Origin of the sequence: Dysgonomonas sp. 511, from assembly GCF_010501105.1 — a bacterium.
Taxonomy (GTDB): Bacteria; Bacteroidota; Bacteroidia; order Bacteroidales; family Dysgonomonadaceae; genus Dysgonomonas.
In genome coordinates this window covers 32,738-89,705 of the sequence record NZ_QVMQ01000022.1, presented here as the reverse complement: position 1 = coordinate 89,705, position 56,968 = coordinate 32,738, and the positions used below count along the sequence as shown (strand labels likewise).

General features: G+C 41.9%; 38 protein-coding genes. 23 read left to right on the top strand and 15 right to left on the bottom strand.

What is annotated here, in order from left to right; genetic code table 11:
- From D0T57_RS10845 to D0T57_RS10830, 4 genes are all read right to left on the bottom strand, one after another.
- A partial coding sequence (locus D0T57_RS10845; RefSeq protein WP_163273513.1) for a hypothetical protein occupies positions 1-459 on the bottom strand: 459 nt, incomplete at its 3' end.
- A 5-nt stretch (positions 460-464) separates the two neighbouring features.
- Positions 465-2,810, bottom strand: a complete 2,346-nt coding sequence (locus D0T57_RS10840; protein ID WP_163273512.1) for a hypothetical protein — start codon at positions 2,808-2,810, stop codon at positions 465-467.
- An 801-nt stretch (positions 2,811-3,611) separates the two neighbouring features.
- Complete coding sequence (locus D0T57_RS10835; RefSeq protein ID WP_163273511.1) at positions 3,612-7,622, bottom strand: hypothetical protein; 4,011 nt, start codon at positions 7,620-7,622, stop codon at positions 3,612-3,614.
- A 45-nt stretch (positions 7,623-7,667) separates the two neighbouring features.
- Entirely contained in the window at positions 7,668-12,152 is a 4,485-nt protein-coding gene (locus D0T57_RS10830) for a hypothetical protein (protein ID WP_163273510.1), read from the bottom strand.
- A gap of 385 nt (positions 12,153-12,537) precedes the next feature.
- Between D0T57_RS10830 and D0T57_RS10825 the strand changes: the two genes are divergently transcribed.
- Entirely contained in the window at positions 12,538-13,092 is a 555-nt protein-coding gene (locus D0T57_RS10825) for an AAA family ATPase (RefSeq protein WP_163273509.1), read from the top strand.
- On the opposite strand, the gene D0T57_RS10820 is transcribed toward D0T57_RS10825, so the two are convergent.
- On the bottom strand, positions 13,070-15,475 hold the full coding sequence (locus tag D0T57_RS10820) for a carboxypeptidase-like regulatory domain-containing protein (RefSeq protein ID WP_163273508.1): 2,406 nt from the start codon (positions 15,473-15,475) through the stop codon (positions 13,070-13,072). The two genes, D0T57_RS10825 and D0T57_RS10820, sit on opposite strands and share 23 nt — an antisense overlap.
- 192 nt (positions 15,476-15,667) lie before the next feature.
- Here D0T57_RS10820 and D0T57_RS10815 point away from each other — a divergent pair, with 192 nt between their 5' ends.
- The 3 genes from D0T57_RS10815 (at position 15,668) to aroB (ending at position 18,275) form a co-directional block, all read left to right on the top strand.
- Positions 15,668-15,883 (top strand): hypothetical protein, encoded by a 216-nt coding sequence (locus D0T57_RS10815; RefSeq protein ID WP_163273507.1) that lies wholly within the window; start codon positions 15,668-15,670, stop codon positions 15,881-15,883.
- 173 nt (positions 15,884-16,056) lie between these two features.
- Positions 16,057-17,028 (top strand): methionyl-tRNA formyltransferase, encoded by a 972-nt coding sequence (gene fmt / locus D0T57_RS10810; protein WP_163273506.1) that lies wholly within the window; start codon positions 16,057-16,059, stop codon positions 17,026-17,028.
- Between the two features lie 191 nt (positions 17,029-17,219).
- The gene (gene aroB, locus D0T57_RS10805) at positions 17,220-18,275 is read left to right on the top strand and encodes a 3-dehydroquinate synthase (RefSeq protein ID WP_163273505.1); all 1,056 of its coding nucleotides are present in this window, start codon (positions 17,220-17,222) and stop codon (positions 18,273-18,275) included.
- Here the strand turns inward: aroB and D0T57_RS10800 are convergent.
- Positions 18,272-19,540, bottom strand: coding sequence for a replication-associated recombination protein A (locus D0T57_RS10800; RefSeq protein ID WP_163273504.1), 1,269 nt, complete (start codon positions 19,538-19,540; stop codon positions 18,272-18,274). The two genes, aroB and D0T57_RS10800, sit on opposite strands and share 4 nt — an antisense overlap.
- A gap of 178 nt (positions 19,541-19,718) precedes the next feature.
- Here D0T57_RS10800 and D0T57_RS10795 point away from each other — a divergent pair, with 178 nt between their 5' ends.
- The 4 genes from D0T57_RS10795 (at position 19,719) to D0T57_RS10780 (ending at position 23,280) form a co-directional block, all read left to right on the top strand.
- The gene (locus tag D0T57_RS10795; protein ID WP_163273503.1) at positions 19,719-20,441 is read left to right on the top strand and encodes an MBL fold metallo-hydrolase; all 723 of its coding nucleotides are present in this window, start codon (positions 19,719-19,721) and stop codon (positions 20,439-20,441) included.
- A 17-nt stretch (positions 20,442-20,458) separates the two neighbouring features.
- The gene (locus tag D0T57_RS10790) at positions 20,459-20,836 is read left to right on the top strand and encodes a VOC family protein (RefSeq protein ID WP_163273502.1); all 378 of its coding nucleotides are present in this window, start codon (positions 20,459-20,461) and stop codon (positions 20,834-20,836) included.
- Between the two features lie 253 nt (positions 20,837-21,089).
- A complete protein-coding gene (gene kbl, locus D0T57_RS10785; protein WP_163273501.1) occupies positions 21,090-22,286 on the top strand; it encodes a glycine C-acetyltransferase in 1,197 nt (398 codons plus the stop codon).
- Positions 22,287-22,311: 25 nt separating this feature from the next.
- Entirely contained in the window at positions 22,312-23,280 is a 969-nt protein-coding gene (locus tag D0T57_RS10780; protein WP_163273500.1) for an NAD-dependent epimerase/dehydratase family protein, read from the top strand.
- On the opposite strand, the gene D0T57_RS10775 is transcribed toward D0T57_RS10780, so the two are convergent.
- On the bottom strand, positions 23,281-24,567 hold the full coding sequence (locus tag D0T57_RS10775) for a serine dehydratase subunit alpha family protein (protein ID WP_163273499.1): 1,287 nt from the start codon (positions 24,565-24,567) through the stop codon (positions 23,281-23,283).
- 177 nt (positions 24,568-24,744) lie between these two features.
- On the opposite strand from D0T57_RS10775, the gene D0T57_RS10770 reads away from it, so the two are divergent.
- Positions 24,745-25,722, top strand: coding sequence for a diacylglycerol kinase family protein (locus D0T57_RS10770; RefSeq protein ID WP_255490578.1), 978 nt, complete (start codon positions 24,745-24,747; stop codon positions 25,720-25,722).
- 84 nt (positions 25,723-25,806) lie between these two features.
- On the opposite strand, the gene D0T57_RS10765 is transcribed toward D0T57_RS10770, so the two are convergent.
- The 3 genes from D0T57_RS10765 to D0T57_RS10755 form a co-directional block, all read right to left on the bottom strand.
- A complete protein-coding gene (locus D0T57_RS10765) occupies positions 25,807-27,690 on the bottom strand; it encodes a DUF3857 domain-containing protein (RefSeq protein WP_163273498.1) in 1,884 nt (627 codons plus the stop codon).
- A gap of 821 nt (positions 27,691-28,511) precedes the next feature.
- Positions 28,512-30,497, bottom strand: coding sequence for a DUF3857 domain-containing protein (locus tag D0T57_RS10760; protein WP_163273497.1), 1,986 nt, complete (start codon positions 30,495-30,497; stop codon positions 28,512-28,514).
- A gap of 128 nt (positions 30,498-30,625) precedes the next feature.
- Positions 30,626-32,302, bottom strand: a complete 1,677-nt coding sequence (locus D0T57_RS10755; protein ID WP_163273496.1) for a B12-binding domain-containing radical SAM protein — start codon at positions 32,300-32,302, stop codon at positions 30,626-30,628.
- 385 nt (positions 32,303-32,687) lie between these two features.
- Between D0T57_RS10755 and rpe the strand changes: the two genes are divergently transcribed.
- From rpe to glmM, 5 genes are all read left to right on the top strand, one after another.
- Entirely contained in the window at positions 32,688-33,341 is a 654-nt protein-coding gene (gene rpe / locus D0T57_RS10750; RefSeq protein ID WP_163273495.1) for a ribulose-phosphate 3-epimerase, read from the top strand.
- Between the two features lie 109 nt (positions 33,342-33,450).
- Complete coding sequence (locus D0T57_RS10745) at positions 33,451-35,307, top strand: ComEC/Rec2 family competence protein (protein ID WP_368666917.1); 1,857 nt, start codon at positions 33,451-33,453, stop codon at positions 35,305-35,307.
- Positions 35,308-35,345: 38 nt separating this feature from the next.
- Positions 35,346-36,386, top strand: coding sequence for a bifunctional oligoribonuclease/PAP phosphatase NrnA (locus D0T57_RS10740; RefSeq protein ID WP_163273493.1), 1,041 nt, complete (start codon positions 35,346-35,348; stop codon positions 36,384-36,386).
- A 34-nt stretch (positions 36,387-36,420) separates the two neighbouring features.
- A complete protein-coding gene (locus D0T57_RS10735) occupies positions 36,421-37,029 on the top strand; it encodes a DUF4827 family protein (protein ID WP_163273492.1) in 609 nt (202 codons plus the stop codon).
- A 21-nt stretch (positions 37,030-37,050) separates the two neighbouring features.
- Positions 37,051-38,442: a phosphoglucosamine mutase gene (glmM, locus tag D0T57_RS10730; protein WP_163273491.1), complete on the top strand. Its 1,392-nt coding sequence runs from the start codon at positions 37,051-37,053 to the stop codon at positions 38,440-38,442.
- A 178-nt stretch (positions 38,443-38,620) separates the two neighbouring features.
- On the opposite strand, the gene D0T57_RS10725 is transcribed toward glmM, so the two are convergent.
- The 3 genes from D0T57_RS10725 to D0T57_RS10715 all read right to left on the bottom strand — a co-directional run bounded on the left by D0T57_RS10725 (position 38,621) and on the right by D0T57_RS10715 (position 41,427).
- Entirely contained in the window at positions 38,621-39,064 is a 444-nt protein-coding gene (locus D0T57_RS10725; RefSeq protein WP_163273490.1) for a DUF937 domain-containing protein, read from the bottom strand.
- A gap of 98 nt (positions 39,065-39,162) precedes the next feature.
- Positions 39,163-39,888 carry an HAD family phosphatase gene (locus D0T57_RS10720; RefSeq protein WP_163273489.1) on the bottom strand — a complete coding sequence of 242 codons (726 nt, stop codon included), beginning with the start codon at positions 39,886-39,888 and terminating at the stop codon, positions 39,163-39,165.
- 222 nt (positions 39,889-40,110) lie between these two features.
- Positions 40,111-41,427, bottom strand: a complete 1,317-nt coding sequence (locus tag D0T57_RS10715; RefSeq protein ID WP_163273488.1) for a TolC family protein — start codon at positions 41,425-41,427, stop codon at positions 40,111-40,113.
- A 247-nt stretch (positions 41,428-41,674) separates the two neighbouring features.
- Between D0T57_RS10715 and D0T57_RS10710 the strand changes: the two genes are divergently transcribed.
- Positions 41,675-44,563 (top strand): PD-(D/E)XK nuclease family protein, encoded by a 2,889-nt coding sequence (locus tag D0T57_RS10710; protein ID WP_163273487.1) that lies wholly within the window; start codon positions 41,675-41,677, stop codon positions 44,561-44,563.
- 193 nt (positions 44,564-44,756) lie between these two features.
- On the opposite strand, the gene D0T57_RS10705 is transcribed toward D0T57_RS10710, so the two are convergent.
- Positions 44,757-46,043: a DUF1080 domain-containing protein gene (locus D0T57_RS10705; RefSeq protein WP_163273486.1), complete on the bottom strand. Its 1,287-nt coding sequence runs from the start codon at positions 46,041-46,043 to the stop codon at positions 44,757-44,759.
- A gap of 369 nt (positions 46,044-46,412) precedes the next feature.
- Here D0T57_RS10705 and D0T57_RS10700 point away from each other — a divergent pair, with 369 nt between their 5' ends.
- The 3 genes from D0T57_RS10700 to D0T57_RS10690 all read left to right on the top strand — a co-directional run bounded on the left by D0T57_RS10700 (position 46,413) and on the right by D0T57_RS10690 (position 51,825).
- Positions 46,413-48,533 (top strand): S46 family peptidase, encoded by a 2,121-nt coding sequence (locus D0T57_RS10700; RefSeq protein ID WP_163273485.1) that lies wholly within the window; start codon positions 46,413-46,415, stop codon positions 48,531-48,533.
- Positions 48,534-48,622: 89 nt separating this feature from the next.
- Positions 48,623-49,249 (top strand): ribonuclease H family protein, encoded by a 627-nt coding sequence (locus D0T57_RS10695; protein WP_163273484.1) that lies wholly within the window; start codon positions 48,623-48,625, stop codon positions 49,247-49,249.
- A 224-nt stretch (positions 49,250-49,473) separates the two neighbouring features.
- Entirely contained in the window at positions 49,474-51,825 is a 2,352-nt protein-coding gene (locus D0T57_RS10690; RefSeq protein ID WP_163273483.1) for a sodium-translocating pyrophosphatase, read from the top strand.
- A gap of 48 nt (positions 51,826-51,873) precedes the next feature.
- Here D0T57_RS10690 and D0T57_RS10685 read toward each other — a convergent pair whose 3' ends face one another.
- The gene (locus D0T57_RS10685) at positions 51,874-53,343 is read right to left on the bottom strand and encodes a hypothetical protein (protein ID WP_163273482.1); all 1,470 of its coding nucleotides are present in this window, start codon (positions 53,341-53,343) and stop codon (positions 51,874-51,876) included.
- A gap of 516 nt (positions 53,344-53,859) precedes the next feature.
- Here D0T57_RS10685 and D0T57_RS10680 point away from each other — a divergent pair.
- The 5 genes from D0T57_RS10680 to D0T57_RS10660 all read left to right on the top strand — a co-directional run.
- On the top strand, positions 53,860-55,026 hold the full coding sequence (locus D0T57_RS10680) for an AIR synthase related protein (protein ID WP_163273481.1): 1,167 nt from the start codon (positions 53,860-53,862) through the stop codon (positions 55,024-55,026).
- Positions 55,027-55,136: 110 nt separating this feature from the next.
- Positions 55,137-55,364, top strand: coding sequence for a hypothetical protein (locus D0T57_RS10675; RefSeq protein WP_163273480.1), 228 nt, complete (start codon positions 55,137-55,139; stop codon positions 55,362-55,364).
- A 251-nt stretch (positions 55,365-55,615) separates the two neighbouring features.
- On the top strand, positions 55,616-56,032 hold the full coding sequence (locus D0T57_RS10670) for a MaoC family dehydratase (protein WP_163273479.1): 417 nt from the start codon (positions 55,616-55,618) through the stop codon (positions 56,030-56,032).
- Positions 56,033-56,173: 141 nt separating this feature from the next.
- Entirely contained in the window at positions 56,174-56,428 is a 255-nt protein-coding gene (locus D0T57_RS10665) for a hypothetical protein (protein WP_163273478.1), read from the top strand.
- 338 nt (positions 56,429-56,766) lie between these two features.
- Positions 56,767-56,968, top strand: a 202-nt coding sequence (locus D0T57_RS10660) for a recombinase family protein (RefSeq protein WP_163273477.1), incomplete at its 3' end; no start/stop codon positions are given.

Below are 56,968 nucleotides of genomic sequence, written 5' to 3'. Positions count from 1 at the left end.
TTCTTCAGTGTTACCATATTTTTCAAGAATACCTTCTATCATTTCTTGTAATGTTTTAAAATGAGTCCGAATGGTTGATGAGTTAAACCAAGAATCAAAGCTAATGCTAACCCAACTTTTCTTCCCTTTTTTATTATATAAGTTACCATAATTTATCAATAGTGGAGTATAAGGTGTATAATCATTTTTTGGAGCAATAATTATTTCGCCTCCTAATTTGTCCATAAGAACCTTAATGCAAAAAGCCCAAAATGCTTGTTGTAAAATATTTTGCTTTTCTTCTGAATAACTGAAAAAATTCTGCCTGTAGAAATTCTGTATTTCATCTATATTTTTTTCAAAATAAATATAATCACCGCTGATTCCCTTTTCATTTAATTCCTTTATCAGAAGGTCGATATATTCAGGAATATTTTCAATAAAAACGTTTAGTTCTTTTTTGTTTTTTAGTGTTACCATAATAGTTATAAATCTAATTCTTTTACATAATCTATATACTTAATTGCATCATCAGGTAAACCTGCCTTTTTAATTACATCCTTTAGTTGTTTTTCAAACGCATCGTCCACTCCATCAAAACAATGCCATTCTATATTCTTTATTAGGCCATTAGTTCTATCATTACTTAAAATATCTATATCCTTCATTATCTGATCCTTATATTTATTGAAAGATACCGGTCCTGTTTTCACCTCTCTTGCTGTGTCGTCCAGTACATTATCGAAATGCCTGTTCCCATCCGATGTTTTTACTGCTTTTCTCGGTTTCACCCCACCAGCAATATCCTGATATGCCTCTTCTCCTACTTTTCCTAATTTGCGGTTTATTATCAATTGTTTGTACCTTGTTTCCCATTCTGCCCGCGATAGCGCACCTTTATACTTGCCCCATCGGTCATTCAATCGTTTTACAAAATCTTGGGTATTAAAATACTTATTTAATTCATCGAGTTCTTTCTTTAGTGCATTTTTAACATATTCTCCCGTTTCTTTTACCGATTTTTCTACCGCATCGTCTGCCTTGGAGAGGAATCCTGCTCCCATTGCCATGCTTACAACAAGCACCCCGTCTTTTCCTATTTCATGATATCCCAGGTAAGACTTATCTGAAAAATTATATTTTTCTATTTTACCTTTGATACCCTCGGTAGCCATGGATACGATAGAGCCAGGAGTAATATTCTTAACGGATGTCCAGATTCCTTCTCTTACCTCCTTCTTTGTCGCAATATCATAGCCCAATTTAGCTAATTGCTGGTACCCCATCACCTGATCTATAACACCGTCAGAAACGCCTGCCAGGGTAGGAGGTATGTGAATGTTTGATTCAGAATAAGATTTATCTTTATTCCAGTATCCTTCGGGTAAAGTCGCATTGTCCCAAATTTCAGAGCCAAGATCACATATTGTAGAAATCCATTCTCTGCCATTCATCTGTTTTACCCAAAATTCTCCTTCATCTTCGGTTATATCCCGAGATACTTCTTTTGATTTTTTTCCATTTAGTCCACCGAGTTCATTTAATTTTTCAGTAGCCTGGCGCGATAATTCTTTTTCTAGATCAGCGCGTTTTTCAATAACTGTTGTTCCGTCGGCAAGTTGACGGGTTTTGTCTCCAGAACCTGCTAATTTAACACTCGCTTGCCATAAATTTCTAGCTTTGTTATAAGTTATCGTTGTGACATATTTCCCGCTTTTATCTTTAATAGTTTCAATTATATTAAAATTATCCTCGCAATTGTTTATAATTAGTGTAGGCTCAATAATTACTTTAGTCTCTTTTATCTGATTTTTAAAGCCGGCCGCTTTTTCAAATATGCTATATACATATCCTGGAGATTTAACGTCTTTCTCCAATTTCTCCGAAAAATGAACGCGATTAACAGATAAACTACTTGTTTTGGAATCGAATGTAATACGATTGACAACATCGTTTTCTTTTAAAAGCCTTATATTATCCTTATATACTTCTGATTTATTTTTTTGATTTACATAATGAGTAAAATTGTAACCAGCTGCGCTATATTCTGTATTATTCGGAATCCAGAATTTTCCATTTTTATCTTTAAAACTAAAAAGATAATCTTTAAATATTGGGACACAAATATGTTTTATTGTTATATCTTCTAATTCTATAATGTATCCGCCAGGCATAGCGTACCAAGCCTTTCCTTTCATGTATATTCCTTCCCTATTTTTAGATTCAGTATCAAGCCTATCCACATTCTCCGTCGCCTCCACCAAGCTCGACTTAATTACCTCCCCGAATTTTTCTTTATCCAGTCCGTTGTTCTTAATATCCTCTTTCAGTTCCTTTAAGCCCGTAATAAATTTTTCCTTAAACTCAGGATTGTTAAGCACAGAAAGTATCTCCTGCTTTTGTTCTTCGGTCAGTTCAGCATTTTCATTTATATACTTCGATATACTATCTATAAATTCCTCTGCTGCCTCATTAAAATCTCTCTCCTCTACTATCCTGTCATACAACTCATTGACTATCCCCTTAATATCCTTCCACAAATCAGACAGGGCCTCCGCCGCCTCATTCAAATTAGCAATATTCCCCTCATCCTTATCATACTGTGCCCTCACCGAGCCCCCAATCAGCCGGTAATCCGTATTCACACGGATGTTGTTAAACTCTACCGCCCATTTTGTCTCCAGCAACCAATTGACAGGTACCCATCCTTCTCCCGAAAAGTTTCCGTTAGCCCCCGACACTTTGGTCACCGTCATCGGGTAATCGCTGAGCATCACCACATCGCCCACCCTGAGTTCGGGCAGTGGTTCTTTGTTTTCCAGATTCAACACAGGCATCACCCCGCAACGGGCCAGGCGCGCACTGTCTACGGCAGGAACGCTGATCTCAATCCATTCTGCGGTCGTGCAGGGTAGCCTGAAATATTAATTGCTTCATTGTTAGCCCTTATACTATTAAAAAGTAACACTTGTAACACATCTTACACGTTTTTTATTCTGTTACTTTCCCTTTGTAAATCTCTTACATTCCGTACGGTATAGATAACGTGACAGGGAAAAGTTACACTCTGAATGTTACTTTTTTTGTCCCCTGCCAAGCTCCAACGCTTACTAACATGGAATTGTAAACCATGCAGGGGTATTGCGTTTATATTGTCTCAATATGTCAATGATCGTTTTTTACGGTTTTGAGTTGTGGAAATACTTGTCTTTATGCTAATTTTTTTAATAGCTCAAAAACTGAGGCATCATACAATTTTTTTTAGTGTTTTTTTACAAAAAAAAAATAAAGCATACTAAATAGAAGAAAAATACTAATAGTATATATATGTAATGATTCGCTAGTATTGATGTTAGTGAAAAATAAAACAAACGAAAAATTAACTAAAATAAAAAGTAGTATTTTGGGCTTATTTCCTATTTTTTTTGCGAGTGCATATACAATGGAGAGAAACAGTCCTAAAAAAACTTGAGAGAATACTATCATTAGTGAGACAAACATTCCTAAACTAGCATCTCCAGATATTATGGCTATTGTTGTTTTTTGCTGATACTTTAAAACGCCCCAAAAACATACATTTATTAGTATGTATGCAAAAAAATGAAATGCAAATATTTTTAATTTTATCATAACTACCTTTTTTTAAAATTTATATCAATTTCCCAATACTTGGCTTTTGATTCTTTTTCTTCAGCCAATTTAACATTAACAGAATCAATTATATCAGCATCGACTTTATTAATATAAGAAATTGTTACATCTTTTATTTTATCAGCATCGCTATCAAAGTCTCCCATTGTTGTGTAATAAAGCCATGCTCGTTTACTTATATTCTTCCAATTAGGGTATTTTATTGGGATATATACTTTTAAATTCAAACTGTTTTTGTTCAATAATTTAGCATTTTCATATGCAAGAATACCATCAATCCTCTTTTCTCTATCATCTGTTGATGAAAAATGATTTAAAATTTCCTCAAACTTCTTCTTTATCTCTGTTTTCTTTTGGTTAGTTATGTTTAAAGAATATGTACCATTAAGTAATTGAATGAGTTGATCTAAATAATGAAGATATATATTTTTTCTTCCTAAAATTTGATCTGGAGCTGATCCATCTTTTGCGTGTCCTAGAGTAAAGGTATTACATTGGCCTTCTCCATACATTTTGAACTTATTTTGAATAGCATAGGGTAATATTTTCAAAATTTCTTCTTGTGCTTGTTCCCACGATATAGATGCGAAAGTAGAACCATGAATTCCTCCTAACATGAAATCTGTAAATCCTCTCACTAATTCGTCTTTTGTATATTTTGAAATATACGACATATTGTTCGAATCAAAGACAACATAATTAGGGAATAATGAAAGGGGTTGATTTCCAGTCGGAGTAGATATAAAATATTTTGAAAAGTCTGTGTCTTTAGGATAAGTTTTTATATTCTTATCAATCCAATTAGAAACATAATTTTCATATGCTATAGCATAATCTAATAAATTTGTTGGAGTTGTTAGTCCTTCTTCATCATGTTCTATATTGAAATGTGCAAAATCATCTCCAAATCGGTGGTATAAATAAAGCAAGTCTGATTCCGATTTTTTATGAGATTTCATTAGTGCATATGTTGTTATTGCAACTTCGACTCCATGATACCCTCCTGTAAGAGCATGATACCTTTGCTGTTTTTCCCCAATCATCCAAGTGTCTTTCTCTTCCATATTTTGAATATTATGAACTTCTGAATCTGGATATTCAGAGAAAAACCCTAATCGCTCTGAAATATTCGCTGGTAGTCCAAGTAAGTTTCCAAGTAAATCTAAAGTATAAAAATGTCCATCAGTAGTCCACATCCCCTTGTCATCCCCATCCAACGGATTACTAAACCAAGCCGGATCATTAATCACATCCCACTGCCACTTAGCCAAATGGTTGCCACCCGAATAACTCATCAGGTTATCCGTATCCTTTTCGCCGAATACGCCGCCATAAGTGCTGTCGAAAGTATGCGACAATTTCCACTTGCCATGCCCCAGTTCGTGCGCTATGTTGTGGCATATCTTATCCTCAGAAAGCTTATCAGTAAATATATACCCGAATTGTTTTCCACGAGGCATAAAGCCTGCTTCCGAGCCTCCGCTCTTTCCTAAGATAAAGAGGTAAGTAGTGCCGCTTTCCACACTGTGCTTCTCCTTATACGCATTTTGCAGGGCTTTCATCTTGTCGTTGTATGCCGACAATAGCTTGCTGCCCTCCTTAAACATATCGCTAAGGTCGCCTTCGTAGCTAAACGTATTGCTGTCTACTACCCATGTTACCCCAACCGGATTATACACTTTATCCAGATAAGATCGCACAGCGTTCCTATTGGCCTTGTAGCCGTTCACTTCCACCAACACAAGTTTATGGCTCTGTTTGCGATAGCTTACAATATTGATTTTACCCAATGTATGATATGCATCTGCACTAAGTCGGTAGAGAGCATATAGTTCCTGCACATCACCTTCGGCTCCACCCACAAGATTGACAGTGAATACCCTTTCCGAAGCATTATACTCACCTTTATACTCCGTACCCTGAGGCGTGATAAATACCACTTTAGCAGGATCGAAGCCCGGTCGGCCTTTTATGGTATCCACCTTAGCTTCTATCACGTCGCTTCCACCTACAGGCAGCCATTTCCATGGCACATGGTACTGGTCTTGCCCGTTAGCCAGATGCTCGTATTTGTCTACTATCTTACTTATCTTTACATAGTCTTTTAGCCATGTATCGAAGGCATAGTTGCCCTCTCCTCTGTCGAAGGTGACAAGTGCTAGCGCATTTTGGCTGATGTTTTTCTTATCGAAGCTGCCATCCTGCAATGGTGTTCCTTCTTTGCCCAGATAAGTAGAGTTTATTTTGTTTACTTGGCTCTCCTTGCCATCAGCATCTTTTCGGATTTCTGTCGCAGGATTACCATCGACATCTTTTTCTTCTTCCAGTTTATATAAATTCCCCTCTTTATCCTTCACCGTTACAGGGAAAATAGCTTTTCCTTCGTTATTCTTAGGGATAGTTGCTTTACCAACCTCTTGCCCATCTGTAGTATAAACAACAACCTCTCCGGTAGCTTCATCATATCTAAAAACTGGATTATCCGGTATGGTAAAGTCGAGTTCTATATCAGCCCTTGTTATACCATTTTTGGTATTGTCCATTCCACCTTCGGTTATATCGTCCAGTTTAGCAATATTCCCCTCATCCTTATCATATTGTGCCCTAACCGAACCGCCAATCAGCCGGTAATCCGTATTCACACGGATGTTGTTAAACTCTACCGCCCATTTTGTCTCCAGCAACCAATTGACAGGTACCCATCCTTCTCCCGAAAAGTTTCCGTTAGCCCCCGACACTTTGGTCACCGTCATCGGGTAATCGCTGAGCATCACCACATCGCCTACCCTGAGTTCGGGCAGTGGTTCTTTGTTTTCCAGATTCAATACAGGCATTATTCCGCAACGGGCCAGGCGCGCACTATCTACGGCAGGAACGCTGATCTCACCCACTTCCGAGAACACCGGTTGCCCCGAGGTGCAGATGCCGCCTACACGGTATTCGTAGGTCATGCCCCGCTTCATATCGTAGAGGCTGGTTTGCTGGTTATAGGTATTTACCGACTCCCATTCAGCCGATGTGCCGTATTTAGGACGGTATTGTACCACAAATTCGTTGTTGCCGTCGGCAGGCAGCCACTCAATATCCATCCTGCGGTCGTGCAGGGTAGCCGTACATCCCGATGGTGCGCCACACAAGGTTTGTGTGCGAAACCAGTATATCTCACTATATCCGCTATTCTCGAACAGGTTAATCTCATCCACCCCGTCTTTTGCAATGGCACGTACCCGCCAGCCGTACAGTTTGTTCGGATCGAGTGGGGGCATCATCATATCGTAGACCAGATAGGTGTACAGCAGCCTTTCCTGATGGATAATGGGCGCATACATAAAAGACGATTGCGGGGCTGCGCCGTAGTCGGGCAGTTCCCTTAACTCAAATTCATACTCAATCTGTGAAATATTCTTATGGCGCGGTTCCCACTGAAATTTCAGGTTCATCGGGTCGCGAAAAGCAATATAGTCGTTATTCGAAGGCTGGCGCAGGATAGGCGGCTTTTGCGACGAGAGCCATACGCGCCCCGAAGATGGAGCCGACAGCACTTTGCCTGTATATTTTTCTATTGCCTGAAAGGTAAATTCTACCATGCCATCAGGCAATTTGCCTTTGTCGAGATAGCCCGAAGTATTTACATTGAGGAAATAAGGCGCCAGGTCTTCCTGCGTCAGCCGCGTAGGGATACCTGCATCTAACGTGATGGTCGGGTAATTGACCTCCTCCTTCGACTGTATTTTCAGCCCATTACTGGCTGTAATAGTCATCCTGAGGCGTACTTCGAGTACCGGTTTTTGCTGGTCGCGGTTCAGTAGCGATACCACCAGCTTTTCTTTCGATGTGGTATAGTAGTCGTTCAGGTGTTTGCCGTGCGGCGGCATGATATATACATTCGTCTGCACAGGATATGTTTGTGCCGTTGCTCCGGTTGAAAGCATGGCGACAAACAACAGTATCAATAATTTTATTGCCAGTAACCCGTATATATTGTTTCTCATTATAGTTTGCTTCCTTTTTGTGTCTGTATAAGTTTAACCAAAACCTTATTTTACGAAATTGTAATAGTCGAATGTGGCTGATGTTCCTTTTATTCCTCCCGGCATCATATATTGCAACTTTATTTTATATGTTTCGGGCGTGATGAAAGGGAAGGTTGCCTTCACATAATGGTTGAATGTAGCTCCTCCTTTACCCAGCATGGTATTTATCACCTGATGTTGCAAGTCTATAAAGTCTTCTTTATAGACAGCAGGAAGGTTGTAGTAGTAAGGGAAATATTGTGTCACATACCCTCTGTACTCGTTATTCTCTATCTGTGTAAGGTACTGGCTGCGGATAGGCAACGCTTTTACCGGAGGCACGCCTATTTCTTCTGCATTGGCGCGTTTCACAGATATGATATTGTCTACCGGATAATTCTGGTACATCAGCGGATATATCTTTTGTGTGTAATACTGGTCGTCGAGCGTTGCCGATACATCCACCAATGGTTTGCTGTCGCTTTGTTCCGTCCCTGTCAGTTCTGCAAGGTCGAAAGGCTCCATGCCTTGAGTTTCGTAGCCGAACATCAATATGTCGGATGTGACGATTGTGGCACTTGGCCGTGTCTTATGTATATTCTCTATTTTCTCTTTAAGGGTTGAATAGGCACTTGTAGCAAAGTCGTAAGTTAACAACGTTTTGCCCACATCTGTACGTACTTGAGCCACAGCCTGACGGGTTTCTACATCGATATTACCTTCTTCCTCATCATCGAGAATAGACCGGTCGGTTTGAGTAGCTGTTGTTGCCGAATCTTCTTTACTCAAGGATACGATATTGACACTGTAAGCCGATGAGTTATCTATGCGAGGTAAGGTGTAGTCTATCCGTTTACGTGCTTCGTTGTATCTGAAATCCACAGACTGCTTGTTGCCCATCGCATCTTCGAACACTATCAGGTTCTTAAACTCTTCGGGGAATAAGTAAGTTTGCCCGTATTCGAGCTGGATATAACCGGTATTGGCTTCGTCTTTCAGGTAATATTTTTGCCCCACTACAGGATACGAATAAACAATATTCTGCAATGGAATATCTTCCGGAGCATCCGAAGTGGCAAAAATAACTTCCTTGCTTTCTATGGCCTCCTGTCCGGCTGTGTAGACCTGCTGCCAGCGGCCGTTCTTCTTTTCTTCAAAAATCACCCTTACGGTAGCTTTCACTTCGGTATTAGGAGGAAGTATCTCGTGCGAATAGAACGATGCTACGTCTTTATCCTTGTTCCATTTCAGCTCTCCTACGATGTCTTGTGTACCATCATTCAGCACAAAGTCTTTGAGGCCAATACGGAAAGTCTTTTCGCCTTCATCATCCTGCACAGTAAATGCTTTGCCTATAGCCATATTGAAGGTGGCCTGAGGAGCAGTAAACACACTGATGTTATCGTCTTTGTCCGATGGCGAAAGGTCGCTTATCATCATCATATCCAATGGGCTGCCACCGGGTATTATCAGTTCGCATTCTTCGCCGATGGATAGTTTGAAACGGCAGTTTACCTTGATGAATCCCAATACCTTTGCCCTTACCGCCAGATATGCTTTGAATGAAATAGGATTAGGCAACTTGGCTTGCATCAAGGCTGCAATATCAGCTGAGAATATCGGGATTTTAGCTTTCATAAACCAGAGGTTTACTTTTACCCCCAATTCTCCCTGCAAATAGGCATACGCTTGTCCATTGGCATACCATCCGTTTATGCCTATAGCTCCGCTACGACCTTTACATTGGGCATCGCTATAGTCTTTGAGCATGATGTCGTAGCCCAGACCGGCCTGATAATTGGCATATAATATGAGGAATGTAAGGTCGCCCGTTTTATATATTTTTCTCGAACCGAAAGCAACACCTTTTCCTGCGGCCAACATATTCAGATCTTTCATGTAATTCAGGTCGTCGGGAGAGTATCCAAGTATCGAAGCTACCTGTTGGGGTACTTCCGGGGCGGCCGGCACTTTTGTCCCAACCATAAGGTACGATTCTGTCTGCACTGTATATATCCCGGTAATACCCATTTTCAGCCCTATACGGTCGGTAGGGGTTCCCATATGCATATACCAGTCTTTAGGATCGATATGCAATACCGAATAGCCGGCCCTATTGTTGGATGCTGTTCCTCTTATAAGGCCGCCCAGAACATTTACATACAGATCGTAAGTAGCATGAAAAGAAAGTTCGGAAAAATTGAACTGGATACCCAATGCCGCAGAGAAACCACTCTTACCCAATTTTCCGATGTTATCGCTGGAGAGGAGTATCATTGCTGCTTCATTGGGGTCGAATTGTTTGAGTTTGCGCAAACTGTTGGTCAATCCTTCCTTTCCTCCGGTAAATTCTAATTCTTTTTTCACATACGAAGATAGCCTCTCTTTTGCTATTCTCTTGAAATCTTTGATGTCAGGGATGACACTTAATACCTGAGCATAGGAATAAAATCCGGCATAACTTAAGCCACATTTGGAGTTGAAAGCCAACTCGAAACAGGCTTCTGCATGAATCAACTCCTTTTTGGGGATGGCAAAAGCTGTAGCTGCCTTGATTCCCAGCGGGCTATCTTTGTCAGGGATATAATTGGTCGCTGTTGCCGACAGCGCATTGTCGCCGTTGCCTTGTATGCCTTCGGGGCGCATATGGTAGGTTATTCCCCCGCCAAATCCGGACAGGTTAATTCCCGGAGCTATAGGGATGCCAGTCTCGGGCAATGTGGCAACACCATCAACAAACCAATAGCGGAAATCACTATATCCGAACATACATCTGGCCTTTAGTCCTAGTCCGCTAAGTGGACTTTTTGGCAAGAACTTGACATCGATTTCCCCACTAATCGCATCTCCGTAGGTAGGATTGTCATCCATAATAGACAGCTCCCCCTTCAGATTGAAAGTCTCAGCTAGTGTGGCATCTATCTTTATCTTATTTATTTCCAGATGGTCATATTTCCATTTGTGGAGTTGTCCGTCTTCCATTTTTCCGACTATCGCCAGCCGTGTAGAGCCGGAGAATGCACCATCGCTCAACGTCAAATCTATGTCGAAATTTAGAGCAGCTTCTGTGCCGCGCGTGGTAAGGGCTATATCCTTGAGGGAAACCGGAAAGTTCTTCAACTTGACCTCTCCTTTATAGCCTAAATATTCAACGCTTAAATAAGGGTTCTGGGTTTTCAGATGTAGACTTCGAAATTCTATACCTTTAAATTTGGTAGATTTTTCACCACCTTTGTTCAGGGCGAGTTCGATCCCCATGCGCCCGTGCAGCATGGCTTCGGGTCGGAATTTTCCTTTGTCTACTTTAAATTCGACATACGAATTGGGGAATATTTCGGCTTTGGCATGCAGCATATCGAACGAAAGACTATCCAGTGAACCTATTCGCAGCAGGTATTTATCGTCAGCTGTAATAAGTCCGTCGTACTTCAACCGTGTTTTTTCGGAAATAGGTAAAGCCAATGTTCCGTTAAATTCTGCACCTTCCAGATGGTTGGCCATCAGTTCGAGGCCGAAGTAATCTACCGAAAATGCCCATCCGCTGGCATTGCCTTCGTTGATGGACAGAATATTGGTTGCTCCTATTTTTCCGGTTATCCCGTTGTCATCTATTAACATATCGCGGGCAGAGATGGTCACCCTGCGGTCACCGTTCTTTGCAAACTGAGGGGGTAGGGTGACTGATAAATTGCCAATATATATTCCCTGCCAAAGATTCTCATTGCCCGGTATCAGGTATTGCTGATAACCTTGAGGGAAACTAAACGATTGAGCATTCTTCAGGTCGCTGAAATCGAATACGGCATCTTCGAGTGTCCAAATAAAATCTTTCAGGCCCTTGATAGAAAACGATGGGAATGACACGGAAGCCACGATGTCGTTCCAATCCTCTATTTCGGTTTGGAAACGGCCTATCACTTTTTTATTGGGAATACTGTCTCCTTTTGCATTAACAGGGTAACAGAGTTTGGGCGAAATTTCTATTTCGGCAGTCAGTCCTAATGCTTTTAATCCTTTGCAGTCGATAGAAGCATAAGTAAGGTTTCGCGATTGTCCTGTTTCTCTGTCGAAGTCGCCTTTAAGACGGAATAGTAAATTGCCTCCACTGACCGGAATCTCAATGTCTTGAAGAAGGTTCAGTTTTGCATCGCCTATAATATCTCCGTCGTGCGAAAGTTTTATGTCTTTTGCCCCGAAGAATAAAGTGCGTCCTTTTTCTCCGGGTATCTTTATCCGCAAGAATGCTTCCAAAGCAGTATATTCAGGATAAAACTCAGCCCCGCTTACGGCAATAGTAACATCCATGTTATTGACAGTGGCATTGAATCCCGATGGCAGGCGATTCATATCCACATGGTTGAGGTCGTCTTTATATTCATTCTGCGCATCAAGGCGTGCAAAAACAGCCTGGGCATTTTTGATGTTTTCAGTAATGGTAGTTTGACCAGATAGATACTGAAAGAAGAAAAGGAAGCCGGATAGCAGGAATAGCCTTGTAAGTAAATTCATAGTATTATAATGAGGTAGCTTGTGAATTTTGTATGTTAAGGATGTCTATTTCTTTTTCGATTTCACAAAAATATGTAAAATTTTTATTCGATGGGGTGAATATAATGAGGATATAGTTTTTTGTTGGATATTGATTATGTAAGTGTTTGTTATTTAAAGTGATGGGTCAGTGTCCGAAAGAGTGTGTATAGATTTTTATTGAAGTGGAATTGAGTTTTTTGTCCAAATTGAGTAAGATTCAGTGTGTCGTCCATCGAAAAGAAATGCTTTTGTGACTTGCGGAATCTGATGTGCTAAATACTGTTATATCGAATTCATGTTAAATTATTTTTGCGAGTTTTTTCTACCTTTGCGTTACTTTTCTTTCTTACAAATCAATCATCTTATGCAACAAAACAACTTTTATATCATAACGGGAGGCCCCGGTGTGGGCAAAACTACTCTACTGAACGAACTGCAAGCCAGAGGATATAAGTGTATTCGCGAAGCTGCAAGAAATATTATTAAACAACAAATAGACACCGGGGGTGATGCCCTGCCGTGGAAAGACACAAGGAAATATTCGGATTTGATGCTTTTGCATTCCATCAGGGACTTCAACCGGGCGTCGGGTACGACGGAAACGGTATTCTTTGACAGGGGAATACCCGATACATATGGATATGAGAGGCTTATCGGCTTAAGGGCATCCCCTGAGTTATTAAATGCAGTGGACGAATACAGGTACAACCTCATGGTGTTTATACTACCCCCGTGGAAGGAAATATACGAAAACGACGACGAACGCAAGCAAGATTTCGAAGAGGCTATAGCCACATTCGAAATGATGAAGACTATATATTCGGAACTAGGCTATCTGCTGATAGAAGTCCCCCTACTGCCCGTAGATGAAAGATGTGATTTTGTGCTCGGACAAATTAAAAATCAGCAATCAACCTGATATTCAGTTGCCGCCCTGTCAGGTAGTTCGGTACGGCATGTTGCGCGCCCGCCACATCGGTGATCCAGTAATATGTATTCACATTTTGCATATCGAAAATATTAAATACATCGAGGCCAAGCCATATATTGCGGAAGGTTTTCAACACCGAACTTTTGTTGCGGATGGCAAAATCTTCGCCAAGCAACTGCCAAGCAAAACCTAAATCTACACGTTTATAAGCAGGCGTCCTGAAATAGCCCGACTCATAACCTCTGTAGGGCGCCGAAACAGGCAAGCCATGCGACCATATTCCACGAAGGCTCATACGCAGCCGTTCGTATCCCGGAAAATAGTCCTGATAGTACAATGCCAGTTTAAACCGCTGGTCGGTAGGCAACGGCACTTTCGCCCCTATTATATCCTGTTCGGTTTTCATCAGCGAGAAGCTCACCCAACTATCCACACCTGGTATAAACTCACCATACAACCGCACATCTACCCCCATAGAATAACCATCGGATATATTTTCGCCTGCATATCTTATCTTTACATTATTTACGGTATAAGGAACCAGGTCGGATAGTTTTTTATAATATACCTCTCCCGACAACTTGAAAGGGTGTTCGCTTGCGTTGGTTATATAATAGTCTGCACCCAAAACCAGATGGAGAGACTTCTGCGATTTTATATTTTTATTCAGTTCCACAATATTATTCCCGTCCATATTTACTATTCGCTGAAACTCTTTATAGAAAGGAGCCTGATAATACACTCCCCCTGCAAGGCGCAACGACAACTTTTTTATATCCTCAGGGACGAAAGCCAACACTCCGCGCGGGCTAAGTATAAACTCCTTGTTGAACGACCAGTAGCTACCGCGTACACCTGCATTGAGGATAAATAGTCCGATTTCAGTATCAAAATTGTAAGTGTCTTGCAGATAGCCCGATATGCGTGTTGGCTTAATCCTGTTGTCGGATCTCAAATTGGAAAACACATTGACATCTACACCCGTACTGGGAAGGGAGTAACCCGCCGAATCGCGCATTTCCCATTCTTTTATCTTGTCCTTTATGTTTTCCTTTTGATAGCTTATACCCCATTTTAAAAGGTGTTTACCTAGTTTTGCATCGCCAAAAAGAGAGAGTGTATATACATCCGAGTAAAGAGAGTTGCGTGCATGTTCGTGGTACGTACCGATCCCTATTGTAGTATTGGTTTCGGGAGTACCGGTTCCTGTGGCATCGCCTTCGAAGAGCATATAGCGTCCTTCTATATCATATTTTTCGTGTTCGTCGGACGAAAAAGCAGATGCCGTAAGGCCGATATTTACATTTTCGCTCACTTTCCCTTTCAATGTAAAAGCACCCTGGTAGGTTACAAACTTATCATTTTCCCAACCTCTAAAATTAACTTTAAAGATTCGGGGGGTCATCAGTGTACCGAACTTTGTTTCGCGGGTTGCCGGTGTAAATTTATACTTATTGTGCGAATAGTTTCCCCAAAGGCTTGCTTCCCATCGTGGCGATATAGAATAAGTCATATAGGTTTGTGCATCGACGAAGGAAGGGTCGTATTCGGCGTCGGTATCTGTAGTTTTAAGCAGCGACCGGGTTTCTTTATACCTGACTCCTGTAACCTGGGAAAATTTCCCTGTAGTGCTTCCAACAAACGCTTCGCCACCCAACAGTCCCAACGATACACTGCCCTCGAAAGGCGCAGGCTGCCTGTAAGAAATATCCAGTACCGACGACATTTTATCGCCATATTCGGCACTATAGCCTCCTGCCGAAAACTTCACATTGCCCACCATGCTGGGGTTGATAAAGCTTAGTCCTTCCTGCTCGGCCGAACTGATCAACAACGGGCGATATACTTCCACACCATTGATATAGACTATATTCTCGTCGAAATTGCCTCCGCGTACCGCGTATTGCGAACTGAGTTCGTTCACCGAACTGACGCCTCCCATAGTAGCAAGCAGGGATTCGAGGCTATTCCACGGATCAGACTGACGCCGGGTTGCCAAAAAATCTACCCGTTCGATAACTACCGTCACCGGACGTTCGGCTTCTATGGTTACGGCACCCAATATTTTGTCTGTCAGCTTTAGTGCGACATCTTTTTGCACATCGCTTTTAACGCCGACCAAACGGTATCGTTTTTTCTCATAGCCTATTATCGAATATACGATATCAATAGTATCGGAGGTCGATATATCGAGTTCGTATTTGCCATCCCTGTCAGTATATACAGCCGATGTAGTGCCGCCTTGTGATACGACAACCGACTCCAGAGGCCTTTTGTTCAGATCTGTTACCGTTCCTGCTATTTTTACTTTTTGGGCAAAAAACACGGAAGGTATTAACAATATTATAGTAAAGAAAATACTCCTTTTCATCCTTTTTGATTTAACACAAGCAAATGTAAACATATAATTAAAGTACTCCAATATTTTCGCGGTACTTCCAATTTTTAAACACAAAAGTATTTGAAAAAAACTGCTTCTTAAATAAAATTATGAAATGCAATACCATTTGTCTTCTATACTTTTATATCTTTGCCTCATTCGCACACTTTTTTTTGACGATTTATGAAATTCTTTATTGGTGTAATATCAGCAGTTATTATTCTCACCGGAGCTACCCTGACGGTTTTGGCGTTGTGGGATATACAGCCTATATCGTGGAGTATAATCTGGCGGTCGGGTGCTACTATCGCCATAGTATGTATCACAGCCCTTGTTATGTGGCTTGTCCGCGTATTGTTTTTCAAGAAAGACCCGTTCAGGTCGAGAAAAGAGAACTAAAAAGATAGGCTTTTCAGGAAATATAAATACAGGTATAATGGGTGCTGGTTCATTATACCTTTATTTTAAAAATATACTAGCAACAATCAAAGATTGCTGCCTGCCTTTTGCCTAAAGTTATTAGTCCGAATGTGTTTTTTTACCTAATTTTGCATTCATAACAAAATAGAATAATGGACAAAAAGAGCCTGCGTATAGTTTTTATGGGAACCCCCGATTTTGCGGTGGAGAGCCTGCGTATTTTGGTAGAAAACGATTACAACGTAGTAGGAGTGATAACCATGCCCGACAAGCCTAGCGGACGGGGGCATAAGATACAATATTCGGCTGTAAAGAAATATGCATTGGAACACAATTTGCCATTGCTACAGCCCGAAAAGCTGAAAGATGAAGATTTTCTGAATGCCCTAAAAGCATGGAATGCCGACCTGCAAATAGTGGTGGCTTTCCGCATGTTGCCCGAAGTGGTGTGGAATATGCCACGCTGCGGCACATTCAACCTGCATGGCTCTCTTTTGCCTCAATACCGTGGTGCTGCCCCTATCAACTGGGCTATTATCAATGGAGAAAAAGAAACCGGAGTTACAACTTTCTTCCTGACGCACGAAATAGATACAGGAAAAATCATTTTGCAGGAAAAAGTGAAAATCGGCGAAAACGATAATGCCGGCAAAATTCACGACGAGCTGATGCAGACAGGCGCAGTTTTGGTGCGCAAAACAGTGGATATGATATGGGAGGGTAAAGTGGATGCTATAGACCAAAGCCAGTTTTTTGCCAACGAAAGTGACTTGAAAGCCGCACCCAAAATATTTAAAGAAACCTGCCGCATAGATTGGGACAAGCCGGCAGAGGAAATCCACAACCTAATTCGAGGAATGTCGCCATACCCCGCTGCGTGGACTGAGTTGCATATGGAAGGGAAAGAGCCCATTATGGTGAAGATATACGCATCGGCAATAGTGGAAAGAAACAACGGAGAACCTGCTGGTTCTATAGCTACAGATAACAAATCGTATCTTCGTGTTGCCTGCGCCAATGGGTATATAAGCATTACCGACATACAATTTGCCGGGAAGCGCGCAATGAAAATCGACGAGGTGCTGAGAGGATATAAATTTGAGGAAGAAGCATATTTTAAATAGCAGTTTTCGTGTAAAAATTTATCTATAGTATAAGCCATAAAGTTTCAGCTAAAAATGTAACAATCGAAAAATAACACAAAACTGTTACTTTTGTTACTTTTTTAATGAAGCGATAAAAATAGTAACAGCACAAAAACAGGAAAAAGTGTTACATCTGTTACTTTTTAACAAATTCGATTAAACAAGAGGCAATGCAAAAAGTAATAAAGTCGACAGATCTACACAAAGATATATCATTCATCCTAAGCCAGTTGAAATACGACAAGCTATTTGTATTAACTGACGAAAACACTGATAAGCTTTGCTACCCCATCATACAAAAAAATGAAGCGATAGGCCGAGCCGACAAAATAATTATCGAAGCCGGCGACAACAACAAAAATCTGGAAAGCCTCTCATCTATCTGGAAATACCTGTCGGAAAACGGCGCTACCCGCCATTCCCTGCTTATCAACCTGGGAGGGGGAATGCTGACAGATATCGGTGGATTTGCTGCTGCCACCTTCAAACGTGGAATGAAGTGTATCAACATACCCACCACCTTGCTCGGTGCTGTAGATGCGGCAGTAGGAGGCAAAACGGGGATAAACTTCAACGGACTGAAAAATGAAATTGGAGCTTTTGCTCCTGCCGAAACAGTACTGATAGATTCTGTATTCTTCCGCAGCCTCGACCATCAGAATTTCCTGTCGGGTTATGCCGAGATGATAAAGCACGGGCTGATAGACAGCGAAAAGGTATGGAAAGAAACGATCTCTTTCGATACTGAAAATATAGATTATGAGAAGCTTAAGCAACTGGTAGTCGATTCTGTTGCCGTAAAAGAGCGCATAGTAGAAGAAGACCCCTTCGAACATGGTATCCGCAAAGCTTTGAATCTGGGGCATACTATCGGTCATGCCTTCGAAAGCCTGTCGTACGAATTGGGTAAGCCAGTGCAACATGGTTATGCTGTGGCATGGGGCATTATCTGCGAATTATACTTGTCGCAGCAATATTGCGATTTCCCCAAAGACAAGCTGTATAAGACCACTTACTTCATAAAAGAGAATTATAAAGGATTCTATTTCGATTGCAACCACTATGCCCGGTTGTACGAATATATGAAGCACGATAAAAAGAACAAGTCGGATATTATAAACTTCACATTCTTATCGGATACTGGTAAAGTAGAGATAGACCGGGAAGCTGAAAAGGAAGCTATCTTCGATTCCATCGACTTCCTCAGGGAAAGTGTAGGCCTTTAGTACCTGTTCTTCCAAAGTTTCTTCATCCACTCTACAATCTTCATTTCCGAAGCATTTTGTTGTGGTTGCCAGAAACGCCGCCCCTTAATTTCTTTAGGCACATAATCTTGTTCTACGAAGTTGTTTTCGAAGCTGTGCGCATACTTATAATCCTTGCCATAGTCCAACTCTTTCATCAGCTTGGTAGGCGCATTGCGAAGGTGCAGGGGTACAGGTAGGTTGCCCGTCTCGTTAACCAATGCAATAGCCTCGTCTATAGCCATATATGCAGAGTTGCTTTTGGGCGATGTAGCCAGATAGACAGTAGTCTCGGCCAAAACGATACGCCCCTCAGGCCAGCCTATCTTATGAAGGGTTTCGAAACAGGCATTTGCCAACAATAGCGCATTGGGATTGGCAAGCCCTATATCTTCGGCAGCCGAAATTACGAGACGCCGCGCAATAAACTTAGGGTCTTCGCCACCTGCTACCATGCGGGCAAGCCAGTAAATAGCAGCATCGGGGTCGCTTCCCCTGATAGACTTGATAAAGGCCGAAATGATATCGTAGTGCATCTCCCCCCCTTTGTCGTAAGCCGCAGGATTCTCCTGCAAGCGTTCTGTGACAAGCTTATCTGTGAGCACTACCTTGTCTTCATTATCGGCATTGATAACGAGGTCGAGTATATTCAGCAGCTTACGGGCATCACCACCCGAAAAACGGAGCAGTGCATCGGTTTCTTGCAGCTCTATATCTTTTTGGTTCAATATATGATCCTTTGTTATGGCTCTGTTTGCCAGTTCTATAAGGTCTTCCTTTGCCAACGATTGCAGCACATATACCTGGCAGCGGGAAAGCAATGGGCGAATGACCTCGAACGATGGGTTCTCTGTTGTAGCGCCAATCAGGGTGATAACACCCGTTTCTACTGCATTCAGCAAAGAATCTTGTTGCGACTTCGAGAAACGGTGGATTTCATCAATAAACAAGATCGGACTTTTGGTATCGAAGAAGCGGCTTTTCTTGGCCTGTTCTATCACCTCGCGCACATCCTTCACCCCCGAATTGATTGCACTCAGTGTATAAAACGGTGTGTCGAGCGTATTGGCTATTATCTGCGCCAATGTAGTCTTGCCCACACCCGGAGGCCCCCACAAAAGAAAGGAGGGTATGCGACCCGATTCTATCATTTTGCGAAGCACTGCACCTTCACCTACAAGGTGTTTCTGACCTATATATTCGTCCAATGTACGCGGACGTAACCGTTCTGCTAATGGTTGGCTCATAACGTTATTATATTGTAATCAAAAGTACAAAAAGTTGGGCGCAGATACAAAAGCACAGCTCTTAATATTTATCAATAAGTTCTGCTATAAAATTTAGTAACTAGAGTTTATAATTTTTGTATTTTTACCGAACAGATTATCAAACCAGCTTGTTTGTTTTTTACAAAGAAGGGAAAGTATGGAATTAACCTATATTTATCATAGTGGATTTGCATTAGAAGGCAAAAACTTTATCATTATAATAGATTATTACAAAGATTCGTCTGATGATGGTAAACATGGAATTGTGCACGAAAGATTGTTGGATAGTGACAAACAAATATATGTTTTGGTTACCCATTCGCACCACGATCATTTCAACAAAGAGGTATTGGAATGGAACGGAAATAGCAAAGACATTGTTTATATTCTATCCAAAGACATCTATGAAAATAAATTGGTAAGACCGGATATTGGTTTTTGCCTCAATAAATCGGAGATTTATAAGGACGATAATATTTATATAAAGGCGTTTGGCTCTACCGACCTGGGTATATCATTTTATATAGAAGCGGAAGGAAAATCTATTTTCCATGCCGGCGACCTGAACAACTGGCATTGGAACGAAGAATCGACAGAGGACGAGATAAAAGAAGCAGAAGATTTTTATGCAAACGAACTGAACCTGGTAGCCGACAATGTGAAGCATCTCGACCTGGCAATGTTTCCGGTAGATGCAAGGCTGGGAAAAGATTATATGAAAGGTGCCGGGCAATTTTTAGAAAGGATAAAAACCGATACTTTTGTACCGATGCATTTTGGCGAAGGATATAAGCAGGCTGCGGCTTTTGCCCCTATTGCAGAAAGGTGTGGGAGCCGGTTTTTCGATATAAGACATAAAGGACAATCTATTGAATTTTAAATATAAACGTTAGAATTATGGAAATAAAAAGCAGATTCGACCATTTTAATATCAATGTAACCGATCTGGAGAAAAGCATTGAGTTCTATAACAAGGCTTTGGGGCTGAAAGAGGTAAGAAGAAAAGAATCGTCGAACGGTTCGTTTATTCTCGTATATCTTGGAGATGGAGTCAGCCCGTTTTCGCTCGAACTTACATGGCTCAAAGACCATCCTCAGGCATACGAACTGGGTGAGAATGAAAGCCACCTTTGTATGCGTGTAGATGGAGACTACGACCAGATAAGGGAGTGTCACAGGCAAATGGGGTGTATAGCTTACGAAAATCACGATATGGGGCTATATTTTATCAACGACCCCGATGATTACTGGATAGAAATATTGCCTCTGAAATAAAAAAATAATGAACAAAAGTAACAGTGAAAAAAGTACATAAAACTGTTACTTTTGTTACTTTTTGTTCTCCATAAAAAGCCGTTTAGAGACAAGTGGAATCCAGCAATAGAAAATAAATGTAAGTTTGCTTTTCTCCCTTTCTGCGAAGAGTTTCGGAACAATCATTTTTGTTATTTGCAAGGCTGTTTTTATTGCATTCCTTTGTTTCCAATACTAACATTTTAACTTACCTTTACCTCAAAATTGAGTCATTATGGATACTTATTCTAACTTTAAGAAATACCTGCAAGACGAATTGTCGGATATAAAATCGGCAGGGTTATATAAAAACGAACGCATAATTACTTCTCCACAAGGGGCTGTGATAAAAGTAAGTACAGGACAGGAAGTCTTGAACTTCTGCGCCAATAATTATTTAGGACTGTCGGACAACAAAGAGCTGATAGAAGCGGCAAAAGAAGCTATGGATTCGCGCGGGTTCGGTATGTCGTCGGTAAGGTTTATCTGTGGCACACAAGACCTGCACAAGCAGTTGGAAGCAGCTATCGCCAACTATTTCGGCACAGAAGATACGATATTATATGCAGCCTGTTTCGATGCCAATGGAGGCGTATTCGAGCCATTGCTTACCGATCAGGATGCCATTATATCCGACTCGCTAAACCACGCGTCGATAATAGATGGTGTACGCCTCTGTAAGGCTGTGCGTTACCGTTATGCCAACGCCGATATGGAAGACCTTGAGAAACAATTGCAAAAAGCCCAGTCGCAACGTTTCCGCCTCATCGTTACCGATGGTGTATTTTCTATGGATGGCAATGTCGCGCCTCTGGACAAGATATACGAACTGGCAAATAAATACAATGCCATGATAATGGTCGACGAGTCGCATTCGGCAGGAGTAGTAGGCAAAACAGGGCGGGGCACAACCGAATTGTTCGACCTGAAAGGGCAAATTGAAATTATAACAGGAACACTCGGCAAAGCCTTTGGCGGAGCTATCGGAGGTTTCACTACAGGAAAGAAAGAGATTATAGATATGCTTCGCCAGCGTTCGCGTCCATACCTGTTTTCCAACTCCATACCTCCCGCTATTGCCGCCGCCGGTATCAGGATGTTCGAAATGATGGACAGGACCAACGAATTGCAGGATAAGCTGCATGCCAATACAGACTACTTTGTAACCAAAATGCAAGAAGCCGGATTCGATATAAAGCCTACACAATCGTCTATTTGTGCCGTAATGCTTTACGACGCAAAACTTTCGCAGGATATGGCAGCACGAATGCTGGATGAAGGTATTTATGTTACCGGATTCTATTATCCCGTAGTACCCAAAGACCTGGCGCGTATCCGTGTGCAAATATCTGCCGGGCATAAGACCGAACATCTGGATAAATGTATTGCCGCATTTACCAAGACAGGCAAAGAATTAGGAGTAATAAAATAAAGCATAAAAATCAGTTCATTCTGAAATGAAAAACATTTTAATTGTTGGCAGTACCGGACAGATAGGTTCGGAGTTGAGCATAAAATTACGTTCTATCTATGGTGAAAACAATGTAGTTTGCGGCTACTACAAACCACCCTATCCCGAAGGCTTCTTCGAATCGGGGCCAACGATAGAAATAGATGCTACCGATAAGCAGCAGATAGCCGATGCGGTGAAGAAACACAATATAGACACTATCTACAATCTAGCCGCAATATTATCGGCTACGGCCGAAAAAAATCCGAAACTGGGTTGGGATGTCGGCCTGAACAGCCTGATGAACTGCCTCGATGTTGCCAAAGAGCTTGACTGTGCAGTCTTCACCCCAAGCTCGATAGGCGCTTTCGGCCCCAGTACGCCAAAAGATAAGACTCCTCAAGACACGATACAAAGACCGACTACCGTTTATGGCATAACCAAGGTTATGGGAGAACTGCTGAGCGACTACTATTATACGCGTTGGGGTGTGGATACGCGTTCGGTACGGTTTCCCGGCATTATATCCAACCTTACGCTTCCGGGTGGAGGCACTACCGATTATGCAGTGGAAATATACTATAAGGCAGTGGCAGGCGAGAAATTTACCTGTCCTATCAAAGCCGGGACATTTATGGATATGATGTATATGCCCGATGCGTTGAATGCTGCCATAAGTATAATGGAGGCTAATCCAGATAAGCTGATACATCGCAATTCGTTCAATATAGCAGCAATGAGCTTCGACCCCGAAATGATATATTCTGCCATAAAGAAACATTATCCCGGTTTTGTGATGGAATATGATGTAGATCCTCTAAAACAGCATATCGCAGATTCGTGGCCCAATTCGCTGGACGATACCTGCGCGCGCCAGGAATGGAATTGGCGTCCCGAATATGATCTGGAGAAAATGACGGCGGATATGATAAGGGTATTGAAAGACCGGTTTGGTAGTGTGAAAGTTACTAAGTAGTTAACACTTGTCAGTCATAATTTTCAGAACCAGTTTGTCCGTTTCCTGCATTCCTTCGGCACCGATACTCGTCAGGTTTTCCACCGTTTTGTCTACATCGTCATCCACAATACCTTCCAGCGATGAAACCACCTTGTGTTCCATTGCCATTATTGCCGACAATACGGCTGTAGATACCCCGCTCGATATTTTGAGGGCGCAGCTCGGCTTGGCACCATCGCATATCATACCTGTAATGTTGCCGACCATATTTTTTACGGCAAACGTTATCTGGTCGTAGTTGCCGCCCATCAGGTATGTAATGCCGCAACTTGCACCTGTAGCCGCAGCCACGCATCCGCATAGAGCGGAGAGCCGTCCCAGTTTTTGTTTGATATATACCACTGTAAGGTGACTGAGCATAAGTGCCCTTATAAGTTGGTCTTCGTTGCAGCCCGTATCTTCGGCGTAAGTGAGGACGGGCAATGTTGCCGTTATCCCCTGATTGCCGCTTCCCGAATTGCTCATCACAGGAATCATGGCACCATCCATGCGGGCATCGCAGGCTGCGGCTGTATATGCCATCATATGCGAGAGCATGGTGTCGCCGAATATTTGCCGTCCCAGTTTTCCGGTCACTGTTTTCGATACATTATGCCCGTAGCTGCCTTCGAGCGAGAAGCGCGATGCCTTGCGGTTCAGTTCGGCAGCCTCTAAGATAAACCGTATTTCTTCTAAATCTATAGTCGTAGAGAACTCGTAAACTTTGGCGAAAGAAAGGACGATGCATTCGTCTTTGGCAGCATCGCAACACGATGAATTGCCTGTATTTAGTATTTCCCCGTTGTGCGACAATAGGGTGAAATTTGTATGTGTACCCCTGATTATGGCAATGCTTTCGTCATCGCCGGCAAGGCAATGCGTTTCGATATAGAGGTTGTCGTCTATATTTTCCTTCAACGATATTTCGATCCTTTTTTCTGCAATATATTGCTTTCCTTTTTCTACATCTTCGGGCGTCAATTCTTTCAATACCTGCAACCCATATTCGCTTTTACCTATCAATGCACCCAAAGCAATGGCAATGGGCAATCCTACCATTTTTGTACCCGGTATGCCTACTCCCATCGCATTTTTGAGGATGTTGGCACTCAACAGGACTTTTATTTTACCGGGTGTTTTACCTAATATTTCTGTTGCCTTAGCTACACAGAGCGAAACAGCAACAGGTTCGGTGCATCCGATTGCGGGTACTACTTCTTTTTTTACGAGGTTTACAATTTGTTCTTTTTCTATCTTTGTAAGCATAGGCCCAAGGTGTTTGTTCTATTTATATACAAATATAAGAGATATTTTGGTATCGTTATGGTATTTTTAGCGATAAGCTATTCGCTTATATGCTCCTTATCCTCTGTGGTAAAATAAATATATGCACTTATTTCAAACACTAATTTGGTATAAGCCCCTTAAAACATTATTTTTGTGATGCAAATTTCGCAATTGATAATAATGGAAAAACGGAAGAAAAAGGTTTATGTAATTATCAACCCCGTATCGGGCACATCATCGAAACAAAACTTGCCGCACAAGATAGCAGAAATGCTGGATGCCCGTAAATTTGATGTACATATAATTATCACAGGCTATGCCGGGCATGGTTCCGAAATTGCCAGCCAGGCGATAGAAGATAAAGCCGACTATGTGATTGCCGTAGGAGGCGATGGTACGGTAAACGAAGTGGCGCGTACATTGGTCGGTTCCGAAATAGCATTAGGTATTATCCCTCTGGGCTCAGGCAACGGGCTGGCTCGCGACCTGAATATATCTATAGATGTAAAAAAAGCTCTCAAGATTATAACCGAAGAAAATATTATCAGTATAGACTACGGCAAGGTGAACGGCAGGATATTCTTCTGTACCTGTGGCATGGGCTTCGATGCCGAAGTAGCAGCCAAAGTATCGGGTAAGAAGAACAGAGGCTCGTTTATGTACCTGAAAAATATGCTCGAAACCTTCTTCAAGCAGGAGCCGCAAAACTATGAGATCACCTGTCCCGAAGGTACGATAAAAGACAAGGCTTTTGTAGTAACTTGCGCCAATGCTTCGCAATACGGCTACAATGCGCATATTGCCCCTCACGCCGACATACAGGATGGCAAGATGAATATAGCCATACTGAAACCGTTGTCGATACTCGATGTGCCGCAAACATCGCTTCAACTATTTGCAAAGAAGATAGACGAGAACAACAAAATGATAGAACTCCTAACCAATGAGGTTACCATTAAACGTGAAAAGCCGGGCGCAATGCATATCGACGGCGATCCTGTGGAAATGGGAGAGGAGATACATGTAAAGATAATTCCTAAGGGACTGAAAGTATTGGTTCCGTCCAAGCTTCCGAAAAAGAACCCGTTAGATCCTCAGGAAGTACTGTATAGGATAATGGATGCATTTTCTTGAAAACAGACCCTAAGAGAAGATAAAACAGCCATCAGATTGTGATTATATAAAACTGATGACTGTTTTATTTTTATGTATAATCAATCAATTCTTCCTCAATACTATCCGTTGCTTATTAGCCGACACTATCTTTCCGAAGAAATCCTTTATCTGACTATATTCATCCTTACTATGCCTGCCCGAAAAAATATCTATAGTCTGCGTATAAGTTATCTTATTACCCTCGTGGCTGACAGTAGACACAAAACGCCCGTATGGAGTTTCTTCCTCGACGGCTTTAGGCAGCGATTCGGGTTTGTACGATTCGGGCAATATAAACTCTACGCTGTTTGAAGCATGGAAGCCTATGCTGAAATAAATATCATGCTCGCGGTTTGCCGATGAGAATGTATTGTAGAAATTCTTGTTGAGCGGGCAAGCCGGGACGAACATCCGAGAGCCTGTCTGGTTGACAAAATCGGATGCTGCAAAATCCGCTGTAAGCACACACGACGGTTGTGGATCCCTGTTTTCTACGATGTTTATATTATCATATTTTACTTTAGGAAACTTTATTTCGTGGTTGATATAGTCTAATATCTGCTGCCTGTCTTTCGAGAGCAGGTTTCCGACCACATAGCGATAGTTGTGCAGATGTTCTTCCATATAAACAGATCCTTTGGCTTCTGCCGCTTCGTTGAGGTCTATCTTTAGTTTAATAACCGTTTTGTTTTCATTATCCTTATAGTCGGGCAAGCGGCAGATTTTACCGCCATCTTTGCTGATAACCAAGGCGTCGTGTCCGGCAATCCTGGGATGGACATAACCGAAAGGCAATGTCTGAGAAGTACATTCGAGCCATACGCTGTCGCCGGCTAGTGGTACGAGCAGTATGGCATGGTCGGTCTGGCTGACATTAGCGAAGTTGCTGTGAAGTTCTTTCTCCTTCATGCTTATTTCGCAATAATTAGATTCTATGCCTACAGCTTTGAGCATGGCTTTCATTACGTTCGAAAGTCCCTTACAGTCGCCGAAACCCGATTTTACAACGGATGCTGCTTCTATGGGCTGAAAGCCGCCTATACCAAGCTGGATGCTTACATAGCGTGAGTTGGCTTGCAGGTATTCATATAGTATTTTTGCTTTTTCCTTGTCGCTGGCTGCATTTTTTACCATATCTTGCAATTTGGTAATGGTGGCTTCGTGCAAAATATCCCTGCCTTCGAGCAACTTAGATACCCACAGCCCATATCCTTTCCAGTTGCTCATGTCGCCGCATTGCGAGTCGAAGCAGAAGTTGTTGGGTGCAATAAGTATGCAAGGAAACAGTTCGCGCCAGGGTGGGGTGTGTTCTTCGCCTTTTATCCCTTTCATGTTTTCGCACGAAAAGTTATAGATATGTTTGTCGCCGGCCACTTCGTCTTTTATGTCGAAACCGTCATAATTGGTATGGTGCCTCAGGTTCATATCGGCAGGCAGTTCCATACGCAGGTTTGCTTTTCTTACGGCAAAGTCGTAACCTGTCATTGGCAGAAAACGATTGTAGGTCAAGATGCCGTTTTTCCATTTTTCTTCGTATGTGTACTCTACAGTATAAGGATAGGTCGGCGATTTGCAGTCGTAGGAGATCGAATAGTTGTCGGTCGCCATATGTTCCGAAATGGAGGATATGGTCAGGTCTTTTTTTGCTATTTTTTTTATCACAGCACCCAACACATTTTTCACTGTTCCCGAAAAACTTTTGAGTTCCTTGAATTTATCCCCATATATATAGAAGTCGGCAAAATGATCGCCTTTGGCATTGAGCACGGTAACTTTCTTCGTTACTTTCAATGTGGCATTATTCAGGTCGGTCTGAATAAAGACAGCATCGTAGTTGTCGAGGATAGCTACCGCCCCTTTGGCAAAGTCGTCCGAAGGTGTGCTCCAACTTTGGGCTGGAAAAAAGAAAGCGATGCTAAAGAAAATAACAAAATATACCAGTTTCATATTTTTTATTTATTTGTAAATGATGTCAATCAGTAGTTAAATTATATGTTCTTTTATATACTGCGCGCAATCACAGATTGGCTCCGCTTCGCTCTGCCGAACGGTGTTTGCTTGCGTTCCTTTTGGCCAAAACCCCAAAAGGAATCAAAAGTTCTCTTGTGCTTCTCTTCGTTGTACCCCCCCCCCTTGCGCCACTGCGGACTGAGGGAAGCAAATTGTTAAAAAGTAACACATGTAACAGCTTTTTCACAGTACATGACAAAAAAAATGATATTCTCTCGAAAGCCTGTAGGGGCGTAATATCTTACGCCCGACACAACCGACGGGCGAATGATAATTCGCCCCTACAATGCTAATATTACAATAATTTTAATTTTTGTCATGTACTATGCAGCTTTTTCTACTTTTTCTACTGTTACTTTCTCTCTTACCTCTCTCCCCGCTCTCCCCCAAAAGAGTAGGGCTGTTAAGTTCTGATTTCTTATTACACTGAGAAACATTGAGCATAACATTGAGGTTCACTGAGATTTTTTCTCCCTCAGTGTTTCTCAGTGGCTTCTTCGTGTATCTCAGTGTCATATTTTATTCTTTTAAAGTATTATTTCGTTTAGAACTTAACAGTCCTGCCCAAAAGAGAGAGGGCTGCAAGCCATGCCAAGCGAGAGAAAAAGTAACACAAGTAACAGTATTTCGTTACTTTTTTTATTGTTACTTTTCTCCCATTTTAGCTTCGCTCTACTCTCCATTCCCTTTCGATGGGTTGGGGAGGTGTAGGGAGCTTATATAGATAAACTTTTCTATTACCGATTGATCTAAATAACTTAAATTGGCTGCTCAACGGTTTCTCCTGCGGCTTTTTTCTTAAACACGATTTGCTCGTTGTTTTTCAGTACTATTTTTGCAAAAAAGTCTTTCAGCGATTCGTATTCTGTCGGCAGGAAGATTATCTTGTTCAGTTTGTACTGGTATTGCAGCCTGATTTGGTTGCCGGCAACAGACGTCCTGTAAAGGAGGGAAATATCGTTTTCGTTGAGTACAAATTTTTCCGATTTTGGCATTTCGTCTATTTCATATCCTTCGGGTATAGGTATGGTAATTATCTGTACAAAAGTACTCGGATAATTGAACTGTACAGGATATTCGCGTATTTCCTGTTTGAAAGGGTTTGTCTTATAATGGATTTCGGCAAGAGGATTGACGTATAAAAACTCGTCGCCAAGCGGAAGGTCGGCTGTCTGTAGGTATTCCATCTTTATTTCTGCCGAAGTTTCGGTAAGGTTATGAATTTTAAAATCGTCTATTTCTGTCGATAATTCTTTTTTTAGTTTGTCTATAAATTCGTCCTCATCCTTACAACCGAAATAGCTCTCTCTTGCCGAATGGGCTGAGTTGCCCCTTACTGTTTCCGTGACTTTCGACACCAGTTGCGATTCTACTATAGTAGCTTGTACCATCTTCATCCTCGAACTGGGAGCAAGGTTTGTGAGGTCTGTCCAATCCGAAAAATTGTCTTCGAGTATCCGCGCCTGCGTCACCCGGCATCTGGTTGGCAATAGGTTCCAGTCGCCATGTTTGGCTGCGGCATCGGTAAAATATATAAGTGTGTCTATACGCACTCCTGTGATAACATAGTTGAACGATGCCAGGCTTGGGTAGGTAATCGGTATGCGTCCGTTGCTACGTGTACTAAGCAGTACGGGGAAAGCGTTGAAGCCACCTTTTTTCAGTGCGTTTATCAGCAGGAAGTTTACATCCGAACTGTTTCCTAATCCTTTTTTCAGCGCATCTTTCAGGTCGGAAGGGTACATCCGCGACTTGTTGTCCCATTTCACCTTGTTTTTCACCATATCCTGTATTTCTTTGGCGCGGACGAGGGTAAGGTCGCCTTTCTGTATTTCTTCTTTAAAGAGGTCCGCTTTTTTTAGGTTGCCGCCAAAAGAAGATGCTTCGCGCAGCTCTTTGTCTATATTCGACCATGTGCTCGAATAGTTACGCAGTTTTCCATAAGGGAATTGGATAGACCTTAGTTCGAAGTTTACTTTATTGATATAGTCATCGGCATTCCATAAGTAGCTTTCTGCTTTTACTGCTGGCAGGTCTCTGCCCGTAAAACGAAAGCGTTCGGCTGTACAGCGTTCCATATGTGTTTGGGAACCAACGCGGATGTGGAACGATTCGTTGACCTGGTCTTTATTGCTTTCCATATTTACGTATCTCTGATAGTCGAGGTTGTATCTGAAATACTCCGGAATAACGGCCTCGTAATGGGTGTATATCACAGGTATAGATGATTGGAAACGGAATGTTCTCAGTTCGTAAAAGAAGTCGGAAACGATGGTATATTTAAATTCTATTACCGATCCTGCTTTAGCGGCAGGCATGGTGAACTTGCAGACTTTCCATTTTTTGTCCTGTGCTTCTTCGAATATGTTGTTTTTGCCCAGCTTGGTCTTTACTATTTTGTCGTCCTCCAGGTTGTAGGTAGTGCCCGACAGGCCTTGTATTTCTTCTTTAGCAGAATTGTTTTGCTCGTAGAAGGGAATCTCGTAGTCGCAATATTCAAGCCCTTCGGTTTTCAGGATTTTTATCCGCATTTCTACCGAATATTCGAAGCGAAAACCTTTTATGTCGTCATAGATAAAACGCGTGTTTCCGGTTTTTTGCAATATGACTGCTGTGGCCGAAGTATCGCTCGGGTACTCGGTCATGGTTAGCTCTTCTTTGGTCACATTCCCGTACTTCGATTGTGCATAGCCTGAAATAAAAATAGCGAGAAACAAAAGGGTAAATAAGGATAGTCTTTTCATAGTTCACCAGCATTTAAGTCTATTATTTCGATTCTTTCATAGAGATAGATATACAAATATAGCATTTTCCATAAATAATAGATAAAAAATGCTAAAAAATGTAATGCAGGCAGGTTTTTGGTTAACAGTTAACTGAAAAAATATCTTAGCGACAATTGCTCTTTTGGCTCACCTTCTTTCAGGAAAATAGTAAGTAATGCCTCGTTGTCCGACAACATATCGAGTGCGGTTTGTTTCTCTATTATTTTCCGGTTAAGCCCATGTTTTTGTAGAAATTCCTTGTCTTGCCCTATATTGTATAGCATCTGCTTGCGGGCTTTCTTGCCGAGGCTATCTTCCCAGAACCCTTGTGGACGACGCGAAAAGTTGCTGTAGTAGTCGGAGCGCAAAAGGTGAAAAAGGTCTATATCTTTCGATTTAAGGAACTGGTGTAAGTAGCGGAACAGGTCTTCGAGCCTGTAGCCGCGATGGGGGTAGTCCTTTTTGTTGTAAAACTGCCCTATCTCATCGAACAGTTCGAAATAGCGTCCATTGTAATAGCTTGAAAACAAGCAGTCCATTGTAAGCAAAAAACGCCCGCTGTTCCAGAATTTCTCCAAAGCATGTTCGGCATCATGTATCCGTTGCAGTTCGGCGTGCGATATGTCGGCGTTATACTCTATTTCGTAGGGAGCTCTGTGGTCAAATTTGTAGCCATATTCACGCGCATTCTTTCGCAGGTTAGTACCTCTCAGCATTTTGAGGAAGCCGAGCTGTACTTCCTTCCCTTTCAGGACAAACACATCGTTGAACGAATGCACAAACCGGTCGAACGTTTCGTAGGGTAATCCGGCTATCAGGTCGAGATGAAGGTCAATCTTGCCGCCTTGCATTATGCGTTTGATATTCTTTGCCAACAATGGGAAGTCTTGCTTCCGGCGTACAGCTATATTTGTAGGTTCGTAGGTAGATTGTATGCCAATTTCGAAGCGGAAGAAATTTTCCGGAAGCCTTTCGTTCAGGTAATCAATCGTTTCGTCTTTCAGCAGATCGGCATATACTTCAAACTGGCAACTGAGATTTTCCCTGTAATGGCCGATAAGGAAATCGAAAATAGTATGTGTATGCTCTTTATTTAGGTTGAAAGTGCGGTCGAGAAACTTGATTTGCCTTGCACCATTATCTATCAGGTATTTAAGGTTTTCCAATACATACTCCATCGGAAAATAACGGACGCCTTTTTCCAGAGATGATAAGCAATATTGGCACTGATAGGGGCATCCGCGCGATGTCTCGAAATATACGAGGCGGTTTTGCATACTTTCCCTGTCAGCATTGAGCATATAGGGCGAGGGTAGGGTAGCCAGCCTTGCTAAATCAGCTTGTACGATGGTTTTATCTATATGGTTTCGATACGATACCCCGGGTATATCTACATCAACATCCTGTTGCAAAGCTTCTACCAGATCGCCGAGAACAAATTCGCCTTCTCCGCTTATTATATAATCTGCCTGCCAATTGTTGAGGAAATATTCTGGCTCATACATTACCTCCGGGCCACCCAGTACGATAATCAGTGAGGGGTGTATTTCCCTGAGCATCGCCACCAGTTTCTCGGTTTGCGTCACATTCCATATATATACGCTCAGCCCGACAATATCACATCCTGAGGAGATTATTCCGGCGGCTATTTTTTCAAGGTCTTCTTTAATGGTGTATTCTTCGAATGATACTTCAATCCTGTCCTTATTGGCTACATAGAGCCAGCGAAGGGCAAGCGAGGTGTGTATATATTTCGCATTGAGCGTGGTAAGCAGCGTTTTCATTTTTATTGTCTATAGAGGAGGCAAAGGTAATACTTTTCCGGTATCCATTCAGATTTAGCTATGCCGATTGCAGGGCAAACACATGAAATTTATCCGAACTCAATTCTGGGCTTGTAGGGGCGAATTATCATTCGCCCGCAGATTTTTTCTATTTCGGGCGAATGATAATTCGCCCCTACAGTAGTCAAAACCAGAATATCACTTTTTCATGCGTTTGCCCTGATGCCGATTGCTAAATAGAATAGAAAGGCAGGCAATCTTCGCCTTAAAAAAACAGTTCTAAAAATTAGAATGAATAAAATTCAAACAGTTACTTAACCGGGCATCTGTTTATTTTATGTACTTTTACACGGTAATATAATATATAATCTAAACGGTGTAGAATATGTCTCATAAAGTAGCCCCATCCCTTCTTTCCGCCAATTTCCTGAACTTGCAGGCAGATGTAGAGATGGTAAACAATAGCCAGGCCGACTGGTTTCACTGCGATGTGATGGACGGCAGTTTCGTCCCCAATATTTCGTTCGGGTTTCCCATAATCAAGCAGATAAGCAAGCTGGCGAAAAAGCCGCTCGATGTGCATCTTATGATCGTAAATCCGGATAAATATATTACAGAAGTAAAGGAGGCAGGCGCTTATATGATGAATGTGCATTACGAAGCCTGCACGCACCTTCACAGGGTGGTAGGCGCAATACACGATGCCGGAATGAAGGCAGGTGTGACTCTCAACCCGCATACGCCCGTATCGCTGCTCGAAGATATATTGCACGATGTAGACATGGTACTTCTTATGTCGGTCAATCCGGGCTTTGGCGGGCAGAAGTTTATAGAACATTCTGTAGCCAAAGTGGCAAAGCTCAAAGAAATGATTTTACGGAAAAACCTGCATACACTGATAGAGGTAGACGGCGGTGTGAATCTGGAAACAGGCAAGCGTCTGGTAGATGCCGGTGCGGATGTGTTGGTGGCAGGCAGCGCCGTATTTGCCGACCCCGATCCTACGGGAATGATACATAAACTGAAAAGTATAGTATAGCTAATTGGGGTAGGAGATGAAGAACCCTTTTTCTGGTTGCCCGTTTCTTTTTTTTCTCATCCCCCTATTGGCGGGAATACTCCTCCAATATTTTTTTGATACATACAGGTTGAGCATAGCCTTTTTCCTTACCGGGACGATGGCTATGCTCTCTTCTTATTTTGCACCCGAAAGACTGCAATACCGCCTGCGATGGCTGTTCGGTGCGGGTGCTTTTGCTTTCATTATAGGCATTGGCATCGTATCAACGGCAATGAGGCAGGAAAAATCCGCATTTATATTCGCCAATGAAGCCAAAGCCTATATTGGGATAGTTGAAGATATACCGCAGGAAAAGCCGAAGACACAGGCTTATAAAGTTTACTTGCCGGATTACGATAAGCAAGTGGTTTGCTACGTACAGCGCGATTCTGTCGGAAATAAATACCTGCAACCCGGAGACGAACTCTTTTTCTATGGTAAAATACAGCCTTTCCGCAATATGGGCAATCCCGACGATTTCGACTACGAACGCTATATGTACAATCAGGGCTTTGCAGGGTCGGTGTATCTTCCCCGTGAAGCATGGCAGGCAAGCGGAGAAGTGTTTTCATCACCTGAATACCTAGCCTTGCGTTGCCGCACCTATATTATGGACTTCTATAAATCGCTGGGGTTGAACCATATGGAATACTCCATCCTTTGTGGTCTTACCTTAGGATATAAGGACGAACTGACTGACGATATTAAGCAGGGATTCCGCACCACGGGAACTGTACACGTACTTTCGACAAGCGGGCTGCATGTGATGATAATATACCTGATGATAAGCTTCCTGCTGGGCTTTATCCGCAAGGGCGCGCGCTATTATGCATTGCGTCCGATACTTATTATCCTGCTGCTCTGGTGTTATGCTTTTGTTACGGGGCTGTCGCCGTCGGTGGTCAGGGCTTCCATTATGTTGACGGTTTTTTGTGTCTCTGAGGTTGCCCGACGGCGAAATACATCACTAAATGCTTTATATACAGCCGCTTTTTTTATTTTGCTTTACAATCCTTTCTCACTCTTCAATATCGGTTTCCAGTTGAGCTTTATGTCTGTATTGTCTATCCTGCATTTGCAGCCGAAAGCATCGCGGATATTCTATATCGAAAACAAATATCTGAATGAGCTCTGGCAGATGTTTACCTTGTCATTGGTTGCACAGTTGGCTACATTTCCCATCTGCCTGTATTATTTCGGTACATTTCCTACCTATTTTTTTGCGGCCAATCTCGTTATTGTGCCTCTGGTTTCACTCATTATTTATACAATGGGTGTGGTAGTCGCTGCAAAAGTATTCAGCCTGTTGATTGGTATTAGTCTTTACAGTCTGCCACTCAGTGTATTGCAGGGGCTTGTGTGGGCGATGACCGGAGTTATTTCCTTTTTCGAAAGTTTGCCATTTGCCCTTATCAGCGATGCGAAGGTATCATCGTTGCAGCTCGTCTTGATATTTATATTGATTCTATCTTTCCTCTTGTTTTTTCTTAAAAAGAACAGTAAAGGTTTGATTGCAGGCTTAACGGCTGCTTTATTCTTATTGGCAACAGGTATTTACGATAATCTGCAAGAGGATCCCAATCAACTGATTGTGTTCAATCGCCCGGGAAAAACAGAAATCTTATATGATGAAATATCTATAAATTCCGAAAATATAAAGCCTTATCAATATCTGGATGTAGAGGGTGAAACGATACTAGTCTTGTCAGAAAACCTGTTTCAAAACCAAGTTGCAGATGAAAAATTAGCAATCAGTCATTTGATATTGATTAATGATAAAGCACATTCTTTATATCATCTCTCTCAACTCTTTTCCGTCAGGAATGTTATCTTAGACGGTTCGTTGCCGTCGTATGTCCGGCATCGTTTGTCTAAAGAATGTAAAAAACTTAACATTCCTTGTCACGATGTTGCAGAAAATGGTGCTTACACTCTGAATTTTTAGTACTTTTGCGTTTCGTATAAATTAGAATAAAGAAAATAATGCTGGTAAATATAATTGCAAGCTCGAAAATAAGCCAGGTAGAAGAGTTACTCGATAAATACGAGAAAATAGTTATTATCACCCATGTGTCGCCCGATGGCGATGCCATTGGTTCATCCTTGGGCTTGTACCATTACCTTACCGCTTTGGGAAATGAAGTGAATGTCGTAGTTCCAAATTCATTCCCCGATTTTCTGAAATGGATTCCCGGATCGAAGGAAATAGTAGACTTCGAAAGATATCCTGATTTTGCACAAAAACTGATAGCTGAAGCAGAACTTATCTTCTGTCTCGATTTCAACGTGCCAAAACGTGTTTCCCAGATAGGGCCGTATATAGAAGCTGCCAAAGGAAAAAAGATATTGGTAGACCATCACCCCGACCCGGCTGATTTTTGCGATGTGGTAATATCCTATCCCGAAATTTCGTCTACCAGCGAACTCATATTCCGGCTGATATGCCGTATGGGCGACTTCGAAATGATGAACTTCGAAAGCGCTACGGCTATATATACAGGAATGATGACCGATACAGGTGCTTTTACTTACAACTCGAACAGCCCGCAGATATATTATATCATCGGCGAACTGCTGAAAAAAGGCATCGACAAAGATCAGATATATTCGAATGTATATCACAATTATTCCGAAGACCGTTACCGTATGCTCGGTTTCACCCTTTGCGAGAAGATGAAGATATATCCCGAATACAATTCGGCTCTCATATGGCTTACCAATGAAGAACAAAGGCGGTTTAAGGTAAAAAAAGGCGATACCGAAGGTTTTGCTAACCTCCCGCTTAATATAAAAGGAATTATTTTCTCAGTTTTTATCCGGGAGGACAATGATTTCATAAAAATTTCGTTTCGTTCTCAGGGGGACTTCCCTAGCAACAGGTTTGCAGCCCAGTGTTACAACGGCGGGGGGCATCTCAATGCGGCAGGAGGAGAGTTTTTCGGAACAATGGAAGAAGCCATTGATATTTTTGAAAAAGCATTGCCCGAGTTTGGCGATTTGCTGAAAAACAATAAGAAAAAATAGAAACAATATATACTAAACAAGAGATTAACTATAGATGAAGAAGATTATTTATTTGGTAGTAATTTTAGCCGGATTGTTGATGGCGCTTTTTTCCTCATGTAGTGGCGATTCGTATGCCAAGAAGCTTGAAAATGAGAAGAAAGCTATTGATAGTTTTATCCAGGACAATGGCATAAGTGTCATATACGATTATCCTGCCGACCATAAATTTGCCGACAACCAGTATTACAAAGATAATTCGACAGGGCTTTACTTCCGGGTGATAGATGCCGGCGACGACAAACGCCCGGTAGCAGGCAAAACAGACGTATATATTCGCTACGATACTATTATGAACCTACTCGACCGCGAAGTGGTTGTTGGTTCCAATATGGTGGGCGATGCAGCGATGGACTTTGTATATGGCCGCGAAGAGTCGTATTACAATACCGATTATTCATATTATTATCAGGAATATATGTTCTTGTCTAACGGAATGGTAGCCCCGTTCCTTAAAGGGTTGGGCAATAATTCCGAGGTCAGTATTATCGTTCCGTTCCTGGCGGGAGTAGGCTCTTCATATCAGGCGGAAAATTATATTCCACTATTCTTCAAACGCTTGCGGTACACATTTACATTAGATTTGACAGAAGAACCGGATTAAAATTAACCAAAAGAAAAAGTTATGACCTTAATTAAATCTATCTCTGGCATCAGAGGTACTATCGGCGGGCGTGCAGGAGACGGGCTGAATCCGCTCGACACAGTAAAATTTGTATCAGCGTACGCTACATTTATCCGCAGCAACAAGAAAAACGATTCGAATAAGATCGTTGTCGGACGCGATGCCCGTATCTCGGGCAAAATGATGGAACAGGTAGTTACAGGAACCCTGATGGGAATGGGCTTCGATGTAGTAAACATCGGGTTGGCTACGACTCCTACTACCGAACTGGCCGTAACGATGGAGAAAGCCGCAGGAGGCATAATCCTTACGGCAAGCCACAATCCGCGCCAATGGAATGCACTGAAACTGCTCAACGAAAGAGGAGAGTTCCTCAATGCAGCCGAAGGCGAAGACGTGTTGCGCATGGCCGAGTCCGAAGATTTCGAGTTTGCCAATGTAGACCATATAGGCAAGATATCAGATAAGGATTATACAGATGCACATATACAAGCAGTGCTCGACCTCAAACTGGTAGATGTAGATGTCATCAGGGCTGCTGATTTTGAGGTAGCTATCGACTGCGTAAACTCTGTAGGGGGAATCGTTATACCTAAGTTGCTGAAGGCATTGGGTGTAAAGAAAATAAACGAACTTTATGTTACTCCTAACGGTGAGTTTCCGCACAATCCTGAGCCGCTGCCAGAACACCTTAAAGATATTGCTACAATGATGAAGACCACATCGTCGGATGTAGGTTTTGTTGTCGATCCCGATGTAGACCGCCTAGCCATTATTAGTGAAAATGGCGATATGTTTGGCGAAGAATATACACTGGTTGCAGTAGCCGACTATGTGCTTAAACATACTCCGGGCAATACGGTTTCCAACCTCAGTTCGAGCCGTGCATTGCGCGACGTTACCCGTTCTTACGGCTGTGAGTACAATGCTGCGGCAGTAGGCGAGGTAAATGTAACCACCAAGATGAAAGCAACAAATGCAGTAATTGGCGGCGAAGGCAACGGCGGGGTTATCTATCCCGAAAGCCATTACGGTCGCGACGCATTGGTGGGTATAGCTTTGTTCTTGTCGCATCTGGCACACAAGAAAATGAAAGTAAGTGAATTGCGCGCATCATATCCGCAATATTTCATAGCCAAGCAAAAGGTGGAATTGACTCCCGATATTGATGTTGACGCCATATTACTTGCCATAAAAGAAAAGTACAGCCAATATGATGTGACGGACATCGACGGTGTGAAAATAGACTTCCCCGACAAATGGGTGCACCTGCGCAAGTCGAATACCGAACCTATCATCCGTGTCTATTCCGAAGCACATACCATGCAGGAAGCCGAAGATATCGGTATGCAGGTGATGGACGTAGTGAAGCAACTCTCATCGCGAAAATGAGAAATCCAGTTTTGCAAGATTGGTGTATTCGGATGAAAATAAGACAGGAGATATAGAAATAAATGGCGAAATAATAGAAAGATGTTGTACCAAAAGTAATCATCAACACTACATAAACACAAAAAAGGTGTCCTTTCTTATTGGGACACCTTCTTTTATATTTTTGGAATACTTCTACTTATTTGCCACCGAACAGCTTACCGAGTGTACCCAATATTCCGCCACCATTGTCGCCTCCTGTCAAAGAGCCTAAAATGGAACCAAGGTCGAACGAATCTTTAGGATCGTCATTCTTTTTTGTTATCAGGCTGAAAAGCGCAGGCACGACAGTTGTGGCGATAGTAGTAGCTACAGCCTTGTTTAGTCCTACTTTGCCGGTGAGGGCAGAAACTACGGAGTTTTGTATTGTGCCGCTCAGGGCGTTGCTGCTTGAGGCATTACCTCCAAACATAGCTAATACATTCGATATATTTCCCGGAGTTATTTGGTCTTTCAGGCTATCTACAATAGTAGAAGTTGTTGTTTCTACCGCAGCTTGTCTTTTTTCGGCCGGCACTTTCGAGTTATTGGTGATAGCTTCGGCGGCCTGATCTTTTACTAAGTCTAAAATTTTGTCTAACATAATTGTAATTGATTTTGTTTGTACTAAGATTAACGTATAAAGATAGTCTTTTGTTTTGATTAATTAGAATGTGTTCTATAAATATTATCAATTGCTTATTATACTGTAAAATACACCCTGTAATCATCCCAATTGTCATACAATGCCTTCATGGAGGGAAGCACGATATTTGCTCCGGCATCGGCTAATACGCTATCTGGCATAGGCCCTGTATTTACTGCTATTGTAAAAATGCCCGCTGCTACTGCAGCCTCTACTCCACGGGGGGCATTTTCTACGACTATAGCTTGATTGGGATTCAGGTTGCCTGCTTTTTGTAGCCCCATAAGATATGGTTCGGGGTGTGGTTTTCCGTTCTTTACATCGAATGCCGTAACCATATGCGCAAACAGGCCGGGATAATTGCTTTCTATTTTATCTATCAGGGTAGGTTGCCCCGAGCCGGTAACAATAACACAAGTAAAACCCTCGTCGTGTACTCGCTTCACGAAGTCGTAGGCATAAGGGATAAGGCTACCGTCGTTATATTTACTAAACAGTTCTGTCTTACGCTTGTATATAGTTCTTACTTCTTCCTCACTCGCATTACGGCCTTTTTCGCGATTCATAAGATGGTTTATCGTATGGCTGCCTACCATGCCTTCGTATTGGTAAAATTCTTCGGAGGTGCTTGGTATATCGAACTCGTCCATAGTTTCTTTCCACGATTTGGCATGCCATTTCATGGAATCGTAGAGCACACCGTCCATATCGAAGAGGATGGCCTTTAAATCAAATTTCTTGTGGTTGCGCTTATTCAGGTAGTCGGAAAATGTTGTAGTCATAATATAAAAATAATGGCTCAAAGATAATTAATAATTCTTAGTAACTGTTAGTAAATACCTCGTTTCTGTTTTCGGAATTGTTTTAGAGATAATTTTTCATCTGCGAAGCGATAGTAGCGGGCTACTTGGGCTGAGCCTGAGCCTCGAAAAAGAAAAGACCGGCCAATCAAGGAAAATATATGAAGTTTAAGGCTAGTCTTGAAAGCTTTTTAGCATTAAAGATCACTCATAATACGATAATATCTGCCCGCTGATAAGCATCAACGATATCTCGCAAAGCTTCGTGTTGTATTCTGCTTGCACAAGGCGTTCTTCGGCTTCCAATAAACTATTTTGTGCCTCGCGCAACTGTATGCCGGCCAAATCTCCCAATTTGTAGCGTTCTATAGCTATTTCGTAAGTCTCACGGGCTGTTGTAACATTCTCTTTCTCCAGATTGGTCAAACCGATATTATTCCTGTAAGCCATCCACATATTCGACAAGTCGGCTTTCAGCGACAGGGTTGTTTGCTCATATTCGAGTTGTCGGTTTTCTATCTCTATCCGGGCATTTTTCTGCTTCCTTTTTCGGTTGAATCCGCTAAACAGATTAAACCCGACTGTAAACCCGTAGCTAAGTCCCAGTGTATTCTGATTGTCTATCGTACCCGTATTATATATATTTCTGGTATATCCATATCCCGCATTGAATTTCAGGTATGGATAGTTCTCGCTTTGTGCTGTCCTCAGGTCCAGCCGGCTGAGATTCCTGTTCCTGTCGGAGAGAAGCAGGAACGTATTGGATGCCAGCATCCGCTGCCAGATAACATCCCTGTTGAGAGTTTCGTCGAATAATATAACCGAATCGGCCGTCACTATCAGTTGGTCTATATTCTGGGCAGCCATCATTTGGTTGAGCGAAATGCGGGAAGCATACAGTACTTCATATTGTTTTATCAGGCGCGAGCTGTCGCTGTTGAAGTCTACCTTCGCCTGCTGCATATCGAGTCGCGAATCGACACCTATTTCGTAACGGGCTTCGGCAATACGTACTCGCTCTTTCGATAGTTTTACAGCCGATTTCAAATTCTTGAGCCTTATATTTTGCTGTATATAATTATAATACTCGGAAGTAAGGTCGGAAATAAAGTTTTCGATGGTAAGCCTCGTATTGAGCTCTCCCATTTTTTGTAATTCCTGTAGTCGCTTATAATTGGTCTGTATATTGAAACCATCGAAGATAGTCCAGTTCAGCGCCAGTCCGGCATTCAAGGTCTGGTTGATTACCCCGTTATTTTTATTGGTTTCGCCATCCGCCAGATTTTGCTTTATATTGTTCCTGTTTCCCGAATATCCGGCATTCAGGTCGAGGGTGGGGAGGTATCCTGCATTGCCGATAGTCAGGTTATTGTCTGTTATTTCTTGTGCATTCCTTATTATCCTGATATCGTAATTCTGCTGTAAACCTGTTTCTATACAGCGCTTCAAATCGAATACAACTTGCGCAGAGACAATCGACGGCAGAATAAGCAGGAGCAGGAATGATGTATATTTTTTCATGTTCATTGACGTTATATAGCTAAAAAATATTCAAAGGTAACATTTTTCTGTTATTTCTCATTGAGTTCCTTTTTGTGTTTCCCGGTAAAACGCATGAAGTTTATCTGAACTTAGTTCGCCCCTACAGAGCTAATCTTGTTAGTTCGGTATTAGGCTTATAGGTGGGGATTGCCACAAAGAGGCGATCCTCTTTTGCTTCCATCCGTTATATTTTCTTACTTTTGTATTCAACTATAAAAATGGCCGGATGACCCCTTTCCTCTACAATGTCGCTCATACCTATTACCAGAAGCATGGCTCTAAAATAAGCCGTTTTACCTTTGTGTTTCCTAACCGCAGGGCAGGCATCTTCTTCCAGCACTACCTGTCGCAAATAGCAGACAAGCCGCTTTTTTCGCCACAGATACTTACCGTTGCCGATCTGTTCCAGACACTAAGCCCGTATAAAAAGGCCGACAGGGTAGAAATGCTTTTCATGTTGTTCGATACCTATAAGCGGATAAGCCTGTCTACCGAGACTTTCGACGAGTTTCTGTACTGGGGCGAAATGCTGCTGAACGATTTCGACGATGTAGACAAGTATCTGGTAGATACCAAACAGCTATTCCGCAATGTACGCGACCTGAAAGAGATAGATGCAGGGTTCGACTTCCTAACCGAATCTCAGGTTGAAGCGATCCGCCGTTTTTGGTCGAGTTTCCTGCCTGTAGGTGGCAACGAAAAGAAGAAAGATTTTCTGGAAATGTGGGAAGTCTTATACCAATTGTACGGCGATTTGAGGGTTCAACTCGAAGGTAAAGGTCTAGCATACGAAGGCATGGTGTTCCGCGAAGTGGTAGAGCGGATAACGAAAGACATTACGCTGGATTTACCTTTCGAAAAGATCATCTTTGTAGGATTGAACGCTCATAGCATATCGGAAGAAAAATTACTTAAATACTTTCACAAAAGAGGTATTGCTGATTTCTATTGGGATTATTCATCATCGCTCGTCCGCGATAAGGACAATAAGGCATCTTTCTTTATAGACAAGAACAAGGTGCAGTTTCCCTCGCAATTATCTTTGCAATCGGAAGAACTAACCTTCGATAAGCCTGTAGTAGAGGTCGTTGGCATACCTTCTTCGGTGGGGCAAGCCAAGTATGTGCATAGCATATTGAAAAGTTTATTGAAAGAAGGGCAGATAACATCTTCCGATGAAGCGATGAATACAGCTGTTGTATTGCCCGACGAAAACTTACTTTTGCCTACGCTCTATTCCATTCCGGATGAAATAGAGAAAATCAATGTAACAATGGGTTACGGCCTGTCTAATAGCTCGATAGCCGGACTGATGGAACAGGTATTCGAACTGCAACGCAATATCCGCAAATCGGATGGCTTCACAGGCTTCTATTACAAACCCGTGCAGGCTATCCTCAATCATCGCTATATAGTCCGTATAGCCCCGGAAGAAGCAAGGGTACTGAGAAACAACATCAAGCAATATAACAGGACAATAGTTTCGGAAGAAGAGCTGCAAACGCATCCGCTTTTCAAACTTATATTTACTGCCATAACCGGTTGGCGGCAGATACCTTCCTATCTCAGGCAGATATTATCATACTTGAACCTATCGTTGGTAAAAGACAAAGAAAAACAGGATGATAATGAAGGAAATATTCAGGCAATAGACATCGAAAGCGAGTTCGTCATCGAATATTATAAGACAATAAACAAGATGGACGAGGCATTTGCCCACCATTCGCCCGATATGACAGTAGATACTTACCTCAAGATGCTAAGGAAGCTGATAGTGAATATAAGCGTGCCGTTTACAGGCGAACCTCTTTCCGGATTGCAGATAATGGGAGTATTGGAAACCCGTGCGCTGGACTTCGACAACCTGATTATCATGTCGATGAACGAGGGCATATTCCCGCTGAAGAAGGCCGCAAGTTCGTTTATACCGTACAATCTTCGCAAAGGGTTCGACCTGCCTACCTACGAGCATCAGGACAGTGTGTTTTCGTACCACTTCTACAGGATGATAAACCGTGCCAAACGCATTTACCTGCTGTATGACACCCGTACCGAAGGCTTGCAGTCGGGAGAAGTAAGCCGCTACTTCAACCAGATAAAGCATTTGTACAACGATCATTTCGACATCAGGGAAAAACTTGCAGTCTATAAAGTAGCATCTACCGAAAGCCTTGCCATATCTGTAAAGAAAACGCCCCAGATAATGGAGAAACTCAACATCTTTCTCCAGGGAGGAGACAAGAGGCTTTCAGCCAGCTCTATCAACACATATATCAATTGTCCCTTGCAGTTTTATTTCTCGGTGGTAGAGAATATGAACGAAGAAGACGAAATAGCCGAGACGGTGGAAGCCAGTACCTTTGGTACTATTTTCCACTCGGTGATGGAATGGCTCTACGAGCCGATGAAGGGTAAGATGGTTACAGCAGACTTGCTGCATAATATAAGCAAGGATGATAAACTGTTGACCGCCATGATCGAACGTTCCTTTGCCGAAAACTATTTCAAGACGGAAAAGATAAAGCGGCTGACGGGGCAAAACTACCTGACAGGCGAAGTCCTCCGCAAATATATAAAGCAAGTATTGGCTACCGACGCGCGTCTCACACCGTTTATCTACATCGATTCGGAAGAAAGAGTGCGTAAAAACTATATGCTCCCATCGGGGAAGACTGTTTCGTTGAAAGGGATTATCGACCGTGTGGACGAAGTGCATGGCCGTACCCGCATTATTGATTACAAGACCGGAAAGGGTGTTTTGCGGTACAAGGAAATGAAAGACCTTTTCGATAAAGAGATGAAAGACAGGCCAAAAGCAGTGATGCAGGTATTTATGTATTCGCACCTTTACTTGCTCGACCATCCTGACAAGATACTTGAACCGGGGATTTACTATCTGCGCAACCTGTTCGACAAGTCGTTCGACCCCGATGTAATAAACAAACACGACAGGAAAGATGTACGCATAACAGACTTTGCAGCTTATCGGGATGAATTTAAACAGTATTTCGACGAATGCCTGGAAGAAATATTCGATCCCAATGCGCCCTTCACACAGACTCCTACGGGAGAAGCTTGCCGCTGGTGCCAGTTTACCAATATTTGCAAAAAATAGAAGAAGGTGTCCCCAAAGTAATAAAGGACACCTTCTTTGTGTTTCTGTAGTGAAGAGTTCAAAAAGTGATTAGATGAGAAGCCGCTCATTTTTAGACAGAAGGGAGCATACTAAAGTATGTGACCGATGGCTAATAAATGAAGCAGATGATTACTTTTGGGACAACTTCCTCACTATTTATTCGATTTGTTTATTACAAAGTCTTCAATTTCAGGTTGCGCCACAATACTTTAATGCCGCCGCCGTCATGTATTTGGAGAGCGATACGCCCTTGTCCTTTTCCTATCTTTTCATCTTCGAGGCTAACCATTTCCGTGCCGTTTAGCCATGACGTTACTTTGTTGCCTTGAACGAGGATACGCATTGTATTCCATTCCCTTTCTTTCAATACCGATTCTTTTTCAGGATCGTTCTTTATAAGCCATCCCCTTCCATACGATTCGTAGATAGAACCCGAATGCTTTCCTTTAGGGGCTACTTCAACCTGCCATCCGTTTACTTTTACGCCTTCTTCGATGAACGAGCGGATAAACACTCCTGAGTTTCCGTCAGCTTCTTGCTTAAACTCTACAGTCAGGTCGAAATCGTCGTAATATTCGCGTGTTGCCAGATAGCCATATTGTTTGTCGGGGCCGCTTTCGCAAACGAGCAAGCCGTCTTGTACATACCATTTTTCTGTTCCGTACACATCCCAGCCTGTCAGGTCTTTTCCATTAAACAAGTTTACCTCTTTCTCTTTGCGAGGCAGTTCTTTTACCTTAATATTGCGGAATGATGCAGGATAACCGTGGTCTTGAAGACAGATTACACCTTTCCTTGCCAAACCATATTCAGGAGCATTATTCCATTTACCACTATTCTTACGGGCAAACCAGTCGTCTGTCCATGCTTCAAATTCCAGTATTTTAACTCCGTTGAGCCAATGTTCTACATGCCCGTTGTCGAAAACAATCTTCGAATTGTTCCACTCTCCGGCAGGGTTTACTTTCATCAACGATGAATCGGGTATATGCATTGCATAATCGGCTGCCATATCTTGCCAAGGCTCTAATTTATCAGGGAAATTAGGGGCGTCTATCAATTGGTACTCAGGGCCGGTAATATAAGGCACTTTAAATTGCGGACGTTCTACTACATGGTAAAGCATCCCACTGTTGCCGCCTTTCGATAGTTTCCAGTCCCACGACAGTTCGAAGTTTTCATACTCCTTATCGGTAACAATGTACCCGCTGGCATCGTTGCCGTCACCTTTGGCCTGGATGCAACCATCTACTACGTGCCACGATTGTGTCATAACAGTGTCGTTGTAGTTGCGCCATCCTTCCATTGTCGCGCCATCAAACAACAGTTGCCACCCGTCGGCTTTTTCCTGTTCTGTCAATGTATTGTGCTCAGGGCCACCACATGAAGCCATAGTTGCTACAGCAAAACAGGATAAGAGTAATCCCTTTGCCGAAAGATTCTTAAAAGTAAATTCCATGTTGATTTAAGTTTAATTTAGGTTAGAAAAACACATCCATAAAGGTAGTTAAATAAAGAATGAGATAATGTGTTTATTATATTTTTTTATAAAATTATTTCATTTCGTTTGCTTATCTTTTTCCGGATATTGCTTTCGATTGCTTTTTGTGCTAAACTGTCGTGTAGCGATAATATATATCTTCATCCCGATTCAACCCTTAATTCGTGCCTAATAGAGAAGACTTTGCTTTAAAATTTTGATTATCTTCGCCTCCGGTTTTGTATAAGCCTGTATATACCGCCTACTGCGTGGTTTTGCAATAAATCGAGACGGCTTTTCTCTACAAGAATAAGCATTAATTATCAAACATTTAAATAAAACAATTTTATGAAAAGAATCTTACTATTTTTCACTTTGCTACTTTCCGTACTTCTGGCGAAAGCCGACGAAGGTATGTGGCTGCTCAAAGAGCTGAACAAGCAGAGTGCAGCACGGATGAAAGAACTAGGCTTCACTTTCCCCATTGATAATATTTACAACGAGAACCATCCTTCGCTCAAAGATGCAGTCGTTATTTTCGGTGGAGGATGTACCGGAGTGGCCGTATCGCAACAGGGGTTGATATTTACCAACCATCACTGTGGATATGGCGATATACAAAAATTAAGTTCGGTAGAACACGATTACCTGAAAGACGGTTTTGTAAGTCAGACTTTTGCTCAGGAACTTCCTGCCGAGGGACTGATGATACAATTCCTGCAAAAGACCGAAGATATTACCGATTTCGTAACTTCTACACTACAGCCCGGCGATAGTGAAGATGTACGCGACCAAAAGATAGATTCACTTTCTAATTTGTATCTTGAGCGTTACAAAGACAATGAATTTCTGCGTGCCCAGGTAGTTCCTTTCTATGCGCACAACAAATACTATGTAGTAGTATATGAGGTATTTAAAGATGTACGCCTTGTATTCACACCGCCGTCTTCGGTAGGTAAGTTCGGCGGCGAAACCGACAACTGGATGTGGCCGCGCCATACAGGCGATTTTTCGGTATTCCGTGTATATGCCAATAAGAATAATGAGGCTGCAAATTATAGCGCCGACAATGTTCCTTACAAACCGAAATACTTCGTCCCTGTATCATTAGCCGGATACAAGGAAAAAGACTATGCCATGACAATCGGTTATCCGGGAAGCACCGTACGCTACAAATCTTCGTGGGGAATAACCCAGATGGTGGAGTCGGAACATAAGCCACGCATAGAGGTACGCGGTGCAAAACAGGATATCTGGAAAAAAGCCATGAACGCAAGCGATGCTATCCGCATAAAATATGCATCGAAATATGCCCGCAGTTCCAACTACTGGAAAAACGCCATTGGCATGAACGAGGCTATCGCCAAACTGAATGTAATACCGAACAAAGAGAAACTCGAACTGGAGTTTAGTGCATGGGCGGCATCAGACAAAGACGCTGCAAAACTATATGGCACTACGCTGCCGACAATAAAGGATGGTTATACTTCGACAATGGAACTGGCTAAAAACCAGACTTATCTGTACGAAACATTCTACAATGGCATAGAAATAGTACGTATGGCAAGCGTAGCCCTATTCGTAGGTACTGCAAACAAGGATGACAAGGAGTCTGAATTGAATAAAAGGCTCGAAAGCATTTATAAAGACTACGAACCTTTGCTCGACCGCGAGCTAACTCCTGTATTGTTGAAACTGTATGCAGAATCTGTTCCTGCAGATTTTCTCCCTGCGGTATATGCCACAATAACAAACAAATATAGCGGCGATTATGCGCAATATACCAACTGGCTGTTCGACAATACGAAGCTGACCTCTCTCGAAGGAGCACAAGCCCTGATAAAAGGCACTCCCGAAGAAATAATGGCCGACCCTGCCATACAACTGGCTATGTCGCTCCATCCGCTGTTAAATTCGTTAAGAGAAAAAATGGCGCCATACAATTCTATGATAGAAAAAGGTGAACGCGAATTTATGGCTGGACTGATGAAAATGCAGCCCGATAAAGCATTTTATTCGGATGCTAACTTCACGCAACGTCTTAGTTATGGCTCTGTTGGCGGATACAAGCCTGCCGACGCTGTTTCGTACAATTACTATTCTACGACCGATGGCGTGTTGCAAAAAGAGAATCCCGAAAGCACCGAGTTTGCAGTACAGGATTATATATTAAATGATATCCGCAAAGGAGACTTCGGGCAATATGCAAACAAAGATGGCAAAATGCAAGTCTGCTTCTTGTCGAACAACGACATCACCGGAGGAAACTCAGGAAGCCCTGTATTCAATGGTAAAGCTGAACTGATAGGATTGGCTTTCGACGGCAACTGGGAAGCATTGAGCGGCGACGTTGTCTTCGAACCCGAATTGCAGCGTTGTATCAATGTAGACATACGCTATGTACTTTACATCATCGACAAGGTGATGAATTGTCCGCGCCTTATCGAAGAACTGAAAGTAGTGCAGTAAGTAATGATGAGTTATGAGTTATGATTTTTTTATCGCAATAAAATATTTATAACTCATAACTCATACTTGTAACCCTAACTCTAATCATCGTGGCTAAAAAGAAATTTTATGTTGTTTGGAATGGAATTACCCCCGGAGTCTACACTTCATGGGACGATGCCAAGGCACAGGTAGAAGGATACGACGGTGCTATCTACAAATCGTTCGCCAATGAAGAGGATGCTCGCAAGGCATTCGACGAAAGCCCTTGGGTATATGTCGGCAAGAATGCTGCAAAGCCACAACGGATATCTATACAAAACAATCCCGATATAATAAAAGACAGCCTGGCTGTAGACGCTGCCTGCGGAGGCAATCCCGGACTGATGGAATACAGAGGCGTATATGTAAAGACCGGCGAACAGGTCTTTCATCTCGGTCCTTTCGAAAAAGGAACCAATAATATAGGCGAGTTTCTCGCACTTGTACACGGGTTGGCATTACTAAAGAAAAAGAACTGTGCAATACCTATTTATACAGATAGTGTCAACGCTATAAAATGGGTAAAGGAAAAAAAGTGCAAAACAAAATTGGAACGCGTTCCTGAAAACGAATCACTCTTTTACCTGATAGAGCGCGCCGAGAAATGGTTGCGCGAAAATACATATACTACACCCATCATAAAATGGGAAACCAGCAAATGGGGAGAAATACCCGCCGATTTCGGAAGAAAATAATTATTAGTTAGTAAATCTTTTTTAGGATAATTAGAAAATTATTTCATCAAAAGTTTGTTTCATGTTAAAAAATTGTATATTTGTTTAAAGCAATAAAAAAATCGAAAGCAAAAATGCCATACTCTTGTGCTTTTGATAATCATTGCTCGCCGAATATTAATTTTTCGTTTAATAATTATACTTTTATGAAACCAGAATTCTAACAAATCTAATTCTAAATTCCTATGAAGAAACTAACCACCCTCTCGTTGGCATTACTGCCATTCAGCCTTATGGCCAGTGAAGCAGACTTAAAAGTACCGGAACTGGGAAGCGGCTACAACCTTCTCTTGTGGGGACTTCTAATCCTGTTGCTTGGCATCGCATTCGGACTGGTGCAGTATTTCCATATCAAGAAACTTCCAGTGCATCAATCAATGCTCAATGTTTCGAAAACCATTTACGAAACGTGTAAAACCTATCTTTTGCAACAAGGCAGGTTTCTTTTTTATCTGCTGATTATCATTTCGGCTGTAATGCTTATCTACTTCGGTTTCTTATCCAATCCCGAAGTAGTGGCCAGTGGCGAAACCAGCCGTGCGACGTTCCTTATTTCCGTTATTTTCTGGACGGTTTTGGGGATACTAGGCTCTTACGGAGTGGCATGGTATGGTATTCGCATCAATACGCTTGCTAATTCGCGTACCGCATTCGCATCGCTGCGCAAACGTCCGTGGGATGTGGTAAGCATACCACTGAAAGCCGGAATGAGTGTGGGTGTTATGCTCATCACAGTAGAATTGATAATGATGCTTATCATCTTGCTTTTTGTGCCGGGTGATATGGCTGGAGCTTGCCTTATCGGCTTTGCTATCGGCGAATCGCTGGGAGCATCGGCATTGCGTATAGCAGGAGGTATCTTCACCAAAATAGCCGACATAGGCGCCGACCTGATGAAGATAGTTTTCAACATCAAAGAAGACGACCCCCGCAATCCGGGTGTAATAGCCGACTGTACGGGCGACAATGCCGGCGACAGTGTAGGCCCTACTGCCGACGGTTTCGAAACTTATGGTGTGACAGGGGTTGCCTTGATTTCGTTTATCGTACTTGCTGTATCGAACGTAGGTTTGCAAGCCGAATTTATAGTATGGATATTCGTTATGCGCCTTATGATGCTGTTTACCTCTATATTATCTTATTATATCAATCAGGGAATATCGGCGGCAAAGTATCGCAATTCATTGAAATTTAACTTTGAAATACCTCTTACGGCATTGATCTGGATAACATCAGCAATATCTATCATCGCAACATTTATTGCCAGCTACTTCCTGTTGAAAGAAATACCTAACGGGCTTTGGTGGAAACTGGCGTCTATTATCAGTTGTGGTACTTTTGCAGCAGCACTTATACCCGAAATCACAAAAGCCTTTACCAGTTCATCTTCGCGCCATGTGAAAGAAGTTGTGATAGCATCACGTGAAGGAGGTGCATCGCTCAATATACTATCGGGTATGGTTGCCGGTAATTTCAGCGCATTCTGGAAAGGGATGATAATTGCCCTGCTGATGGCTTGTGCCTTCTTTATTTCGGAACAAGAACTGGGCTCTATAATGTCATACCCGTCCATCTTCGCATTTGGGCTTGTAGCCTTTGGTTTGCTTGGCATGGGACCTGTGACCATTGCTGTAGACAGTTATGGTCCTGTAACTGATAATGCTCAATCGGTGTTCGAACTATCGCGTATAGAACATCTTCCAAACATATCGTCGGAAATAAGCAAAGACTTCGGCTTCGCTCCCGACTTCGAAAAAGGTAAGGAGTATCTTGAAGAAAACGACTCGGCAGGAAATACGTTTAAGGCTACAGCCAAACCCGTACTTATCGGGACAGCCGTAATAGGGGCAACCACTATGATATTCTCTATAATCCTGGTGCTCGAAAAACTGGGTATGCTGAGTATAAGCTTGATAGATGCACCGGTATTATTAGGTTTCATCTGTGGCGGATCGGTTATCTATTGGTTCTCAGGGGCATCTATGCAGGCCGTTACCACAGGAGCTTACCGCGCAGTAGAATATATAAAGGAGCATATCAACCTCGATAAAGATGAAGCCGACCTCAAAGACTCGAAAGAAGTAGTGCGTATCTGTACTAAATATGCTCAGGTGGGTATGTGGAATATTTTCCTTGCTCTATTGTTCATTACTCTAGCTTTTGCTTTTATCGACGCAAACTTCTTTGTGGCTTATCTTATATCCATTGCTGTGTTCGGTTTGTTCCAGGCTATCTACATGGCAAATGCCGGAGGAGCGTGGGACAATGCCAAGAAGATAGTAGAGGTAGAGCTGAAAGAAAGGAATACCGACCTGCATGCTGCCACCGTTGTGGGCGATACCGTAGGCGACCCTTACAAAGATACCTCTTCGGTATCGTTGAACCCGATTATCAAATTCTCCACTCTGTTCGGGCTATTGGCTGTGGAAATCGCAATAGAGATACCTGAGTATAAATGGATTGTCGGACTTGTATTCCTAGCTGCGGCACTGGTATTTATCTATCGTTCGTTCTATGCCATGCGTATCAAGAAATAAAGTTTATTATGAAGGTGCCCTTTATTACTTTTGGGGCACCTTCATTTTTTATAAAGGATAAGGCTGAGCTTGTTTATAAAACCGTATGTACTGATCTTTATAGATTTCAATATTACGGTTCAGGGAATCGACAAACATAGGCTTCGTCTTAAAACCATCCTGAAGAGTTTCTCCTCTTGAGTCGATAGTCTCTATATGCTGTATTTTATAGCCTTCGAACGGATATTCCGGTAATCCCATAGGATTGGTAGAAGGCAGGAAATCGTAGGTACGCCCATTCACCTCGCGTGTTGTGTAAATAGTAAGATTACCTACTTTGCGGGCGTCGTAGACAATGTCTACCTCCATCTTTCGGGCAAACGGCATAGGTTTGTAGATGAAACTAAAGAATTGTTCTTTATGGTTGTCGTAGGTGTATGATACCAACAGCCTCTTTTCTTTGAACACGACAAACGCAAAAACCAGAGCGAATGCAGCCAGTAAAATCCGACGGGCTCCTAATGAAAGAGAAAATCCGATTGGCAGGGAAACTACGATGGTATATAAAATAAGAAAAGAGCAACCGAACACAAACCCATTGATAAAACGAAAGTCGGGAGCAGTAATCAAACCAAAGATGATGGACAAAACCGATACCAGATAGATTTGATACACCCCTCGATGTATTCTCATACCTTTGAAATAGCTATATATAAACCACAGAGGAGATAAAACAATCAATAAGTGTATGAAAACATTGAACAGGCGGTATAGCTGTTCTATTCTTGTCCCGTTAAGGTCTTGCATTACCATATCGAAATCGTAGTAACGGAAAAACATGAATCTGGCAAAGTTGTAAATATGCGTTTGCTGCAATACTGCTACTGCTTGCGGCACTTTCCAATCTACATTGAAAAGGTCAATTTGGTTTAATGGATAAATCAAATAACCCGAAACTATGACATTACGTGTAAACCAAAATGACATGAGCAGGAATGAAAAAACAACCGTAAAGCCTATTACTTTATACCTTTTTTGCTTTACTAAATAATATAACACATACAAGCAAATAAGACAAAATATGATAGACGACAACTTGTATGTCACCATAGTTATGGGCAAGAGTATAGCCAATAACGGTTGGCGATGAAGCCAGGCTGGTTTTAGAGCCGTTTTGGAAATATAGTAGAATATACACAGCAGCGAAACCGAGTCGGTACTGGAATTATCTAAGAACGTTTCTCCTCCCATAAGTATTATGATAAGGAAGAAAAGTAAAAGCAGGTACGGGACGTTTTTTTTACTTGCTATTATATTGTAAACAACCCATAGCATAATAAGCAAAAATAGCAACGACTGCAATGTATAAACAGCCTCGCCAAACAAGAAGCGAAAAGAAAAGAGAGCCGAAATCAATAAGTAATTGGAATTGAATCCGAAGCGGTCTTCCAGATTGGCTAAACCCGGCACAGCGCTAAACTCTTCATTCCAACGTATATTCTGGATGTGGTATAAATCGGCGTCGAACGAATCGGACATAAAGGATACATAAAAACAGAGAGCCAAACTCAATATTGCAGCCGTAAACAAAAATATGGGGCTGCAAAATCGCTTATGGGTTACAATATTGCAAAGGCGCGCCCGATTTAGCCCCCAATATGCTATACATATAAGAATAAGAGACAATAGGACATAATGATTTGTCGGCAACAATAATGACGTAAATGTGAGTATTAATGTTGTGAAACACAGCCCCGCCAGAATTGTATCAAGAATATTATAGCATTCGCTAACACCCTGTAGTTTATTATATACCCTGACAAGAATATCCCCCAAAGAAAAGAATACGAAGGCCATCACAGCCCAAGAAAGAAGCACCGCTAACATGTTTGTGAGTGTATCTGTTATTCCACACAAAAATACAACTAATTAACCTAATAAAAAAACGGCAAGGCTGGCTATAGGCAAGAATGTAGTTTTGGCTCTCTCTTTTTCTTTTTTTAACACCTAATTTATTACCTTTGTACTCCATTTGTATAATTCATAAATTTGAATATGAGCGACCAACGGTACAACCAACGAGGCGTGTCGGCATCGAAAGAAGATGTTCACAATGCAATAAAAGACATTGACAAGGGTATTTTTCCAAAAGCATTTTGTAAAATAATACCTGATATACTAGGAGGAGATCCGGAATACTGCAATATAATGCATGCCGACGGAGCAGGCACAAAATCGTCTCTGGCATACATGTACTGGAAAGAAACCGGCGATCTTTCGGTATGGAAAGGTATAGCACAAGATGCCTTGATAATGAATATCGACGACTTGCTGTGCGTTGGTGCAACAAATAATATACTGTTATCATCAACTATCGGCAGGAATAAAATGCTTATTCCGGGCGAAGTTATCTCTGCCATAATAAATGGTACAAACGACCTCTGTAAAGAATTGTCTACATTGGGCGTAAATATTTACCCTACAGGGGGCGAAACCGCCGATGTAGGCGACTTGGTTCGCACTATTATAGTAGATAGCACTGTTACCTGCCGCATGAAACGCTCGGATGTAATATCCAACGACAAGATACAGGGAGGAGATGTCATCGTCGGGCTATCGTCTTACGGACAAGCAACTTACGAAAAGGAATATAACGGAGGCATGGGGAGCAATGGTTTGACCTCGGCCCGCCACGATGTATTTGCCAATTACCTTGCAGCGAAATATCCTGAAAGCTACGACTCTTCGATCCCTTCCAGTCTGGTATATTCGGGCAAGATGAAACTAACCGATGAAATAGAAGGATTGGGAATCGACGCAGGCAAACTCGTACTATCCCCTACACGCACATATGCACCTGTGATAAAGCAAATATTGGCGCAACTCCGTCCTCAGATACATGGAATGGTGCATTGTTCTGGTGGTGCGCAGACCAAAGTGTTGCACTTTGTTGACAAAGTGAAGATTACTAAGAATAATATGTTCCCGGTTCCGCCATTATTCAAACTTATACAGGAACAATCGGGTACCGACTGGAAAGAGATGTACAAGGTATTCAATATGGGACATAGGATGGAAATATACCTTGCTCCCGAATATGCAGCACAGGTAATCGAAATATCCAAATCGTTTGGCATAGATGCTCAGATAGTAGGTTTTGTCGAGGATTCGGATAATACTAAATTAACAATCGAGAGTGAATTTGGGCGATTCGAATATTAAGGAACTATATTAAAATTTTTAACTTTTGTTAGTAGTCACGTATTCAAATAGCGATTATATTTGCATTCGGACTTAACAATTTGTCTAATTGATAAAAATAAAACTCGAATATGAAAAAAGTAATTATGTCGGCAATCATGTGTATTGCACTAATGGCTTCTACAACAGCAATAGCTCAGGATTGCCCTAAACAAAAAGAATGTTGCAAAGCAAAAACCGAATGCACAAAGACTTGTACAAAGAAAGATTGTACCAAGAAAAAAGAATGCCCGAAGAATAAAAAAGAATGTAAGAGAGGGGAAGCGAAAAAATCTTGCTGCCCAAAAGATAAAAAATAATCCATACTTACTTTTATATAAGATACGACACTAACAGCAGATTAACCCTGCTGTTATTTTTTTTTATTAATGGCAATCGCATGTTCCTTTTGGCCTAAGCCTCAAAAGGGACACCTTCGCAAGCAATCTCTGGTTGCATGTAGTACAAAAAAATGCACATTTTTGACATAAATGTGCATTTTTTATTTTGCAAATTCATAGAATATAAATATTTTTGTACTAATAAATTAGAATTGTTAATTAACGCATTTATGAGCAAAGTTATCATCAACTCCTACCAGGATTTCGAGCAATATGTGGGGAAAGAGCTCGGAACGTCAGATTATTTGAAGATTACGCAAGAACGAATCAATAAGTTTGCTGATGCAACACTCGACCATCAATGGATACACACCGATCAGGAAAGAGCAAAAATTGAAAGCCCTTTTCATAATACCATTGCCCACGGTTACAATATTAAAATGCTTATAAACTATGGTATCGAGAAGTTGAAATTTAATCAACCTGTTATTGTCGACAGTGAGGTACGCATTAGGGTAAAACTGGAATCACTAATGAATCTGCGGGGCATAGCAAAAGCAGAATTGAAGGTAATAGTAGAAATAAAAGATTCTCCGAAAAATGCTTTGGAAGAAACTGTTATATTCTTGTATCATTTCAATAATTGACAAGAAACGGGATATTTACAAACAGCAATTAAGACAGACAAAACAAGATAGGGTGTTGAATTTCACATCCTATTTTTTTGTTTCTATATGTGGATTTCTTCATCACGGCAGAAAACAGGCATTCCATTTAACGTTAAATTGTTGGATATTCCCATACAGATAATAGAAAAATACAGGGGATGTGCAAAGGCGGATTATGTATTCCGCATACCTACGCTAACAACCATAAGCAACGCATTGAGGAAAATTGCAACATATTGCAAGATAGAAAAGAACGTGACCTATCACATGAGCCGTCTTAGTTTCGTTTCGCAAATTTGCCTCTCTCTGGGAGTTCCGATAGAAAGTGTCAGCCGAATGCTCGGACATAGGGATACAAGAACTACTTATAAATAATATATCAGATTAAATATCAGCTGATTGCGAACACGTAAATGAGAACGGGTAACGATGTAGAAACAACCGAGATACATTGCTTCTCTTCGATTTTCATAGATTCAAATAACTCTTTGTGAGATAGACAAAATCAGGAAGAATAGAGTAAGTATTTGGTAATTAGAATTGTTCAGCGTTATTCCGCTATATTCTTCCGGTAGGCTAAATGGAAGAATGTAGGCAATGTAATCCTTCGGTCTGCCTCATCTTTTACAAGATTTATATAGTTTTTACCTTTGCGGAGAGAGTTAACGTTAAATTAAGGAGCCATCAGTTTATGCAAATTTGACATCAATTGTATGAAAACCTATATATCATATCTTCGTCAAAGTACAATAAAACAACAAATCAGCGGACTTGGCATTGAAGCTCAGCGAGAGATTATAAATACATATGTGAAAGATAACCCAAAAATTCTCAAAGAGTATTTAGAAACGGAAACAGGTAAAAATAATCATCGTCCTAAATTAGCAGAAGCATTAGAACAATGTAGACAAACCG

Excerpts from the sequence above, each read along its gene's own strand:
- D0T57_RS10700 (WP_163273485.1), top strand. The coding sequence starts at position 46,413 with ATGAAAAGAATCTTACTATTTTTCACTTTGCTACTTTCCGTACTTCTG.
- D0T57_RS10765 (WP_163273498.1), bottom strand. The coding sequence starts at position 27,690 with ATGAAACTGGTATATTTTGTTATTTTCTTTAGCATCGCTTTCTTTTTT.
- fmt (WP_163273506.1), top strand. The coding sequence starts at position 16,057 with ATGGACAAAAAGAGCCTGCGTATAGTTTTTATGGGAACCCCCGATTTT.
- D0T57_RS10825 (WP_163273509.1), top strand. The coding sequence starts at position 12,538 with ATGCAACAAAACAACTTTTATATCATAACGGGAGGCCCCGGTGTGGGC.
- D0T57_RS10740 (WP_163273493.1), top strand. The coding sequence starts at position 35,346 with ATGCTGGTAAATATAATTGCAAGCTCGAAAATAAGCCAGGTAGAAGAG.
- D0T57_RS10705 (WP_163273486.1), bottom strand. The coding sequence starts at position 46,043 with ATGGAATTTACTTTTAAGAATCTTTCGGCAAAGGGATTACTCTTATCC.
- D0T57_RS10800 (WP_163273504.1), bottom strand. The coding sequence starts at position 19,540 with ATGAGCCAACCATTAGCAGAACGGTTACGTCCGCGTACATTGGACGAA.
- kbl (WP_163273501.1), top strand. The coding sequence starts at position 21,090 with ATGGATACTTATTCTAACTTTAAGAAATACCTGCAAGACGAATTGTCG.
- D0T57_RS10675 (WP_163273480.1), top strand. The coding sequence starts at position 55,137 with ATGAAAAAAGTAATTATGTCGGCAATCATGTGTATTGCACTAATGGCT.
- D0T57_RS10775 (WP_163273499.1), bottom strand. The coding sequence starts at position 24,567 with ATGCTTACAAAGATAGAAAAAGAACAAATTGTAAACCTCGTAAAAAAA.
- D0T57_RS10690 (WP_163273483.1), top strand. The coding sequence starts at position 49,474 with ATGAAGAAACTAACCACCCTCTCGTTGGCATTACTGCCATTCAGCCTT.
- rpe (WP_163273495.1), top strand. The coding sequence starts at position 32,688 with ATGTCTCATAAAGTAGCCCCATCCCTTCTTTCCGCCAATTTCCTGAAC.
- D0T57_RS10710 (WP_163273487.1), top strand. The coding sequence starts at position 41,675 with ATGACCCCTTTCCTCTACAATGTCGCTCATACCTATTACCAGAAGCAT.
- D0T57_RS10815 (WP_163273507.1), top strand. The coding sequence starts at position 15,668 with ATGAAATTCTTTATTGGTGTAATATCAGCAGTTATTATTCTCACCGGA.
- D0T57_RS10830 (WP_163273510.1), bottom strand. The coding sequence starts at position 12,152 with ATGAATTTACTTACAAGGCTATTCCTGCTATCCGGCTTCCTTTTCTTC.
- D0T57_RS10770 (WP_255490578.1), top strand. The coding sequence starts at position 24,745 with ATGCAAATTTCGCAATTGATAATAATGGAAAAACGGAAGAAAAAGGTT.
- glmM (WP_163273491.1), top strand. The coding sequence starts at position 37,051 with ATGACCTTAATTAAATCTATCTCTGGCATCAGAGGTACTATCGGCGGG.
- D0T57_RS10760 (WP_163273497.1), bottom strand. The coding sequence starts at position 30,497 with ATGAAAAGACTATCCTTATTTACCCTTTTGTTTCTCGCTATTTTTATT.
- D0T57_RS10780 (WP_163273500.1), top strand. The coding sequence starts at position 22,312 with ATGAAAAACATTTTAATTGTTGGCAGTACCGGACAGATAGGTTCGGAG.
- D0T57_RS10725 (WP_163273490.1), bottom strand. The coding sequence starts at position 39,064 with ATGTTAGACAAAATTTTAGACTTAGTAAAAGATCAGGCCGCCGAAGCT.
- D0T57_RS10835 (WP_163273511.1), bottom strand. The coding sequence starts at position 7,622 with ATGAGAAACAATATATACGGGTTACTGGCAATAAAATTATTGATACTG.
- D0T57_RS10670 (WP_163273479.1), top strand. The coding sequence starts at position 55,616 with ATGAGCAAAGTTATCATCAACTCCTACCAGGATTTCGAGCAATATGTG.
- D0T57_RS10735 (WP_163273492.1), top strand. The coding sequence starts at position 36,421 with ATGAAGAAGATTATTTATTTGGTAGTAATTTTAGCCGGATTGTTGATG.
- D0T57_RS10755 (WP_163273496.1), bottom strand. The coding sequence starts at position 32,302 with ATGAAAACGCTGCTTACCACGCTCAATGCGAAATATATACACACCTCG.
- D0T57_RS10795 (WP_163273503.1), top strand. The coding sequence starts at position 19,719 with ATGGAATTAACCTATATTTATCATAGTGGATTTGCATTAGAAGGCAAA.
- D0T57_RS10790 (WP_163273502.1), top strand. The coding sequence starts at position 20,459 with ATGGAAATAAAAAGCAGATTCGACCATTTTAATATCAATGTAACCGAT.
- D0T57_RS10715 (WP_163273488.1), bottom strand. The coding sequence starts at position 41,427 with ATGAAAAAATATACATCATTCCTGCTCCTGCTTATTCTGCCGTCGATT.
- D0T57_RS10685 (WP_163273482.1), bottom strand. The coding sequence starts at position 53,343 with ATGTCCGATTCGTTCGACGCCGATTTATACCACATCCAGAATATACGT.
- D0T57_RS10720 (WP_163273489.1), bottom strand. The coding sequence starts at position 39,888 with ATGACTACAACATTTTCCGACTACCTGAATAAGCGCAACCACAAGAAA.
- aroB (WP_163273505.1), top strand. The coding sequence starts at position 17,220 with ATGCAAAAAGTAATAAAGTCGACAGATCTACACAAAGATATATCATTC.
- D0T57_RS10680 (WP_163273481.1), top strand. The coding sequence starts at position 53,860 with ATGAGCGACCAACGGTACAACCAACGAGGCGTGTCGGCATCGAAAGAA.
- D0T57_RS10820 (WP_163273508.1), bottom strand. The coding sequence starts at position 15,475 with ATGAAAAGGAGTATTTTCTTTACTATAATATTGTTAATACCTTCCGTG.